This is a genomic window from Streptomyces sp. H51 (genome assembly GCF_035656535.1).
Lineage (GTDB): Bacteria > Actinomycetota > Actinomycetes > Streptomycetales > Streptomycetaceae > Streptomyces.
Genome location: NZ_JAYMHD010000011.1, coordinates 1 through 57671 on the forward strand (window position 1 = coordinate 1; position 57671 = coordinate 57671).

Here is a 57671-nt window from a genome sequence, read left to right on the forward strand (position 1 = left end):
ACGCTGTTGAGTTCTCAAGGAACGGTCGCTTCCTTTGTACTCACCCTCTCGGGCTTTCCTCCGGGCTTCCCTTCGGTCTTGCGTTTCCGACTCTATCAGATCTTTTCTCGATCCGATTTCCTCGGTGCTTTCCAGGTTCCCGCTCTCGCGTTTCCCTTTCCGGCGGTTCCGACTTTATCAGAAGTTTCGCGCCGGACTGACCGGCCGCTCTTTTCCGATTCATCGGGAGGAGCTTCTTCAGGATCGGCGATCGATGATCGCTGTTCCGGGAAGCAGACAGATTGTTCGCCGCTGCCGACCGAACCAGGTCCAGTCCAGGCAACTGCTCAAATCTACCTCCCCACTCGCTCCGTGTCAACGGATCTTCGTGGGGCGGAGAAGAGAGTAGCAGCTCGGCGAGCCCCTGCGCACATCAGGCCGCCGTGGGCACCACCGCGCTCCGCTCCGCCTCCTCGACGTCGCCCGTCTCGCCGGCGCGGGCCGCCCGGCCGCCCAGGACGAAGACGTAGACGAGGAACGCCAGCTCGGCGGCGATTCCGATGCCGATGCGAGCCCATGTGGGCAGGCCGGAGGGGGTGACGAAGCCTTCGATGGCTCCGGAGACGAACAGCACCAGGGCAAGGCCGATCGCCATACCCACCGCGGCGCGCCCCTCCTCCGCGAGGGCCGTGCGCCGGGAGCGCGGGCCCGGGTCGATGAGGGTCCAGCCGAGGCGGAGTCCGGTGCCTGCGGCGACGAAGACGGCCGTCAGCTCCAGCAGGCCGTGCGGGAGGACGAGGCCGAGGAAGGTGTCGAGCCTGCCCGCCGAGGACATGAGGCCGAAGCCGACGCCGAGGTTGAGCATGTTCTGGAAGAGGATCCAGAGGACCGGCAGGCCGAGGAAGACGCCGAGGATCAGGCACTGCGCGGCTGCCCAGGCATTGTTCGTCCACACCTGTGCCGCGAAGGAGGCCGCGGGATGGCTGGAGTAGTAGGTCTCGTACTGGCCGCCGGGCCGGGTGAGGTCCCGCAGCTCGCTGGGGGCCGCGATGGCGGACTGCACGTCGGGGTGGGTGCCGATCCACCAGCCCAGGAGGACGGCGACCGCGGTGGACAGGAGAGCGGTGGGGACCCACCAGCGGCGCGAGCGGTAGACCGCGGCGGGAAAGCCGTGGGCCAGGAAACGCGTGACGTCGCGCCAGGAGGCACGCCGGGTGCCTGTCACGGCGCTGCGCGCGCGTGCCACGAGCTGACTGAGCCGGCCGGTCAGCTGCGGGTCGGGAGCGCTGGACTGGATGAGGGAGAGGTGGGTGGCCGTGCGCTGGTACAGGGCGACGAGTTCGTCGACCTCGGCGCCGCTGAGCCGACGACGGCGCCCGAGCAGGGTCTCCAGGCGGTCCCACTCCGCCCGGTGGGCGCTGACGAAGACGTCGAGGTCCATCTGTCTGCCTGCTCCTCGGCTGTTCGTCGGTGGTCGTGGGATCAGCTTGTCGTACGGACGCGCGATGTGCGCTCAGCTTGGCAGACTGGCCGTCCACGGGGCAGGCCAGGGGAAGGACGACGGGCGTGAGTGAGCTGGTGACGGGTGAGGCGGTGGCATTGGAGCTGCGCCCCGCGAGGCTGCCCAGCAGGGTGCTGGCGATACTCCTCGACCTCGCCGTGTACGTGGTGGGCTACCTCGTCGTGACCGTGGCGCTGGTCGCCGCCACCGCTTCGCTGGACGATGCGGCGCAGACCGCGGTGTCGATCGCGACTTTCGTTCTGGTGCTGGTGGGCGGGCCGATCGCGGTCGAGACGCTCAGCCATGGGCGTTCGCTCGGCAAGATGGCGTGCGGACTGCGGGTGGTCCGGGACGACGGCGGTCCGATCCGGTTCCGGCACGCGCTGGTCCGGGGTGGGATCGGTGTGTTCGAGATCCTGATGACGTTCGGGGTCGTGGCCTGTATCGCCTCCCTGGTGTCGGCTCGGGGGCGGCGGCTCGGGGACGTCTTCGCCGGGACCCTCGTCGTGCGGGAGCGGGTGCCGGCCGCGCGGACGGGTTTCCTGCCCCCGCCGCCTCCCTGGCTGGCCGGGCGGTTCACGGGGCTTGATCTGTCGGCCGTTCCCGACGGCCTGTGGCTGGCCGTCCGCCAGTACCTGACGCGGATGCACCAGCTGGACCCGCAGGTGGGCTGGGCCATGGCGGAACGGCTCGCCTCCGACCTCTCGGCCCGCACGGGGGCGCCGGTGCCGCAGGGGGTGCCGGCGACGGCGTATCTGGCCGCGGTGGTGCAGGAACGGCAGGCGCGCGAGGCGCGGCGGACCTTCGCGAACGGTCCTGCCGGCGTGGGTGGACCGGCTGCCGGCGGACCGGCTGTCGGCGGACCGGCTGTCGGCGGACCCGTGGCAGGGGCCTGGCCCGCTCCCGGCACGGCGGGGGCCGCCCATGGTTCGCCGACCGCGTACCAGGCGGCCGCTGGGCCTTGGGCCTTGCCGTCGGAACCCGGAACGTCAGAGCCCGGAACCTTGCGGCCCGCGATCTCGGGACCCGGAGCCTGGGGACCTGGACCCTCGGGACCCGGCCCAGCGGCGTCCGCCCCGCCTGCGGCTCCGTCCGGGGGGCCGGCACACGGCAGTCCGCCGGCCGTGCCTCAGGACGCTGCGCCGGCCGACCGCCCCGCCACCGGGTTCGTGCCGCCCGCGTGAGCGCGGCGCGGCTCAGCTGAAGGCGGACGGGGGCGATTCGAGGTCCTCCAGCTCGACGCCGGGGGCCGCCAGGACCACGTCCCCGGCGATGTGGACGGCGTGCTGTTCGCCGGTGTCCAGGGCTGTGACCTGGTATTCGTCCACCGTCAGGGGGCCGTTGTCAGTGGCGTGTGCTTCTCTTCTCACCAAGGCCCAGGACTGGTCCACGGTGCGCGGGGCGAGGACGGGGTCCGTGAAGGCGACGAGGCGTACGCGGGTTGCGGAGGCGGAGGGGGTGAGGCGCAGGAGACGAGTGGTCGCGACGAGGAACGCCGGAGAGGTGCCGGTGAAGGCGTGGGCGCGGACGTTGCCTTCGGTGGCCCGGGTTCCGGTGGGGTCGGTGCGGACCCAGGTGACGCCGTCGAGAGCGGCGCCGCGGACCTGCCAGCCGGCGGCGTGCAGTTCCAGGCGGAGGGGGCGGCCGAGCTCGTCGAGAGCGAGGTCGACGGAGCCGCTGTGGTCGCCCGCCGGGGTGACCAGCCGGGAGACGTAGCGCCAGCCGGACGGGCCTGGGGCGCACTGGAAGTGTTCTTCTGCGAGGGGGGTGTGATCGTGCGGATCGTGGAGCGAATAACGGCCGCGGGGCATGGGGGTCCTGGGTCTTGACGGGCTGGTCCGGATCACGGACGGCCACAGGGGCAGGCCCCCGACACGGGGGTGCGGGGGCCTGCCTCGGGTGGAGTCGCCACGGACGGAGGGCGTGTCAGCGCACCGACACGCTCCTCGGTGACCGCGGCGGTCGCCGCCGGTCGCCCGGACGGCGAGCCGCTCAGTAGCGGTAGTGGTCCGGCTTGTACGGGCCGTCGACGTCGACGCCGATGTAGGAGGCCTGCTCGGGACGCAGCTTGGTCAGCTTCACACCGAGCGCGTCCAGGTGCAGGCGGGCGACCTTCTCGTCGAGGTGCTTGGGCAGCGTGTAGACGCCGATCGGGTACTCGGACTGCTTGGTGAACAGCTCGATCTGGGCCAGCGTCTGGTCCGCGAACGAGTTGGACATCACGAAGGACGGGTGGCCGGTCGCGTTGCCCAGGTTCAGCAGGCGGCCCTCGGACAGCACGATGATCTTCTTGCCGTCCGGGAAGGTCCAGGTGTGGACCTGCGGCTTGACCTCGTCCTTGACGATGCCGGGAACCTTGGCGAGGCCGGCCATGTCGATCTCGTTGTCGAAGTGGCCGATGTTGCCGACGATCGCCTGGTGCTTCATCTTGGCCATGTCCGAGGCCATGATGATGTCCTTGTTGCCGGTCGTGGTGATGAAGATGTCGGCCTTGTCGATGACCTCGTCGAGGGTCGTGACCTGGTAGCCGTCCATGGCCGCCTGGAGCGCGCAGATCGGGTCGATCTCGGTGACGATCACGCGGGCGCCCTGTCCGCGCAGGGACTCCGCGCAGCCCTTGCCGACGTCGCCGTAGCCGCAGACGACCGCGGTCTTGCCGCCGATCAGGACGTCGGTGGCGCGGTTGATGCCGTCGATCAGGGAGTGGCGGCAGCCGTACTTGTTGTCGAACTTCGACTTGGTGACGGCGTCATTGACGTTGATCGCCGGGAACAGGAGGGTGCCGTCGCGCTGCATCTCGTACAGGCGGTGGACGCCGGTCGTGGTCTCCTCGGTCACGCCGCGGATCTCCGAGGCGAGCTGGGTCCACTTCTGGGAGCCGTCGCTGATGGTGCGGTGCAGGAGCTCGAGGATGACGCGGTGCTCGTCCGACTCGGCGGTGTCGACGGCGGGGACCTTGCCGTCCTTCTCGTACTCGACGCCCTTGTGGACGAGGAGGGTGGCGTCGCCACCGTCGTCCAGGATCATGTTCGGGCCGCCGGTGGGGGTGCCGGGCCAGGTCAGCGCCTGCTCCGTGCACCACCAGTACTCCTCCAGGGTCTCGCCCTTCCAGGCGAAGACCGGGACGCCCTGCGGGTTGTCCGGCGTGCCGTCAGGGCCGACGGCGATGGCGGCGGCCGCGTGGTCCTGGGTGGAGAAGATGTTGCAGGAGGCCCAGCGGACCTGCGCGCCCAGGGCGACCAGGGTCTCGATGAGGACGGCGGTCTGCACGGTCATGTGCAGGGAGCCGGTGACGCGGGCGCCGGCGAGGGGCTGCGCTTCGGCGTACTCCGCGCGGATCGCCATCAGGCCCGGCATCTCGTGCTCGGCGAGGGTGATCTCCTTGCGGCCGAACTCGGCCAGGGACAGGTCGGCGACCTTGAAGTCCTGTCGGTTGTCGACAGTCGTCATTACGAGCTGCTCCTCGGGGTTGGGGCGAGGTGGGTACGTCTGGTCTGCGCGGCGGCGGACACAGGGGTGCCCGAAAGAGGACACAGGCATGCCCGCGTGCGCGCAGCGCAGTCCGTCGGAGGCCCTCTCTCCCTCGGCCGGTCCGCGTCGGGACCGCCCGACCGCCATCAGCAGCGACGTCTGGCTCGGATCCAAGCTACACCGGTGGGCCCGCGCGTCCCCAGTCCACTCGAACACATCACGCCGATCAGGACGCGGCGGGCGGGCCGTGCGGGCGGCGGGACGGACGACGGGGCCCGCCGGATGTCCGGCGGGCCCCGTCGTCGTGCGGCGTGGGTGTCAGTGTCCGGCGGGGTGGGAGGCCGGGCCTCCGGGGGTGGCCTCGCGGTCCGGGCCCTTGGCGGCCTCGGCCTCGCTGTAGATGTCCGGTTCGAGGTAGATGACGCGGGCGATCGGGACCGCCGCGCGGACGCGGTCCTCGGCGGCGTTGATGGCGGCGGCGACCTCCGCGGCCGTGTCGTCGTGCCGGACGCCGATCTTGGCGGCGATCAGCAGCTCCTCGGGGCCGAGGTGGAGCGTGCGCATGTGGATGATGCCGGTGACCGTGTCGCCGTCGACTATCGCCTGCTCGATCTTCTTGACCTCTTCCAGGCCCGCTGCCTCGCCGAGCAGCAGCGACTTGGTCTCGCCGGCCAGGACGAGGGCGATCAGGACGAGCAGGACGCCGATGCAGACCGTGCCGATGCCGTCCCAGACGCCGTCGCCGGTGAGCAGGGCCAGGCCGACGCCGCCGAGGGCGAGGACCAGGCCGATGAGCGCGCCGAAGTCCTCCAGCAGGACGACGGGCAGCTCGGGCGCCTTGGCACGGCGGATGAACTGCGACCAGGACAGGCCGCCGCGCAGTTCGTTCGACTCCTTGATGGCGGTGCGGAAGGAGAAGCCCTCGGCGATGATCGCGAAGACGAGGACGCCCACCGGCCAGTACCAGTGCTCCAGTTCGTGCGGGTGGCGGATCTTCTCGTAGCCCTCGTAGATGGCGAACATGCCGCCGACGGAGAACAGGACGATCGAGACGAGGAAGGCGTAGATGTACCGCTCGCGGCCGTAGCCGAAGGGGTGTTGCGGGGTGGCCTCGCGCTCGGCCTTCTTGCCGCCGACGAGGAGGAGGAACTGGTTGCCGGAGTCGGCGAGCGAGTGCACGCCTTCGGCGAGCATGGACGAGGAGCCGCTGAAGGCGAACGCCACGAACTTCGATACCGCGATCGCGAGGTTGGCGCCGAGTGCCGCCACGATCGCCCTGGTGCCGCCTGACGCGCTCATATGTCCGCGTTGTCCCTTCGCCTTTGCCCGTCCGGCCCGTTCGGCCCGCGGGCCTTTGCCCGTCCTTTGCCGGTGGGCCATTCTTGCAGCCCGGTCGGCGGACGGCTCGTCAGGTGTCCACAGTCATCGTCATACGATCACAGTTGCCCGGAAGAGCGTGCCCGCTCCGGACACCTCCGCCGTCTCGCCCGCCGGGACGAAGACCGACCGGCCGGGGCCGAGTTCGTGTTCCCCCGCGCGCACGCGGCCCGCCGTGCACAGCAGGATCTGCGGGGTCGCGCGGGTGAGGTCGTGGGCGGCGCCGCCCTCGGGCAGCACGTACCTCGACAGGCGGAACTCGTCGATGGGGGTCTCGTAGACCTCCTCGCCGTCGGGGGATGCCTCCGGGCGCAGGACGCCGGGGTCGCTCGGCTGGAAGCGGACGATGCGCAGCAGCTCGGGCACGTCGACGTGTTTGGGGGTCAGGCCGCAGCGCAGGACGTTGTCGGAGTTGGCCATGATCTCGACGCCGAGGCCGTCGAGGTAGGCGTGCGGGATGCCCGCGCCGAGGAACAGGGCCTCACCGGGCTGCAGGCGTACGTGGTTGAGCAGCATGGCGGCGATCACGCCCGGGTCGCCCGGGTAGTGGTGGGCGATGTCCGCGTAGGGCGCGTACGCGCCGCCGAGGCGGGTGCAGGCCGTCGTGGCCTCGGCCACGGTGCGGCGCATCTCCTCGGGGTCGGCGGTGAGGACGGCGGTGAGCACCTCGCGCAGGGCCGCGTCCGCGGGGCTGGCGTGCAGCAGGTCGACGTACGGCTTGAGGGCGCCGACACCGAGGCCGTCGAGCAGATCGGCGGTCTGCAGCGGGTCGCGGAAGCCGCACAGGCCGTGGAACTCGGTGAGCGCGCAGATGAGTTCGGGCTTGTGGTTGGCGTCCTTGTAGTTGCGGTGCGGGGCGTCGGCCGGGACGCCGCGGCGCTCCTCGTCCTCGTACCCCTGTCCGGCCTGGTCGAGGTCGGGGTGGACCTGCAGGGAGAGCGGGGCGCCCGCGGCGAGGATCTTGAGCAGGAAGGGCAGGCCGGATCCGAACCTGGCCGTGGCCGCCGGGCCGAGTTCCCGCTCCGGGTCCGCGGCGATCACCTCGGCGAGCGTGCCGCGTCCGGTGCGCGAGGGTGCGCCCGGGTGTGCGCCCATCCACATCTCGGCCTGCGGTTCGCCGCTGGGCTCGACGCCGAGGAGTTCGGGGATGGCGGTCGTCGAACCCCAGGCGTAGGGGCGGATGGTGTTGTCCAGGCGGTCCATGCTGTGTCTCTGTCTCCGAACGTACGCTGCGCAGCGGGCGCTGGCCGGGAGGGGCGGTTCCAGCTCAGGCCCTGGTGGCGAGCGCCAGGTAAACGGCGGCGAAATCCGTCATGGCGATCAGTTCGGCCAGGGTCTCCAGTTCGGCCCCGGGTTCCGGTTCCAGTTCGCTGATCGGCGTGTCGTGGCTGAGGGCCAGGTCACGGGCGCCCGGAGCGGCGGTGAGGCCGCCGATCGGGCGGTCGCGCAGCAGCACCACGCGTGCGTGGAGGGCGGGCGGTTCCTCCACCCGGTCGCGGAAGAAGTCGTCGGGGTCGGCGCTGGCCGCGAGCGGGCCGGCGAGCAGGGCGCTGTGCGCGGCGAGCGCCTCGGGCAGTTCGGCGACGACCGCCGGGATGCCGGACAGCTCGGCCAGGGCGGCGGCGAAGCGACGGCCGGCGGGTCCGGCCGAGACTCCCTCGGTCCACACCAGCGGCAGCGCGTCAGCGAGTTCGGCGGCAAGGGTCTTGGCGGGGTTGCTGTAGGTGGCGATGGCCGGACCGCAGCGTTCGGCGACCTGGTCGAGGCGGTCGGCGACCTTCTCCAGGGCGTCCGGCGGGGCGAGGAGCAGCCCGATGCGGTCCAGGAGCGCCAGCAGCGGGGTGAGCAGCGCCCACAGCACGCCGGGGGCGGACGCGGCGAGCGGTTCGTCCTGCTCGTAGGGGGCCACGGCCAGCGGTACGAACAGGCCGTGGGCGCCTGCGACCGCCTCCGCGAGCGGGGTGCCGGCGGGGGCGACGGCGGCGACCGTGCAGCCGCGGCGGTAGGCCGACTCGGCGAGCAGGCCGAGACCCGGTTCGGTGCCGTCCGGGGTGGCGATCAGGAGCAGGTCGACGGAGCCGACCCAGCCGGGCAGTTCCCAGCGCAGGGCGCCCGCGGCGGGGGCGACGCCGGTGGGCGTCAGGCGGGTGACGGGGCTGCCGGGGCCGACGAGCGTGCCGAGGAGGTCGGCGACGGTGGTGGCGGCGGCGCCGGGGCCCGCGATGATCACGGCGCGGGGGCGGCCGTCCGGTTTGAGGTCGTTGACGCCGGCCTCGGCCGCGTGCCGGGCGGCGGTGCGGACGCGGGCGCCTGCTTCGGCGGCGCCGCGGAGCAGACCGCGGTGGTCGGCCTCCGAGAGTTCCTCGGGGGCGTCGAGCAGCGATTCGTCGAGCATGGCGGCAGCCTCCGATCGCCGGGGGGGTTACGCGGGACGGCGCGCTTCGTCGACGAGCAGGACGGGGATGCCGTCGCGGACGGGGTACGCCAGACCGCAGTCCTGGCCGGTGCAGATCAGCTCGTCGTCCTGCTCCTCGAGGGGAGCGTGGCAGGCGGGGCAGGCGAGGATCTCCAGGAGGCCGGCTTCGAGCGGCATGGGGGTGTCCCTTCGGGGCCGGGGCGCGTGCGGTTGCCCGCCGCGTGCGTGTGCCGTACGGATGTGCCTGGTCAGCGTACCGCCGGTGGACGGGCGGTGGCGGCGTCGGACGGCGGTGGACGGGCTTCGGTTTCCCGGAGGCTCCCGCGCCGCCGCCCGCGCGGGCACCGGGCGGGGTCAGCCGCGGATGACGGCCAGTACCTCGTCCCGGATCTTCGCCATCGTCTCCTCGTCGCGCGCCTCCGTGTTCAGGCGCAGCAGCGGCTCGGTGTTGGACGGGCGGACGTTGAACCACCAGTCGGCCGAGGAGACGGTCAGGCCGTCGAGGTCGTCGAGTTCGACGTCGTCGGCGCCCTCGTAGGCGGCCCGCACTGCGGCCAGGCGGGCGGCCTGGTCGTCGACCGTGGAGTTGATCTCGCCGGAGCCGGCGTAACGGTCGTACTGGGCGACGAGGTCGGACAGCGGCCCCTCCTGGCCGCCCAGGGCCGCGAGGACGTGCAGGGCGGCCAGCATGCCCGTGTCCGCGTTCCAGAAGTCCTTGAAGTAGTAGTGCGCGGAGTGCTCGCCGCCGAAGATCGCGCCCGTCCTGGCCATCTCGGCCTTGATGAAGGAGTGGCCGACGCGGGTGCGGATCGGGGTGCCGCCGTTCTCCCGCACCACCTCCGGAACCGACCAGGAGGTGATCAGGTTGTGGATGACGGCGCCGTTGCCGCCGTTCCTGGCGAGTTCCCGGGCGGCGACCAGGGCGGTGATCGCGGACGGCGACACCGGGTCGCCGTTCTGGTCGACGACGAAGCAGCGGTCGGCGTCGCCGTCGAAGGCGAGCCCGAGGTCGGCGGACTCCTCGCGCACCCGCTTCTGCAGGTCCACCAGGTTGGCCGGGTCCAGGGGGTTGGCCTCGTGGTTGGGGAAGGTGCCGTCCAGTTCGAAGTACATCGGGACGACCGTGAGCGGCAGGCCCGCGAGGACCGTGGGCACGGTGTGGCCGCCCATGCCGTTGCCGGCGTCGACGACGACCTTCAGGGGGCGGATGGAGGTCAGGTCGACGAGGGAGCGCAGGTGGGCCGCGTAGTCCCGCAGCGTGTCGCGCCGGGTGAGCGTTCCCGGCGTCGGGACGGGCTCGGGTGCGCCCGACCGCGTCCACTCCTCGACGAGTTCGCGGATCTGCGTCAGGCCGGTGTCCTGGCCGACGGGCGCGGCGCCCGCGCGGCACATCTTGATGCCGTTGTACCGGGCCGGGTTGTGCGAGGCCGTGAACATCGCGCCCGGCAGGCCCAGCGCGCCCGAGGCGTAGTACAGCTGGTCCGTCGAGCAGAGGCCGATCTCGGTGACGTCGGCGCCCCGCGCGGCCGCCCCCCGCGCGAAGGCGCCCGACAGTCCGGGCGAGGAGGGGCGCATGTCGTGTCCGGTGACGATCGCCTCGGCCCCGGTCACCTGGACGAAGGCCGCGCCGAAGAGTTCGGCGAGCGACTCGTCCCACTGGTCCGGGACCACTCCGCGTACGTCGTACGCCTTCACGATCTGCGTCAGATCAGCAGTCACGGCCGGCCCTCCAGGAAGTGATGTCGGTCGCCCCAAAACTACCCGGACCGGCCGACGGGATTTCGTGCGGTGGCGGTCGGGACCCACCGTCGTGACGTCAGGTCAGGGCGGCGGCTGCCCGGCACGGTTGAGTGCGCGGGGTGCGTCACGCGGGGTGCGTCACGCCGGGCAGGTCGCCCAGCGGAACGTTTCGCGAGATGTCGTGGCGGGGGGCGGTCAGTTGTCCGGCGAGCGCAGCACCCGCAGATGGCCGCGCCGGGCGACCTCCATCGGGTCCGCCCCGCGTGCCCCGCCGCCGGCTCCCGCCGCCCGCTCCTGGGGGCGGGCCGCCTCGCGCACCGCGTTGGCGAGCGCCTCCAGGTCGTCGCCGCTCGGGCGGGCCGGTGCGGAGCCGTCGAGGAGCCGCACGACCTCCCAGCCACGGGGCGCGGTGAGGCGCTCGGAGTGCTCGGCGCACAGGTCGTAGCAGTGGGGTTCGGCGTAGGTCGCGAGCGGGCCGAGGACCGCGGTCGAGTCGGCGTAGACGTACGTCAGCGTCGCGACGGCGGGACGGCCGCAAGCGGTGCGCGAACAGCGACGTACAGGGCTCACGACGTTGGACGGTACCGCACTCTTGAGCGGGCCGCGACGACTCTCCATCAGGTCGCTCCCCCGTGTCGTGCTGTGAAACTCCCCACACCGGCATCCGGGGCGCCTCATTGACCTGCGCGGACGGCCGTCCGGACGGTGCGTGGAGGCGTCCCGCCCGGTCGCCACTCGGGACAAACCCTGCCATTTGCCTTGAGGCCGATGGTCTCGGAGAGATACCGGAGAGATACGGAATCGAGCCCGACCTCGGCCGGAACGGTCATCCTGCGACATGCCGTGCGTGGCGGCCGAACGCCGTGTGGGGCCGGGCGCGGGGCCCCGGCGGGGACTACCCTTCACCAGTGATGGACAACGCCGTACCGCCCCGTGCCGCCGGACCCGGGCCCCGCCGTCGTGATCGCCACGGCCGGGGCATGCGCGGCCCGATCGCGCCGCCCCAGGTGCCGCTCGCCGCGAGCCGCGCCGACGCGTTCGCGGACCTGGTGCAGGACTCCGTGGAGCGTCTGGAACGGCGGTGGCCGCAGCTGGCCGACATCGACTTCCTCGTCCTCGAGGTGCCCCGCCTGGACGGGCCGGGGCAGTCCTACAGCGACGAGCCGGTCCCGCTGGGCGGCACGGTCCCCTCCCGGCAGGGGCGGCCGGCCCGGGTGATCGTGTACCGCCGGCCGGTCGAGATCCGCACGAAGGGCCGGGACGAGCGGGCCGCGCTGGTGCACGAGGTCGTGGTCGAACAGGTCGCCGAGCTGCTCGGTCTGACGCCGGAGACGGTGGATCCGCGCTACGGCGAGGACTGAGGCCGCTCCAGCCCTCCCCGCCCCGGCTCCGTACCCTTCCCGCCTGACTGCCCGCCCGCCCGCCCGCCGCGGACCTAGCGCTGCAGCACCGACAGGTCCTCCTCGGCCTCCGGCACCGCGACGGTGCCCCGGTCGTCGGGCAGGGTCTGCACGGTGAAGCCGGGCACTCCACCGTCCGTCGCCGTCAGCGTGCGGGCCGCGTACACGGGGCCGCCGGACAGCGGCTCGACCGTCAGCGCGTACGTGCCCCTCAGGCCGTCGGGGACCGGGGCGTCGACGTCCTGCGTCGTACCGGCCTTGATCGTGAATGTCCGCGACACCGCCGTGCCGCCCTCGCTGCCCGCGGAGGCGGTGACCTTCACGCGCGCGGTGCGGTTCGGTGCCGTGAGGGAGAGCGTCGAGCCCTTGCCGCTGTTGTCGGCGGCCGTCGCGCGCGTGCCGACCTGGCCGGCGGCCGGAATGAACGCCGTCTCCTGCTTGGCGCCCTTGCCGCGCACCACCCGCAGCGCCGCGACGACCGGTGCCGACTGACCGGTGGGCGTCAGCACCAGCGAGCCGGCCTCGCCGCGGGTGACGTCGCCGAGGTCGACGGCGGTCGTCATGCCCGCCTTCACGTGCAGCGTCTCGTTCCCGGCGGGCGTGATCAGCCCGGACGGGGAGGCGAGCTGTACCTTCAGGTCGGCGTCCGCGTCGCCCGGCGCGAAGGCGATCAGGCGCACGGCCGTGGCGTCCTTCGGGATGCCGGGCAGGACGAGGCTGCCCGCCGGGTCCGTGGCCGCGGCCAGCCAGTCGCCGCCGAGCGTGTCGTCCAGGGCCTGCACGGCGGCGCCGACGCGCCCGCTGCGCACGTTGACGTGCAGGGTGAGGTTGGTCTGCTTCTCGTCGATGAGCGTGGACAGCAGGATCGGCTCGCTGGAGTGCGGCTGGACCGTGATGCCCTCGCCCACGGCCGACTTCAGGGCGCCGTCCTTGCCGTAGAGCTCGAGGTCGACGACGGCGGCGGAGTCGTCGGGGTTGGTCAGGTGCACGTAGTCGGTGCGGGCGGCGTCCGTGCTCGCGCCCGGGAACCAGAACTCCGTGTCCGGCGCGGTGCAGCTCAGGCCCTGCAGGCCGCGGCCGGCGCCCGCGGCGACCTCCGTGGTCTGCTGCACGGTCCAGCCGGGCGCGAACTTGCCCTCGGCGGTGCCCAGCAGCGCCGGTGCGTCACCGCCGGAGGTGTCCCCGACGGCCGGTGTGCCCGGCTTCTCAGGGGCGAGGACCGGCTTGCCGGCCTTCTTCCGGCCGCCGCCGGCACCCTTGCCGCTGCCGCTCTTGCCGCCCGTGTCGCCCGTCCCGTCGGCCGACTGTTCGGCGGCGGACTCCAGTTCGGCCTTGCCGGTGCTGCCGGTGCCCTTGGTGACGGGCGTGAACGACGTGTACACCGTGTCGGCGAGGTCGGAGGAGCTGGGCGCCGGGCACAGCAGGCTGGTGCGCTCCACGGGCAGCTCGGCGGCCGCCTCGGCGGTGTCGGTGCCCGTCGTGCCGGAGGCCCCGGGCGCGGTGAGCGAGGCGAACCCGGTGACGGCGGCCAGCGCGGCCGCGCCGGCGATCAGGGACAGGGTGGTGCGGTTCACTGCTGACTCCCGTCGGGGCGCTCAGGGGCGTGCGGGTGCTGCTGCGCCGGGTCGTAGGCGGGGTCGTAGCCCTGCTGGTACGACGATGGGTCGTACGCCGGGTCGTACGCCGGCTGCCCCGCGTACGGGGTCTGTGCCGCGTCGCCGTACCCGTACGGGTCGTACTGGCCGCCCTGGTAAGGCTCGGCGGGGTACGCCTGGTCGCCGGGGTAGGCCTGCTCGGCGGGGTACGCCTGGTCGTACGCGCCCGCCGGGTACTGCTGGGCGCCCTGGTACTGCTCGCCCCCGTACTCGCCGTATCCGGCACCCGCGTAGGCGGCCTCGTCCCAGTCCCCGTAGGACTGCTGCTGCGGGACCGGCACGGGAGTCTCCTCCGCCGCCGGGAGCCGCGGCTGCTGTTCGCCGCCCGTCTCCTCGGCCTCTGCGTCGGCTTCGGCCTCGGCTTCGGCCTGGGCGCGCAGGCGGCGGGCTCGGCGGCCCTCGCCCTCGACGGCCTGGGCGGGGACGGCGGCCTCCTCCTCGGGGAGGTCGTCGTCGACGTCGCGGCGCCGGCCGGGCAGGGCGAGGACCACGAGGACGACGGCGAGCGAGCCCTGCGCCCACAGCCAGGCGGTGTGGCCGATCGGGGCGTCGAAGGTGACGTCCAGCCTGCCGCCGGACGCGGGGAGTTCGAAGCCCTGGGCCCAGCCGTCCACCGTGGTGCGGGTGAGCGGCCTGCCGTCCAGGGTGGCCGTCCAGCCCTCGGCGGCGGTGTCGGCGAGGCGCAGGACGCGCCCGTCGGAACCGGCCGGGACCGTGGTGTGGATCTCGACGGGCCCGGCGGCGACGGGCTGCGGGGTGCCGGAGCCGGACGCGCTGACGATGGTGGCGCGCGCGACCTCCCGGTCGACCCGCCACAGGGCGCCGCCGTCCTGCTGGCTCAGGCGCGAGAGGCCGGGCGTGGCGTCCAGGACCCGGATGACCTCGCGGGGGGCGCCCTTGTGGACCAGGACGTAGCGGACGGCGAACTTGCCGAGCTGGCCGGCCTGGTCGGCGCCGGAGCCGGCGACGAGGTTGGCGACGACCTTGTCGAGCCTGCCGTTGCCGCCGCCGGCCGCGGCGAGTTCGGCGTCGCCGAGGCGGGCGCCGGAGCCGCGGACGAGGGTGTAGGCGACGTGGGCCGTGGAGTCGCTGTCCAGCACGAGCGTGCGGGGCTGGTCGCGGGTGCCGCTCTCCTCGGCGACGAACGCGGGCACCTGCACCGGGTCGCGCCGTTCGAGGGGGTCGCCGGCGCCGCGGATCATCCAGCCGGCGGCGGCCACCAGCGGTCCCACGGCGCAGGCGAGCGCGATCAGCGCGGCCACCGGCTGGCGCCAGCCGAAGCTCTGCTCGGCCACGCGGGCGCGTGCCCCGTCGGCGCCCAGCAGGGCGGCGGACAGCAGGGCCAGGCCGTAGACCAGGGTGGCGGGGCCGGCCCAGGCCGAGCCGTTGGACAGCGCGGCGAAGACGAGGCCCACCAGGGCGACCGCCCAGGCCGTCCAGATGCCGAACTGCCGCTCGGAGCGCAGCAGGGCGGCCAGCGCGGCCGCGACGATCCCGATGAGCGTCAGCCCGCCGACCGTGCCCGGCCCGCCGGGGCTCGTGCCGAGCAGGTCGAGCGCGGAGGCGGCCGAAGCGCCGTAGGTGAGGCCGGCCTCCTTGAAGAAGCCGAACGGCAGCAGGGACAGCGACCAGGGCGCGAGGACCAGCAGGGGGGTGCCGAGCTGGGCCAGGAAGCGCAGGGCGTGGGCGGTGATGTCGGCGCGGCGCACGGCCGGCACGGCGATGCCGAGGACCAGCGCGACGGGCCACACGATCGGCGTGAACGCGGTGGTGATCGTCAGCAGCAGCGCGTACGCCCAGGTGGCACGCCAACTGCCGCGTCCGCCGGAGGTGTTGGCCAGACCGGCGGCCGCGACGCCCGCACGGGCGAGGAGCGGCAGCAGCACGGCGAGCACGGCGGTGCCGATGCGGCCGCCGGCGAGCGCGCCGGTGGCGGCGGGCAGGAAGGCGTAGAAGACGGCCGCCCACGCGCGCAGCAGTCGCGACTCGACGAGCGGGCGGGAGGCGAAGTACGCGGTGCAGCCGGCCAGCGGTACCGAGCCGACGAGCAGGACGGTGACCGCGAGCCCGGTCGAGCCGAACAGCGCGGAGGCGAGCAGCGCGACGATCGCCAGGTAGGGCGGCGCGGACGGGGTGCCGCCGGCGCCCACCGGGTGCCAGGCGTCGAGGTAGCGCGACCACAGTTCGCCGGCGTCGGCCGGGGCGGGCAGCAGGGCGCCGCCGGAGAGCGCGCCGCCGCCGAGGAGCGCGCGGCAGGCGGCCAGGGAGACCAGCAGCAGCACCAGGAAGAGCATCGGGCCGGGCTTGCGGGCGATGCGCTTGAGCCGGGCGAACTGCTCGATCTCCAGGAAGTCGGCGTCGTCACCGCCGGGACCGGACTCGATGCCGCCGCCGTGGCGCCCGGCGCCGGAGGTGACCTCGGGGTCGGAACGGCCGACGAGGTCGCCCGCGACCTGTTCGACGGTGGCGCGCACGGTGGCGCCGGGCGGCGGGAACAGCGCCCGCAGTTCGCCCTTGTCGATCTGCGGGGCGCCGCGTCCGCGCCGTCCGGCGATGATCCGCTCGGGCCGCAGCAGGGTGCCCAGCAGGCCGCGGATCTCGTCGAGGGCCTGTCCGGGGACCTTGCCGACGAGGTAGGCGACGGTGCGCACGAGCGTGCCGAGCACCAGGCGCAGCAGCACCCACGGCAGCGCCGCGGTCCGCGTGTTGACGAGCAGGGTGTAGACGGCGCCCGCCTTGTCGACCTTGTGCGGGGAGGCGGCGGTGCGGCCCACGCAGTCGACGGTGCGGCGCTCGCGGGAGGCGGCCTCGGCGTGCCGTACGACGGCGTCGGGGGCGACGAGGACGCGGTGGCCGGCGGCGGTGGCGCGCCAGCACAGGTCGACGTCGTCGCGCATCAGGGGCAGCCGCTTGTCGAAGCCGCCGAGCCGTTCGAAGACGTCGCGGCGCACCAGCATGCCGGCGGTGGACACCGACAGCACGGACCGCACGTGGTCGTGCTGGCCCTGGTCCTGTTCGCGGCGGTCCAGGCCGGTCCAGCGGCGGCCGGAGTTGGCGATGGTGACGCCGACCTCCAGCAGTTGCCGCTTGTCGTACCAGCCGCGCAGTTTGGGGCCGACGACGGCCACGTCGTCGCGGCCGAGCTCCAGTTCGTTGTCCACGACGCGCAGCAGCTGGGCCAGGGCGTCGGGTTCGGGGGCGCAGTCGTCGTGCAGCAGCCAGAGCCACTGGACCGGTTCGCCGTGCGGCAGTTCCGGCATGTCGTAGGCGTCGTCGCGCCAGGTGCGCGTGGCGGGGTCCCAGCCGCTGGGCCGTTTCAGGTACGGCAGCTCGTCCGGGGTCAGGACGGGCGCGGTGCGGCTCGCCTCCTCGACCGCCTGGCCGAAGCCGGTGCGCCGGGCGAGGTGGAGCACGTGGTCGGCGCCGAGGGCGTCGGTGAGCAGCTGGGCGGAGTCGTCGGCGCTGCCGGTGTCGGCCGCCATGACGCACTGGACGGGGCGCTCCTGGCCGAGCAGCCCGGCGAGCGCGTCGGGGAGCCAGCGGGCACCGTCGTGGGCGACGAGCACCGCGGTCACCACATGACGCGGGAACTCAGGTGTGGCAGCGTGGTCGTGGGCTGCCGTGTGGCTGTGCACGGACATCGAGGTACGGGCCCCGGTTCGATGGACTGCGGTGGACGCCTGCGGCCCGTGGGGGCGGTGAGGCGTCTCGGACGAGCGACCACACTATCGGCAGAACCAGCATGGGGCGGCGCGGAGCGCCTCGATGAGGGGCGGCGGCCGGGCGACGGGCGGGCGGCCCGCCGCCTGTGGACAACCTGGGCGACGGGCCGTCGGGTTCGGCTGCGGGCGGGTGCGCCCGGGTCAGACAGCGGCCTTTTTCAGCCTGCGGCGCTCCCGCTCCGACAGGCCGCCCCAGATGCCGAACCGCTCGTCGTTGGCGAGGGCGTACTCGAGGCACTCGGAGCGGACCTCACAGGCGAGGCAGACCTTCTTGGCCTCACGGGTGGAGCCGCCCTTCTCGGGAAAGAACGACTCGGGGTCGGTCTGGGCGCACAGCGCGCGCTCCTGCCAGCCGAGTTCCTCGTCCGCGTCGTCGACCAGCAGTTGCTGCACCAGCTCGGTCATGTGCGCCCCTCTGTCTTTCGCGTCCCCGTGATGTAGCCGTAACCGATTCCGGCTGAACGACACGAGTGAAATTACAAGTGTGCTGCTCCGGGCGAGTCAAGCCGAGATCTGCTATTGGGCCCCTTATTCACTCTGCGGAACCAAGGCCATGCGGAAAGTGTTCAAATAGGCATAAACCTTGACATACCGACAGGGCTCGACGGGCCCCCGACCCCACACACGGGCCTGCACAAGGAAGGACGCCCAGAGCTTGGATCTCGTTCCACGCGCGCCGCGAAGCAAACCGGGTCACGTTCGGATCACAGGATCACAACGAGGCCCGGGCACCCGGCTGTGCCCATGTGCCCTGACGGCATCCGGACAAACCTTTCACCTCGCGCATGAACCGGATGAGGTGAAACAGGTCCCACATACCGGGCGTCAGGTTGACAGCGGAGGTGTGAACCGATGTGCTTGTGGGCATGCTCGCGAATCCGGCACTCACCTCGACCCGCACCGCCGGGTCCCACGGTGCTGCCCGCGCTCGCTGTAGCTGTCGCTGTTCCGGCTGTTGAGCCACACCCGCTCCGGCTGTCGGCCGTGTCGCCCGCGACCCGGCTCTCGTTCCCTCTGGCACTCCGGCCCTCCGGCCTCCCCTCACCGAGGAACCACCGCATTCCCATGAACAGCGACAGCGACCTCCAGATCGCCGGCGACATCCTCGAAGTACCCCACCTGCTGCAGCCCCCGCGTGAGCACCCGGCCACCGTCGCCGAGTTCGCCGGCCTGGCCCGCTCCATCGCCGCCGACCGCTCCCAGTGGGAGCACCTCGTCAGATACGACGCCACCACACGCTGGTACCACCGGCTGCGCACCGGACCGGGCTACGAGGTGTGGCTGCTGTCCTGGGTGCCGGGGCAGGGCAGCGGGCCGCACGACCACGGCCGCTCCTCCGGCGTGCTGACGCTGCTGGAGGGCACGCTGACCGAGCGGACCGAGCGCGGCACGCGCGCGCTGCGGGCCGGTGCCCAGCGCGTGTTCGCCCCGGGCTACGTGCACGAGATCGTCAACGACGCACTGGAGCCGGCGGTCAGCCTGCACGTGTACTACCCGGGACTGACGGAGATGCCCATGCACACCTCCGCGGCCTGCGAGACGCGTCCGGTGACCGCCTGATCCGTGGCCGCACCCGCCACCCGGACCGGCCGCCCTTCCCCACCACCCCGGTCCGGCCGCCTTTCCCCGCCACCCCGGTCCGGCCGCCTTTCCCAACCACCCCGTTCCAGCCGCCCGGTCCGGCCACCGGGCAACGAGTCGGCCCGGCGGCTGACACACTGTTTTCATGCGCATTGTGGTTCTGGCAGGCGGCATCGGCGGTGCCCGGTTCCTGCGCGGCCTGAAGAAGGCCGCACCGGACGCGGACATCACCGTCATCGGCAACACCGGGGACGACATCCACCTCTTCGGGCTGAAGGTCTGCCCGGACCTCGACACGGTGATGTACACGCTCGGCGGCGGCATCAACGAGGAACAGGGGTGGGGGCGGGCCGACGAGACCTTCCACCTCAAGGAGGACCTCGCCGCGTACGGCGTGGGGCCGGAGTGGTTCGGGCTCGGCGACCGGGACTTCGCCACGCACATCGTGCGGACGCAGATGCTCGGCGCCGGATATCCGCTGAGCGCGGTGACCGAGGCGCTGTGCGACCGGTGGCAGCCGGGCGTGCGGCTGATCCCCATGACGGACGACCGCGTCGAGACGCACGTCGCCGTGGAGATCGACGGCGAGCGCAAGGCGATCCACTTCCAGGAGTACTGGGTGCGGCTGCGGGCCTCGGTCCCGGCGGAGGCGGTCGTACCGGTCGGCGCCGAACAGGCCAAGCCCGCGCCGGGCGTCCTGGAGGCGATCGCGGAAGCGGATGTCGTGCTGTTCCCGCCGTCGAACCCGGTCGTCTCGATCGGCACGATCCTCGCCGTGCCCGGCATCCGCGAGGCGATCGCCGACGCGGGGGTACCCGTGGTCGGCCTCTCCCCCATCGTCGGGGACGCGCCCGTGCGCGGCATGGCCGACAAGGTCCTCGCCGCGGTGGGCGTGGAGTCCACGGCCGCCGCGGTGGCCGAGCACTACGGCTCCGGAATGCTGGACGGCTGGCTGGTCGACACCGTGGACGCCGGCGCGGTGGACCGCGTGGAGGCGGCCGGCATCCGGTGCCGGGCGGTGCCGCTGATGATGACCGACCTCGACGCGAGCGCGCGGATGGCCCGCGAGGCGCTCGACCTGGCGGAGGAGGTGCGGGGGGCGTGAGCGGAGCACCCGCCGACGGTTACCGGGTCTGGGCGGTGCCCGGACTGCCCGAGGTCGCCCCCGGCGACGACCTCGCCAAGCTGATCGCCGCCGCCGAGCCCGGGCTGGCCGACGGCGACGTGCTGCTCGTCACCTCGAAGATCGTGTCCAAGGCGGAGGGCCGCACGGTCGAGGCAGCCGACCGGGAGGCCGCCATCGACGCCGAGACGGTCCGGGTGGTGGCGCGGCGCGGGCCGCTGCGCATCGTGGAGAACCGGCAGGGCCTGGTCATGGCCGCCGCCGGTGTCGACGCCTCCAACACCCCCGCCGGGACGGTGCTGTTGCTGCCCGAGGACCCGGACGCCTCCGCGCGCGCGATCCGCGCGGGGCTGCGCGCCGCCCTCGGCGTCGACGTCGGCGTCCTGATCACCGACACCTTCGGGCGGCCCTGGCGCTCGGGGCTGACGGACGTCGCCATCGGAGCGGCCGGCGTGCGCGTGCTGGACGACCTGCGCGGCGGCACGGACGCCCACGGCAATCCGCTGAGCGCCACCGTGGTCGCCACGGCCGACGAACTGGCCGCCGCGGGCGACCTGGTCAAGGGCAAGGCCGCCGGGCGGCCCGTCGCCGTCGTGCGCGGGCTGGCACACCTGGTCGCCACGGCCTCCGGGTCCTCCGGGTCCTCCGGGTCCTCCGGGGACGTCGCGGAGCACGGAGAGGGGGCGCGGGCCATGGTGCGCGGCGCGCGCGACGACATGTTCCGGCTGGGCACCTCCGAGGCGGTACGGCTGGCGGTCACCCAGCGCCGTACCGTGCGGGCCTTCACCGACGAGCCCGTCGACCCCGGTGCCGTGCGGCGGGCGGTGGCGGCGGCGGTGACCGCGCCGGCGCCGCACCACACCACGCCGTGGCGGTTCGTGCTGCTGGAGTCCGAGGAGTCGCGGACGCGGCTGCTGGACGCGATGCGCGACGCCTGGATCGCCGACCTGCGGCGCGACGGCAAGACCGAGGAGTCCATCGCCAAGCGGGTCCGCCGCGGGGACGTGCTGCGCAACGCGCCGTACCTGGTGGTGCCGTGCCTGGTGGCGGACGGGGCGCACAGCTACGGCGACGCGCGGCGGGACGGCGCCGAGCGGGAGATGTTCGTCGTCGCCACCGGGGCGGGCGTGCAGAACCTCCTGGTCGCGCTGGCCGGGGAGCGGCTGGGATCGGCGTGGGTGTCGTCGACGATGTTCTGCCGGGACGTCGTGCGCGAGGTGCTGGACCTGCCAGGGGACTGGGACCCGATGGGGGCGGTGGCGGTCGGGCATCCGGCCGAGGAGCCGCGGCCCCGGCCGGAGCGGGGCGCGGAGGCGTTCATCGAGGTGCGCTGAGGCTTACGGCGAGCTGCCGTACGGACCGGGCCGCTGGGGCGTCCGCGAGTGCGGTGCGGGCCGCCCGGGGCGTCCGGGAGGCGCGGTGCGGGCCGCCCGGGTGCGTCTACCCTCATAGGGCCCCTCCGACATCCCGGGACTTCATTCGTGGCAGGACGTTTCGCTCCCCGGTCTCCCCGGCCCACGCGTACGACGGTGCGCGGCGGGCATGTCGCCGTGCCCGCGCCCGCCGGTACGCCGCGCCACTCCGCCGCGGCGGGGCGGGTGCGGACGGTGGTGCCGGACGGGCCGCTGGACCTCGGCCTGGTGCTGGGGCCGCTGCGGCGCGGGCCGGCCGATCCGACGTTCCGCGCGATGCCCGACGGGTCCGTGTGGCGGGCCAGTCTGACCCCGGCCGGGCCGGGAACGCTGCGGGTGACCGCGCACGCCGGCGAGGTGCGCGGGGAGGCGTGGGGGCCGGGGGCCGAGTGGCTGCTGGAGCAGTTGCCGCAGGTGCTCGGGGCCGCGGACGACCCGGACGCCTTCGCGCCCCGGCACCGCGTGGTGGCCCTGGCCCGGCACCGGCGGCCGGGGCTGCGGCTGACGCGGACCGGGCTGGTGCTGGAGTCGCTGATCCCGTCGGTCCTGGAGCAGAAGGTCACCACCGACGAGGCGTACCGGGCCTGGCGGCTGCTGGTGCGCAAGTACGGCGAACCGGCGCCGGGGCCCGCGGCGGGCGGGCGGCTGTGGGTGATGCCGGCGCCGCGGACGTGGGCGCTGATCCCGTCCTGGGAGTGGCACCGCGCCGGGGTCGACAACAAGCGGGCGTCGACGATCCTGCGGGCCGTGCGGGTCGCCGCGCGGCTGGAGGAGGCGGCCGGGATGGCGCCGGAGGCCGCGCGGACCCGGCTGGAGGCCGTGCCGGGGATCGGGCCGTGGACATCGGCGGAGACGGTGCAGCGCAGCCACGGGGCGCCGGACGCGGTGACCGTGGGGGACCTGCACCTGCCGGGGATCGTGGGGTGGGCGCTGGCCGGGAACCGGGACGCGGACGACTCCGTGATGCTGGAGCTGCTCCAGCCGTACGCGGGGCAGCGGCACCGGGCGGCCCGGCTGATCCTGCTGAGCGGGCGGACACCGCCGAGGCGGGCGCCGCGGATGCCGCGGGGGGACATCGGGAGGCTGTGACGCGGGCCGCGCCCGCGTCACAGCCTCCCGGGGCGAGGGCGGCCTCCCGGGGCGAGGGCTGCGCCCCCGCACCCCCGCATCGGCCTGAACGGCCTCGTCCTCGAACGCCGGACGGGCTGATTCGTCGTCCGGGTTCACCGGTCCGAGGAGAAGCGCAGCGCCCCCGCCGGGATCCGCGCGTCGCACCACACCCGCACGCCGTCGCGCAGTTCGTTGTCGGCGCCGACCACCGCGCCGTCGCCGATGACCGTGCCGGTGAGCACGGAGCGCTCGCCGACGCGGGCGCGGGTGCCGATGAGGGAGTCGGTGACGACGGCGCCGGGCTCGATCACGGCCCCGGGCAGGATCGTCGAGCCGAAGACGCGGGCGCCTTCCGCCACGAACGCGCCCTCGCCCACCACCGTGCCGCCGGTCAGCTTCGCGTCGGGGGCGACCCTGGCCGTCGGCAGGACCAGGCGGTCGCCGCAGCGGCCGGGGACCGCGGGCGACGGGGCGCGGCCGAGGACCAGGTCCGCCGAGCCGCGCACGAACGCGGCCGGCGTGCCGAGGTCCAGCCAGTACGTGGAGTCGACCATGCCCTGAAGGTGCGCCCCGGCCGACAGCAGGTCGGGGAACGTCTCGCGCTCCACCGAGACCGGGCGGCCGGAGGGGATGGTGTCGATGACCGAGCGGCGGAAGACGTACGCCCCCGCGTTGATCTGGTCGGTGACGATCTCCTCGGGGGTCTGCGGCTTCTCCAGGAACGCCAGGACGCGGCCGGTGTCGTCCGTGGGGACCAGGCCGTAGGCGCGCGGGTCGGCGACCTTCGTCAGGTGCAGGGAGACGTCCGCGCCGGTCGTCTCGTGGGTGGCGACCAGCCTGCGGATGTCGAGGCCGGTGAGGATGTCACCGTTGAAGACCAGGACCGGGTCGTCGGGGCCGGAGTGGAGGCGGGGGGCGACGTTGCGGATGGCTCCGCCCGTGCCGAGGGGCTCCTCCTCGGTCACGTACTCGAGGTGCAGGCCGAGGGACGAGCCGTCGCCGAAGTACGGCTCGAAGACCTCGGCCAGGTAGGAGGTGGCCAGGACGATGTGCTCGACGCCGGCGGCTCTCGCTCTCGCCAGCTGGTGTGTGAGGAAGGGGACCCCGGCCGCCCGGACCATGGGCTTCGGCGTGTGCACCGTGAGCGGACGCAGCCGTGTGCCCTTGCCGCCGACCAGGAGGATCGCTTCTGTCACCTGTCGTCTCTGCTTCCTGCCGGGACCGGCCGAAACTGTCCTTCGGCCGGCCAGTGTGTGCAGACCGTTGTGCGACGCCTTCGACGGTCGTACGGCCTGCCGCGGTTCCGGCGCCCGCCCGGGACCCGCTCGGCTAACGCCCCTGGTAGCGCGCCGCGGTCGAGCGGGCCGTGCCGAGCTTGCGGTACAGCTGCCGGCCCGGACACTCGGTCAGGAAGCCGTCACGGTGGCCGGAGATCACATTCAGTCGTACGTTCCTTCCCTTTCGGTAGAGATTGCCACCCGCGGACTTCAGATACGTCTTGCCGCGCGGATCGCCGCCCCACAGGCCGAGCTTCCACGCCGTCAGCCGGGCGATGGCCCGCAGCGCGGCGGCGGGCGGCTTGTGCGAACCGAAGGTGCCGAGGACGGCGATCCCCATGCTGTTGCTGTTGAAGCCGAGGGTGTGGGCGCCCATGACCGGGTTCGCGACCCCTCCGGCACGGCCCTCGTAGATGTTTCCGCACTTGTCGACGAGGAAGTTGTAGCCGATGTCCCGCCAGCCCATGCTGCGGACGTGGTAGCGGTAGATGCCGCGGATCACGGAGGCCGCCTGGGAGCAGCTGTACCCGTTGCCGGTCGCCGTGTGGTGCACGAAGGCCGCCTTCACCTTCTTCGTGAAGACGAACCCCCCTTCGCGCAGCCCCTCGTCCGCGCCCCAGCCGCGCCGGGTGACGATCCTCGGGCGCGGCCCGATGTACGGCTTCGCCCGCTGACTCGACGTCAGCCCGCCCGCGCGCAGCACCGTCATCTCGCGCACGGTGGCGGCCCTGTCCAGCGCGGGGATCACGGTGGCGCCGAGCGGGGCGAGTCCGGCGTTGGCGGCGGAGGCGGCGACGGCCGGTCCGGTGAGCGGGCGGGCAGCCGCCGGGGCGCCGCGGTGCACGGCCGGGGCGGCGCCGCGCGCGGGGGACGCGGCGCCCGGATCGACGAGTTCCAGGCGCAGGCCCGAGGGCAGCGGGGAGGCGCCCGGCCCGGCGTGGGAGCCGCGGCCGGTCTCTCCGGCGCGCGGCGCGCCCTCCGCCCGGACGCGCACCTCCACGCCGTCCGAGTCGCCCACCCACAGCGGCGCGGTGGAGCCGCGGACGTGGCCGGAGGCGCGCTCGGCGGCGCCGGGGTCGGCCGCGTCGTCGCTGTGCGTCTGCAGGGCCTGCCAGCCGGACCAGGCACCGGTGCGGGCGGCGCGGGTGCGGACCTGGACGCGGCCGTGCAGGTCGGTGTCCGGGTCGTCCCAGACGACGCCGACCAGCGAGAAGTGCCGTACGTCGCGGCGGCCGAGCCCCTGTTCGGCGGCGGCGGGGGCGGAGGTGACCGAGCCGCGGCCGCGGGCCAGGGGGAACAGGCGCAGGGACTGGGTGCTGCCGGGCAGGTCGGTTGTCCCGGAGGCGGCGGACCGGACGGTAGTCCCGGAGGCGGCGGACCGGACGGTAGTCCCGGAGGCGGCGGACCGGGCGGTGGCCGGCACGGGCGCCGCACCGCCCGGTGCCGGCCCGGCCGGCGCCGCGACGGCGGGCGGAGTGAGCGGGAGGGCGAGGGCGGCGGCGCAGGTGACGCCGATGGAGGAAACAAGGAATCCACGCATGCTCCGGATATTGGGCAGATCCACCCATACCTGTCCATCCGGGATTTGACGGACCGTCGGCTGCCGTTCCCCCGAACCGGTGGCCCCGCAGCCCGGCGCCGGGCCCGGCGCCCGCGTACGCTTGCCCGGGTGAACGCCAGCGACCGCACCCCCGCCGACCTGCTGTCTTCCGCGCTCGCCGCGGACCCCGGACGCCCCCTGGTGACGTTCTACGACGACGCCACGGGAGAACGGGTCGAACTGTCCGTGGCCACCTTCGCCAATTGGGTGGCCAAGACCGCCAACCTCCTCCAGGGCGACCTCGCCGCCGCACCCGGCGACCGGGTCGCGCTGCTGCTGCCCGCCCACTGGCAGACGGCGGTGTGGCTGCTGGCGTGCGCGTCGGTGGGCGTGGTCGCGGATGTGGCCGGGGACCCGGCGGCGGCCGACGTCGTGGTGAGCGGGCCGGACACGCTGGAGCGGGCGCGGGCGTGCGGCGGGGAGCGCGTCGCGCTGGCGCTGCGGCCGCTGGGCGGGCGGTTCCCGCAGCCGCCGGCCGGCTTCGCCGACTACGCCGTCGAGGCGCCGGGGCAGGGCGACCGGTTCGCGCCGTTCGCCGCGGTCGACCCCGAGGAGCCCGCACTGATCGCGGCCGGGCGGGAGTTCAGCGCGGCCGAGGTGGTCGAGCGGGCGGCGGCGGAGGCGCCGGGGCTGGGGCTGACCGGGCCCGGCTCGCGGCTGCTGTCCGGGCTGCCGTACGACACCTGGGAGGGACTGAACGCGGGGCTGTACGCGCCGCTCGCGACCGGGGGGTCGGTGGTGCTGTGCCGGAACCTGGAGCGACTGGGGGAAGAGGCGCTGGCGAAGCGGGTGGAGAGTGAGCGGGTGACGGTCGTGCGCCGTTGACCGGGGCCCTTCGGGCGGTGCGGCCACCCGTTCGCTGCGGCGCCGGCCGCCGACGGCCCCCGCTCCGGGGCACGGTCGCAGGACCGGCACGGTCGCACGCCCGCGGGGGACCGGGCGTGACCGGCAGCGGGTCTGCACGACATCCCCGCGCAGCAGGTGCCGTCCCGGCCGGACCGCCCGACGCCGTACGTCCACGACGCCGACCGCCACCGCCCGGGGAACCCGCGGCGGAGACCGTTCGAACAGCCGCTCGGGAACGAGCCGGTGACGGTCGGCAAGAAAATTCCACGGCATTCCGCCACAAAGATTCCCAATTCGGCCACCCGTTCTTCCGTGACCCCACGGGCCGATTCGGACCCGGACGCGCATGCCGCTCGCCCGATTACCCCGAGGACGGCGCTTCTCCCCTACCCGCGTTCCACGGGAACACCGCCGTCGAGCAGACCTGCGGGTAAAGCGAACGCCAAGTCAGCGAACAGCCGTGTTAAGAAAGTCCACGGAAATGGGCGGATTGCCCAGTTGTAGGGACGTGGAATTTGTCACCGTCGTCGCTCCATGCCGAACCGGGCGGATAGTGTGAGCGATCCGGTGCATCATCCGGCCACGAGGACACCCCCGGGGCCTGGCACTAGTGACCGAGACCCGAGCGTCTTCGAGGGGGGAAGGCGCCGCGTGGCCCTGACGGAGGATTCGGACAACCGTGGACGCGCAAAGCCGTGGGCGGGCGGACAACATTGACCCCGCAGACCAGTGGGTGCTCAATCCGAACACCGGCGAATACGAATTGCGACTGACCCCTTCCGGAGCGCAATCGGTGCCCGGCCCCCGCAGATCGGCTCCGGCCGACGCGGGCGGCCGTGGTGCGCGCGGCCGTAGCACCGAGAGCCGGGGCCCCGAGGGTCGTACCGCCCCCGAGCGCGCGCCCGAACGGGACGTCCCCGCCCCGCGCAGGCGGCGGAGCGAGCCCGAGGAGCCGCCGCCGGGCCGGCGCGGCCGCCGGCCGGCCAAGAAGAAGAACAAGGCCAAGCGGGTGGTGCTGTGGACCGGCGGCACCATGGCCTTCGTGCTGCTCGCCGCGGCGGGCAGCGCCTATCTGTACATCGAGCACCTCAACAACAACATCGATTCCGTCCCCGACGACGGCGCGAGCACCGGTGGCTTCAGCAAGGGCAAGGCGATCAACATCCTGCTGATCGGCACCGACAAGCGCACCGGCAAGGGCAACGGGAAGTACGGCGACAAGGACAGCGTCGGCCACGCCGACACCACGATCCTGCTGCACGTCTCCAAGGACCGCTCGAACGCGACGGCGCTGAGCATCCCCCGCGACCTGATCACCGACATCCCGGACTGCCCGACCAAGCAGGCCGACGGCACCGAGAAGGTCATCGCGGGCGCGACGGGCGTCCGCTTCAACACCAGCCTCGGCCAGGAGGACCGTACGCCGAGCTGCGTCGCGCGGACCGTCACCGAGCTGACCGGCATCAAGCCGGACAACTTCATGGTCGCCGACTTCAACGCGGTCAAGACGCTGACCACCGCGGTCGGCGGGGTGGACGTCTGCCTCGGCAAGGACATCGACGACCCCGACTCGCACCTGAAACTGAAGAAGGGCATACGGCACATCCAGGGCGAGACCGCGCTCGCCTTCGTGCGCACCCGGCACACGGTCGGCTCCGGCGGCGACCTGAGCCGGATCACGCTGCAGCAGCAGTTCCTCAGCGCGCTGATGCGCAAGCTGAAGTCGAACGACACGCTCACCAGCCCGACGAAGATGATGAAGGTCGCCGAGGCGGGCACCAAGGCGCTGACCGTCGACTCCAACCTCGACAGCATCGGCAAGCTGAAGGACCTCGGCCTGGAGCTGGGCAAGCTCAATCCGAAGAACCTGACGTTCACCACCGTGCCGGTGGACGACAACCCGGCCGAGACGGTGAAGGTGACCGTCGTGCCGAGGCCGGGCGCGGCGCAGCAGGTGTTCGACGCGATCAAGAACGACGTCTCCTTCACCGCCGTCAAGGCCAAGAAGAAGAAGGAGGCCGCCGCCGCTGCCGCCCGCCTCAAGGGCACCAAGTCCGCCGCCTCCGAGGTGCGGGTGCGGATCCTCAACGGCGGTGCCGAGTCCGGCAGCGCGCAGGCCGAGCTCAGCTACCTGCAGAACGAGGCGGGCGTGCTGAAGTCCGAGAACGCGGGCAACGCGGACGGCGAGCAGGCGAAGACCACCCTCGAGTACGCCCCGGACCAGGCGGACCAGGCCCGGCGGCTGGCCGCGATCCTCGGCCTGTCCGGCGCGCAGATGAAGCCGGGCAAGAGCGTGACCAACGACCAGGGGCTGCCGGCGATCACGCTGACCCTGGGCAAGGACTTCCCGGGAGCGGGGAATTCGTACTCCGCGGCGGCCAAGGCGCCGAAGGTCGACAACAAGCTGACGGCCGACAAGGTCGAGTGCGCCAAGTGACGTGACGGGCCTGTCGTGCGTCTGACAGGACGTACGACAGGCCCGTTCGGCGGGGTACGGCTGGGGAAGGCGGGGGAATGACGCAGAGCAGTGTGCGTGGGGAGGGAGCCCGCGGAGGCGTTCCGCGGGCTTCGGACGGCCAGGGGGACAGCCGGGAGGGGAGCACACGGGAGTCGGACGGCTCCGGCAGATCCGGCAGCTCCGATGCGGGGGCCACGGGGCGCGGTGGACGCCGCCGGGGCGTGCCGAAGCGGGGGCGGCGGGCGCTGAGATGGTCGGCGACCACTCTGGCGGTGCTGATACTCGGCACGGCCGGCGCCGGATACCTGTACTACCAGCACCTCAACGACAACCTCCGCAAGGGCCAGCGCAGCAGCGGCGACTCCAGGGCGCACAAGCCCGGGGCCAACGCGGCCGGGCAGACCCCGCTCAACATCCTGCTGATCGGCTCGGACAGCCGTGACTCCGACGAGAACGTGAAACTGGGCGGCGCCCGGTACGACCGCGGCAGCCCGCCGCTGGGCGACGTGCAGATGCTCATCCACCTGTCCGCGGACCGCAAGAGCGCCGCGATGGTGAGCATCCCGCGCGACACCCGCGTCGACATCCCCCGGTGCACCGACCCCGACACCGGCAAGGTGTACCCGGCGGCCAACGACATCATCAACACCTCGCTGGCCCGCGGTGGCGCCGGCTGCACGCTGGCCACCTGGGAGAACCTCACCGGGGTGTACATCGACCACTGGATGACCATCGACTTCGCGGGCGTGGTGCGGATGGCCGACGCCGTCGGCGGCGTCGACGTGTGCGTGAAGCAGAACGTGTGGGACCACCCGACGGCCGCGGTGCCCGGCGGGTCCGGCCTGAAGCTGACGGCCGGCACCCACAAGGTCAAGGGCAAGCAGGCCCTGCAGTGGCTGCGCACCCGGCACGCCTGGGGCAGCGACCTGATGCGGGCCCGCGCCCAGCACATGTACCTGAACTCGATGATCCGCAAGCTCAAGGACCAGAACGTCTTCACCGACACCGGCCGGCTGACCGACCTCGCCGAGGCGGCCACCAAGTCCCTGTCGGTCTCCGAGGAGATCGGCACCGTCAAGAAGCTCTACGACCTGGGCGCGCAGCTGAAGTCGGTGCCCACGGACCGCATCACCTCGGTGACGATGCCGAACGTCCCGGACCCGGGCAACGCCGACCACGTGGTGCCGGACGGCGCGAGCGCCGAGCAGTTGTGGCGGATGCTGCGCGACGACGTGCCCCTCGACGACAAGGGCAAGGCGTCGGACTCGAAGAAGAAGACCCCGAAGGACGAGGCCACCAAGGCCCCTTCGGCGCCCGACGGCGAGATCGGCGTCACGGTGCAGAACGCGACCGGGACCTCCACGCTCGGCCCGGTCTCCGGGCGCGCGGGCGCGATCGCCCAGGAACTGGTGGGGAAGGGGTTCACGCAGGCGTCCAAGGACGCCACGGCGGGCCTGTCCGAGGACCGGACGGTGGTGCGCTACCCCAGCGCCGAACTGGAGGGCGACGCCCAGCGGGTCGCCACGTCGCTGGGGATCCCGCTGAGTTCGGTGAAGCGGTCGACCGACGTCTCCGGGGTCACGGTCGTGGTCGGCGCCGACTGGCGTACGGGCACCGCGTATCCCAAGCAGTCCACCCCCGAGGCGGGCGACCTGCCCGAGGGCACCGACGCCATCAACGGCTCGGACAAGAGCCCCTGCATGGACGTGTACGCGCCCTACCGCTGGTAACGGCGCAACCTCCGGCAGCAGCGCAACCTCACGGGCCCGTCGTGTGTCTCCAGGACGTACGGCGGACCCGTGCCGTGGCGTTCTGGCGTGCCCAATCGGGCTGAAAGCAGAGGAAATCGGTGCAGAAGACGTGTGCGACGACGCGTGCTCGAGTCGAGGCCGGCGCGCACGGGGATCCGGCCTTCACCCGGTGACCCACAGCGAACTCCTAAGCGGCCGCGGAATGATGAGGCACGCTCACGTCCGAGAGCCCCGGGCAGTCCCACGTCCCACGGTGGAAACGAGGCCCGCGCACGCTCCCGACCGAGCGGTCCCGGTGAGCCACGGCGCGACGCCGGCGCAGGGGTGGAAAGGACAGGGAGTTGACGCGTAGCAGCGTGCGCGGAGAGGTCCCCGCGGCCGAGGACACCATGTCCCTCGCACCGCGGGACCAGGACCAGGACCAGGACCAGGACCAGGAAGGGGACCAGGACGCGCCGGCCGGGCAGGGCCGGGGCGGCGGCGGGCGGGGCGAAACGGGCCCGGGCGGTGACCGGCCGCGCCGCAGACGGCGCGTGCTGCGCTGGTCGGCGATGGTCCTGGCGGTGGCGATACTGGGCACCGCGGGTGCCGGCTACCTGTACTACCGGCATCTCAACGGCAACATCAAGAAGGACGACCTCAACATCGGCGACGAGAAGGACAGGGCGGCGAAGCCCACGGCCAACGCGGCCGGGCAGACCCCGCTGAACATCCTGCTGCTCGGCTCGGACGCGCGGAACAGCAAGGAGAACCAGAAACTCGGCGGCGCCAAGGACACCTACAACACCGCCCCGCGCGCGGACGTCCAGATGCTGCTGCACCTGTCGGCGGACCGCACCAACATGTCGGTGGTGAGCATGCCCCGCGACACGCTCGTCGACATCCCCGAGTGCACCGATCCGGACAGCGGCAAGGTCTACGGGGCGCTCACCCGGGCGATGACGAACGACTCGCTGGGCCGTGGCGGGCCGGGCTGCACGGTCGCCACCTGGGAGAAGCTCACCGACATCCACATCGACCACTTCATGATGATCGACTTCGCGGGCGTGGTGTCGATGGCGGACGCGATCGGCGGCGTGCCGGTGTGCGTGGACGCCAACGTCCACTCCCACACCTCCACCGGCCACGGTTCGGGCCTGAAGCTGGAGAAGGGCACGACGTACATCAAGGGCGAGCAGGCCCTGCAGTGGCTGCGCACCCGGTACGGCTTCGAGGACAACACCGACATCGCCCGCGCCCGGGCCCAGCACCAGTACATGAACGCGATGGTCCGCGAGCTGCGCGAGAACGCCACCCTCAGCAGCCCGAACAAGCTGCGCAAGCTCGCCGAGACGGCCACCGAGGCGCTCACCGTCGACGACGGCCTCGGCACGGTGGCCAAGCTGTACGACCTGAGCAAGGAGCTCAAGAAGGTCCCCACCAAGCGCATCACCATGACGACGATGCCGTGGCAGTACTCGGCGAGCGACAGCGGCCGGGTGGTGCCCAGGCCCGGTGACGCGGCGAAGCTGTTCCGGCTGATCCGCGAGGACATCGCGCTCGACGGCAAGGACAAGAAGAAGTCCGCGAAGGACGAGAAGTCCTCGGACCCGGCCGCGGCGGACGACGAGATCGCGGTGCAGGTGCGCAACGGCACCCGTACCGACACCGAGGCGTCGGTCGGCGGGCGGGCGTCCGAGATCGCGCGGCTGCTGGCCGGCAAGGGCTTCACGCAGGCGGCGGCGGACGCCTCGGTGAACGCCGGCGAGGACACCACGGTGATCCGCTACCCGAGCGCGGACCTGGAGGGCGACGCCCAGCGGGTGGCCGAGGCGCTCGGCATCCCGTTGTCGTCGGTGGAGAAGTCGACGGACGTCTCCGGCGTCACCCTGGTCGTCGGCGCGGACTGGCGCGCGGGCACGAAGTACACCGCCGGGCAGGACGACGACTCGATCCCGGACACGGCGCAGGCCATCAACGGGTCCGACAAGAAGCAGTGCATGCACGTCAACCCGGACTACACCTGGTAGTCCGGGCGGGCCGCCGGGCGGTCCGCGGTGCTCTGCCGGAGGCCGGGCACCGCGGGGCGCCGCGGTCAGTCGGCGGCGAGCACCGCGGGGCGACGGGAGGCGATGACCTTCTTCGCCAGTGACCTGGGGCTGGTCAGGAAGCCCCACCCCCACGACATGTGCATCGTCGCGAGGGCCACGGGTATCTGGACCCGCGCCTTCAGCGGCAGCCCCTTGCCGGCCGGGACGGACCCGAGCAGTATCGCCGCGAGGTAGCCGCCGGGGACGACGAAGCCCCAGGGGGTGAGGACCGCCCCGGTCACCAGACCGGCCGCTATCGCCAGGACCGCCGTGGGCGGGGCGAGGTAGCGCAGGTTGATGGAGCCCTCGTGGTACCGGGCGACGACGTGCCGCCAACGCCCGTAGTCCTTGTACTGCTTGGCCAGCGCCCTGACGCTCGGCCGCGGCCGGTAGGACACCCTCAGCTCCGGCGAGAACCAGATCAGCCCGCCGGCCTCGCGGATGCGGAAGTTCAGCTCCCAGTCCTGGGCGCGGATGAACTCCTCGTTGTAGCCGCCCTGCCGCTCCAGCGCCTCGCGCCGGAAGACGCCCAGGTAGACGGTCTCGGCCGGGCCCGCCTGGCCGCCCGTGTGGAAGGCCGCGTTGCCGACGCCGATCTTCGACGTCATCGCGGCGGCGACCGCGTGCTCCCAGTCGTTCTCGCCCTCGGCGTGCATGATGCCGCCGACGTTCATCGCGCCGGTCTCCTCCAGCAGCCGCACGGCCGTCGCGATGTAGTCCGGCGAGAGCATGCCGTGCCCGTCGACGCGGACGACGACCGGATGGCGGGACGCCTTGATCGCGGCGTTCAGCGCGGCCGGCGTGCGGCCGGTGGGGTTCGGGACGGTGTGGACGCGCGGGTCCTCGCGGACGAGCTCGGCGGCGATCGCGTCCGTGCGGTCCGTGGACGGACCGAGGGCGATCACGACCTCCATCTCGCCGGCGTACTCCTGCGCGAGGATCGCTTGGACGGCTCCGCGCAGATGCCGCTCCTCGTTGAGGACGGGCATGATCACAGAAACGGCGGGCAGCCGCACGTCGGGGTTGGCGTTCATCGCCCGTTACGTTACCGCGAACGGGGGACACGGTTGCGCGCCGCCGTGGGCGGAAGATCGTATCGGCCTACGGTGCTCTTACATCCCACGTACGGCCGCCGCCCGGAGGTGTCCCCATGCCCACGCCGCCTCGGTCCGCCGCCCCGGTCCGCCCGCAGCGCCGCCCGCAGCCGCCGCTCCCGCGTCCGCCGCGGCGCCCCCCGCGGTCGCGCGCACCGCTTCCGCCCGTACGGCGGAAGAAGCCGCGCTGGACCATGCGGGCGGTGACGACCCTGTCCGTCGTCGTGCTCGCCTCCGCCGGCATCGGACACGCGATGGTCACCAGCCTCGACCAGGACATCGCCCGGGTCGACCCCTTCAAGGACATGAAGAACCGTCCGCCGGCCGGTCACGGCATGAACGTCCTGCTGGTCGGCACCGACGGCCGGGACAGGATCACCGAGCAGGAGCGGCGCCGGTACCACCTGGGCGGCGCCCCCTGCCACTGCACCGACACGCTGATGATCGTGCACATCTCGGAGGACCGGGAGCGGGCCAGCGTGGTGAGCCTGCCGCGCGACTCCTACGCCGAGCTGCCCCCCACCGGGGGGCGTCCCCCGCGCCCCATCAAGATCAACGCGGCGTACGCGGAGGGCGGTCCGAACCTGACCGTGCGCACGGTCGAGCGGATGACGCGCGTGAAGATCGACCACTACCTGGAGGTCGACTTCACCAGCTTCATGAAGACGGTGGACGTGGTGGGCGGGGTGAAGATCTGCACCGCCGGGCCCCTGAAGGACTCCTACACCGGCCTGGACCTGCCCGCCGGCACGCACACCCTGGGAGGGGGGCAGGCGCTGCAGTACGTCCGCTCGCGGCACGTCGACGGCGCCTCCGACCTCGGCCGGATGAAGCGCCAGCAGCGGTTCCTGGCGGCGCTGGTGGACCGGGCCACCTCCTCCGGGGTGCTGCTGAACCCGATGAAGTTCCGGGACGTGACCCGGGCGGTGCTGGGCTCGGTACGGGCCGACAAGGGCTTCGGCACCGACGAACTGCTGGAGCTCGGCCGGGCCATGCGCGACTTCTCCCCCTCCTCCTCGGAGTTCACGACCGTGCCCATCGGCCGGATGGGATACCTCGTCAAGGGCTACGGCTCGACCCTGAAGTGGGACACCGCCAGGGCCGACGCGCTCTTCGCCCGGCTCCGCGACGACCGGCCGCTCACCGTGCACCGGCCGCCCAGCCGGGCGGCGCGGGTCGAGGTGGCCCCGCAGGAGATCCGCGTCCAGGTGGAGAACGGCACCGGCACGGCGGGCCTGGGCCGGCGCGTCGACGCCGCGCTGGCACGGACCGGGTTCCGGACCACCGGGGCGCCGGCCAACGCGGCCGAGCGCTCGCTGCGGCGCACGGTCGTCGCCTTCGACCCCCGATGGGACCGCTCCGCCCGGTCGCTGGCCGCGGCCCTGCCCGGCAGCCAGCTGCGCCCGACGAAGGGCCTCGGACCGACGCTGAAGGTCATCGCGGGCACCGAGTCCCACGAGGTCCGCGAGGTCCGCGGCGAGGACGCGCCGCAGCAGCAGGGCGCGGTGGTGACGGGCGACGAGGTGGTGTGCCCTTGACGCCCGTCCGTGACGCGCGACCGCAACCCAGCGTCCGTGACCTGCGCCCGTGCCGGCGTCCGTGATCTACGTCCGTGACCTGCGCCCGTGACCTGCGCCCGTGCCGTGCGTCCGTGCCGTGCGTCCGTGACGTGTGCCCGTGACCTGCGCCCGTGGCCGGAGGGCCCGCCGGTCCCGGAGGGGCTCAGTCGGCGAAGCCCTCCGCCGCCCGCCTCTCCCGGAGTTCCAGGATGGCGCGGCGCCTGGCCAGGCGGTGGGTGCGGCGGATCTGGGCCTCCTGGTAGCGGCGCCGGTCCCGCTCCGTCTCCGGCAGCACCGGCGGCACGCGGCGCGGTCTGCCGTCGGCGTCGACGGCCGCGAAGACGAGGTAGGCGGAGCCCACCTGGGTCGGCGGGGCGGACTCGTTCCAGCGCTCGGCCAGCACCCGCACGCCGACCTCCATCGAGGTCCGGCCGGTCCAGTTGACCTGTGCCTTCACATGGACGAGGTCGCCGACGCGCACCGGCTCGAGGAACGCCATCTCGTCCATGGACGCGGTGACGGCGGGCCCGCCGCTGTGCCGGCCGGCTACGGCGCCGGCCGCGTCGTCGACCAGCTTCATGATCACACCGCCGTGCACCGTACCCAGGAGGTTGGTGTCGTTGTGGGTCATGATGTGACTGAGGGTGGTACGGGAAGCGGAGGTCGGCTTACCCGGTATGTCCTGACTGTCCGCTTCCGGGGCGGTGGCCTGATCTGTCATGGCCTCCACCTTATGCCGCGGTGCCATCCGCGGACTTTGTGTCGGGTTGGCAACAGCGGGGCCCTGATTTTCCGACGACCCTTGTAAGGACCACTGCCCCGCCCTGCACACTTGGGCCCATGAACGATTGGCCCGAGGGATGGTCCGACGAGAACCGCGGCGACCGGTACGGTCGCGGCAGCGCGAGCGCACAGCCCGAGAGCGCCCGTGTGATGCGGCAGGTCCGCCGTAGCGCCTCGGGCCCGTACCAGGGCTCCGGCCCCGCCACCCCGCCCTATGGAGGGGTGCCGCAGCAGCCGACGTACATCGACGGCCAGGGATACGGCGGCGCCCAGGACGGCGGCGGTTACGACAGCGGCTACAACACCGGCCACGTCTACGGCGGGCCGGGCGGTCGCGGTCCCGGCGGTCCCGGCGGTCCCGGCGGCGGGCGCCCCCGCCCCGACTGGCGCCGCCGTATCAAGTGGACGGCGGTCACCCTCTCCGTGGTGCTGGTGGTGACGACCGTCGGCACCTACTTCTGGGCCGACTCCAAGCTCAACCGCGAGGTCGACCTGTCCAAGGTCATCGACCGCCCCGAGGCCGGCGAGGGCACCAACTACCTCATCGTCGGCTCCGACAGCCGCGCCGGGCTGACCTCCGAGGACAAGAAGAAGCTGCACACCGGCTCCGCGGAGGGCAAGCGGACCGACTCGATGATGATCCTGCACGTCGGCGACAACGGCGACACGCTCATCTCGCTGCCGCGCGACTCCAACGTCACGATCCCGACGTTCCGCGGGTCCGAGTCCGGCAAGATCAAGGGTCCGCTGGGCGCCAACAAGCTGAACGCGGCCTACGCGTTCGACGGTCCGACACTCCTCGTGCGCACGATCGAGTACAACACCGGCCTGCACATCGACCACTACGTGGAGATCGGCTTCGCCGGCTTCGCGAACATCGTGGACGCCGTCGGCGGCGTGACGATAGACATCGACAAGGGCTTCAAGGACAAGTACTCCGGCGCCGACTTCCAGGCCGGCAAGCAGACGCTGAACGGCGAGCAGGCCCTGGCCTTCGTGCGGACCCGGCACGCCTTCGCCGCCTCCGACCTGCAGCGCACCAAGAACCAGCAGAAGTTCCTGTCGGCGCTGGCCCACCAGGTGGCGACCCCCTCGACCGTGCTGAACCCCTTCAAGCTGTACCCCACGATGGGCGCGGGCCTGGACTCGCTGATCGTCGACAAGGACATGGGCCTGTGGGACCTGGCGTCCATGTTCTGGGCGATGAAGGGTGTCAGCGGCGGCGACGGCACCTCGATGAACATGCCGATATCCGGTTCGGTCGGCGGCAACCTCGTCTGGGACAAGGCCAAGGTGAAGACGCTCGTGAACCAGCTGAACAACGACGAGAAGGTCACGGTCCCGAGTGAGTGACCTGCCCGGCAGAGCACCGTTCGACGCGGTGCTCTGCGACGTCGACAACGTGATCCGGTCCTACGACTCCTCCGCGCTGCACGCCCTGGAGCGCGCCGCCGGACTGGCCGAGGGCACCACCATGAAGGTGGCCTTCGCGCCGGAGACCGTGCGGCCGGTGCTGCTGGGCCACACCGACCTGCAGGAGTGGGCGCGGTCGATCGCCGAGGGCCTGACGGGACTGGCGCCCGAGGCGACGGCGTGGGAGCTGGGCACGGCCCTGCTGGAGTCGCCGTTCGCGGCCGACGCGGCCGTGGTGTCCCTGCTGCGCCGGGCCCGCACCCGCGTGCCGCTGGTGCTGGTCAGCAACGCGACGCTGCGGCTGGAGGACGACCTCGCCGTCCTGGGGCTGACCGACCTCGCGGACCACGTCGTCAACAGCGCCCGCGTCGGACTCGCCAAGCCGGACCCGCGCATCTACCGCCTGGCCGCCTCCCTGGCCGGCGTCCGCCCCGGCCGCTGCCTGTTCGTGGACGACGACGAGCAGAACGCGGCGACGGCCGCGGCGGTCGGCATGCACTCCGTCCACTTCCGCGAACCGGCGGACCTGGCACGGGCCTTGGAGCCGCTGTTCGGGTGACGCCGGTCCGCGGGACGCGTGGTCGCGCGGACGTCACATCGTGGCGCCCGCCATCGTCCGGCACATCTGCGCGCAGCGCCGGCACGCCTCGGCGCAGCGCGTCATCTGGGCGTCGTCCGGCATGGACATACACGCCTCGGCGCACATGTCGCACGCCTTGGCGCACAGCGCGCACATCTCGGCCGCCATGGGCGAGCGACGCATCATCATGTCGGCGCACATGCGGGTCATCTCGGAGCAGTCGATCAGCGCCCGCATGATCTGCATCTGCGCCTGGCCGCCCATCTGCATGCAGGAGCTCATCGTCTCCTCGCACACGCTGTGGCAGGCCATGCAGGCCTCGACGCAGTCCTGCATCTCCTTGCTCATGGCGCCGGCGGTTCCGGGCTGGGTCATGGCTCCTCCTTGAGGACGAAGGGACCCCGGACGGGTCCCGTGCCCCTCTGTCCTACGCCCGCCGAACGCGACACGCCATCGGGCGGACCCCAACATTCCGCACCGTAAACACACACAGCACCCGAAACGGTCTTTCCCTGCCCGGAAACACACCTCACGCACCCCGGATTTCACAAGACTCCCAGCCGAGGGTCTTGGCGTTTCGCTTGACATGTGCATGCTTGTATACGCCGCCACTCACCACGAGCCGGCTCCGCATCGGGCGGGAGGCGGGGCACCACCACGTCCCGCCTCTCGCTTCCTGCCACCTCACAAAGGACACACGGTGCTTCGAAGAATCTCCCCGACCGGCCTGTCCCTGACCGGTCTCCTGCTGGCCGCCGCACTGGGCCTCGCCGCGCTCCCCGCGAGTGCCGCGCCGGCCTCCGAGGGCCATCGCACCGCGACGCTCTCGGCCCCGGCCGCCCTCGCCGCCACCGCCCCCGACATCGACGTGACCAGGGTCCAGGCACACCTGACCGAACTGAACGCCATAGCCGGCCGCAACGGCGGCAACCGCAAGTCGACCGGACAGGGCTACCGCGACTCCGTCGCCTACGTGAAAGGCAAGCTCCAGGCGGCCGGATACACCGTCACCGAGCAGGCCTGCACCTCCGGCTGCACGAGCGGCGCCGGACCCAACCTGATCGCCGAGTGGCCCCAGGGCGACTCGTCGAAGGTGTACATGTTCGGCTCGCACCTGGACAGCGTCTCCGCCGGACCCGGCATCAACGACAACGGCTCCGGCAGCGCGACCCTCCTGGAGGTCGCGCTGAAGCTCGCCGAGACGAACCCGACGATGGCGGCGCGCGTCCGCTTCGGCTGGTGGACGGACGAGGAGCAGGGCCTCAACGGCTCGGACTTCTACGTCCGTTCACTGACCTCCGCACAGCGCTCGGCGATCAAGGCGTACTACAACTTCGACATGGTCGCCTCACCCAACGGCGGCTACTTCATCAACCACATCACCTCGGCCGCCGCCGCGCCGATGAAGGCGTACTGGGACTCGCTGAACCTCCAGCCCGAGGAGAACACCGAGGGGGCGGGCCGCAGCGACGACTACTCCTTCGAGAACTACGGCGTCCCCACCTCCGGTTACGCCATGGGCGCGAGCGCCCGCAAGACCTCGGCGCAGGCGGCCAAGTGGGGCGGCACGGCGGGCGCCGCGTACGACAGCTGCTACCACTCCTCCTGCGACACCACCGCCAACATCAACGCCACCGGGCTGAACCGCAGCGCCGACGGCGTCGCCTACACGCTGTGGGCGCAGGCCGTCTCGGCCACCGTCCCCACGAACGACTTCTCGATCGCGGCGAGCCCCGCCTCCGGCAGCGCCGACCCGGGCACCTCGCTGACCACCACCGTCTCCACGGCCACCACCAACGGCTCCGCGCAGACGGTGAACCTGTCCGCCTCGGGCGCCCCGTCCGGTGTCACCGTCTCCTTCAGTCCGGCCTCGGTGACCTCCGGCGCCTCGTCCACCGCGACGATCGCCGTCGGCTCCTCCGTGGCGCCCGGCACGTACGCCATCACCGTCACCGGCACCGGTTCCACCACGCACACCGCGCAGTACACGCTCACCGTCAACGGCGCGGGCGGCTGCACCGTCTCCCAGGTGATCTCCAACGGCGGCTTCGAGAGCGGCACTTCGCCGTGGACCGGGAGCACCGGCGCGATCGGTTCGTTCAGCGGCCAGTCCGCGCACTCCGGCACCCGCTACGCCTGGCTGGCCGGCTACGGCTACGCCGCCACCGACACCCTCAACCAGGCGGTGACCGTCCCCGCCGGCTGCGCCAAGGCCACCCTGAAGTACTGGCTGCACATCGACACCGCCGAGTCCGGCACGACGGCGTACGACACCTTCAAGGTCCAGGTCAACGGGACCACCAAGCAGACGTACTCCAACGCCGACGCGGCCACCGGCTACACCGAGCGCACCCTCGACCTGAGCCAGTACCTCGGCCAGCAGATCACGCTCACCTTCACCGCGACGGAGGACTCCAGCCTCCAGACCGGCTTCGTCGTCGACGACGCCACCCTGACGACCGGCTGACCACCGGCGGGCACGACACAGCCCCCGGCGCCGTGCCGGGGGCTGTGTCGTGCCCGGAACCCGTCAGGGAAGGTTGCGGGCCATGACGATGCGCTGGACCTGGTTCGTGCCCTCGTAGATCTGCGTGATCTTGGCGTCGCGCATCATGCGCTCGACCGGGTAGTCGCGGGTGTAGCCGTAGCCGCCGAGGAGCTGGACGGCGTCCGTGGTGACCTCCATGGCGACGTCCGAGGCGAAGCACTTGGCCGCGGCGCCCAGGTAGGTCAGGTCGGCGTCGCCGCGCTCGGAGGCGGCCGCGGCCTGGTAGGTCAGGGCGCTGGCGGCCGAGATCTTCATGGCCATGTCGGCGAGCATGAACTGGATGCCCTGGAAGTCGCCGATCGGCTTGCCGAACTGCTTGCGCTCCTGGACGTAGCCCTTGGCGTAGTCGAGGGCGCCCTGGGCGATGCCGAGCGCCTGGGCGGCGATGGTGATGCGGGTGTGGTCGAGGGTCTTCATCGCCGTGGCGAAGCCGGTGCCCTCCTCGCCGATCATGCGGTCGGCCGGGATGCGCACGTTGTCGAGGTAGACCTCGCGGGTCGGCGAGCCCTTGATGCCGAGCTTCTTCTCCGGAGCGCCGAAGGAGACGCCCTCGTCCGACTTCTCGACGACGAACGCCGAGATGCCCTTGGAGCGCTTGGCGGGGTCGGTGACCGCCATCACCGTGTAGAACTCGGAGACGCCCGCGTTGGTGATCCAGCGCTTGACGCCGTTGAGGACCCAGTGGTCGCCGTCGCGGACCGCCTTGGTCTTCATGCCGGCCGCGTCGGAGCCGGCGTCCGGCTCGGAGAGGCAGTACGAGAAGCCGCCCTGGCCCTTGGCGAGCGCGGTCATGTACGTCTTCTTCAGCTCTTCGGAGCCGGAGAGCAGGACGGGCAGCGAGCCGAGCTTGTTCACCGCGGGGATGAGGGAGGAGGACGCGCAGACGCGGGCCACCTCCTCGATCACGATGACCGTGGCGAGGGCGTCGGCGCCCGCGCCGCCGTACTCCTCGGGCACGTGCACGGCGTGCAGGTCGTTCGCCACCAGGGCCTCGAGGGCCTCCTGCGGGAAGCGGGCCTCCTCGTCCACCGCGGCGGCGTACGGCGCTATCTTCGCCTCGGCCAGCGAGCGGACGGCGTCGCGGAGCATGTCGTGCTCCTCGGACGGGCGGTACAGGTCGAAGTCAGCCGATCCGGCCAAGGTGTCTCACGCTCCAAAGACGCTGCGTTGCCGACGCTAATTACCGTTAAGTAACACAAATTTTAGGGGTCCGCGGACGCCAGGGGTACGTGAGCTTGGCGACAGCGGGAAAACTGCCCGCCGCCTCCCCCGACTATGCTCAGGCCCGGATCACCGCCGTCCCACCGCCGTCGCCTTCTGGAGCACCCCATGGCCCTCAAGATCACTGTGATCGGTACCGGCTATCTCGGCGCCACGCACGCCGCGGCCATGGCCGAGCTGGGGTTCGAGGTGCTGGGGCTGGACGTCGACGCCGAGAAGATCGCCATGCTCCAGCGCGGCGAGACCCCGATGTACGAGCCGGGCCTGGAGGAGCTGCTGAAGCAGCACGTGGCCGGCTTCGAGGGTTCCTCGGGCCGGCTGCGGTTCACCCAGGACTGGGCCGAGCTCGGCGCGTTCGGCGACGTGCACTTCGTGTGCGTCAACACCCCGCAGCGGCACGGCGAGTACGCGGCCGACATGGCGTACGTCGAGGCCGCGTTCGCCTCCCTCGCCCCGCATCTGACCGGTCCCGCCCTGGTGGTCGGCAAGTCCACGGTGCCGGTGGGCTCCGCCGACCGGCTCGCCGCCTACCTCGCCGAGCACGCGCCCGCCGGGGAGGACGCCGAGCTGGCGTGGAACCCGGAGTTCCTGCGCGAGGGTTTCGCGGTGCAGGACACGCTGCGTCCCGACCGGATCGTGGCCGGTGTGCGCAGCGAGCGGGCGGAGCGGCTGCTGCGCGAGGTGTACGCGACGCCGATCGCCGAGGGCACGCCGTTCGTCGTCACCGACTTCCCCACCGCGGAGCTGGTGAAGACCTCCGCCAACTCCTTCCTCGCCACCAAGATCTCCTTCATCAACGCCATGGCCGAGGTGTGCGAGGCCGCGGGCGGCGACGTGGCCAGGCTCGCCGAGGCGATCGGGTACGACGACCGGATCGGCAGGAAGTTCCTGCGGGCCGGGATCGGGTTCGGCGGCGGGTGCCTGCCGAAGGACATCCGGGCGTTCATGGCGCGGGCCGGTGAGCTCGGCGCCGACCAGGCGCTGACGTTCCTGCGCGAGATCGACTCCATCAACATGCGCCAGCGCGGGCGGATGGTGGAACTGACGCGGCAGGAGCTCGGGGGCGGCCCGTTCCTGGGCAAGCGGGTCGCGGTGCTCGGCGCCACCTTCAAGCCCGACTCCGACGACGTGCGGGACTCCCCCGCGCTGAACGTCGCCGGCCAGATCCACCTGCAGGGCGGCCAGGTGACGGTGTACGACCCGAAGGGCATGGACAACGCCCGCCGGCTCTTCCCGACGCTGGGGTACGCCGACAGCGCGCTGCAGGCCGTGCGGGGCGCCGACGTGGTGCTGCACCTGACGGAGTGGCGGGAGTTCCGGGAGCTGGACCCGGCGGAGCTGGGCGAGGTGGCGGCGGCGCGGCTGATCCTCGACGGGCGCAACGCGCTCGACCCGGCGCTGTGGCGCAAGGCCGGCTGGACGTACCGCGCGATGGGCCGGCCCACCGCGTAACGAGCGGGAGACGGACGCCGGTTCGGCCGAGGCTCAGTCGGCCGAACCGGCGTCCTGCTGCATTCTGCACCAACGGCCCCTCCCCGGGCCGGGGAACGACCCGGTGGACCCTACTTGGCCCGGTACCGGCGCATCTTCGCGCGGGCCCCGCACGACTGCATCGAGCACCAGCGCCCGCGCCCCGCGGGGCTGCGGTCGTAGTACGCCCAGTGGCAGTCGTCGGCCTCGCATGCCTTCAGCCGCTGCCAGGTGCCCGCGACCAGTCCCTCGGCGACGGCGGCGGCGACCCGGGAGAGCAGACGGGTGCCGTCGACGGGGGCGAGGGCGGCCGCGCCGTCGGCGGCGCCGACCGTCACGCGCAGCGGGGCCGACGCCAGCAGGTCGCCCAGGGGCGTGACCGGGGCGTGCGGCGGGTGGCCCGCGTGGGCGAGCAACGCGGCCCGCAGCGACTCGCGCAGTTCGCGCGCCGCGGGGACGTCGTCCTCGGTGAGCGAGAAGCGCGCGCGGCCCTCCGCCGTGTCGAGCGCGTCGGCGCCCGGCCGGATGTCCAGCGTGTTCACCAGGGACTCGACCAGGGCGAGGCTCCCCGGGGCAGCCGATCTCGCACTCATGCCTGCACGCTACCTCCCGGTAAACCGGTTGCGCGGTTACCTCCAATGCGGCAGCATGCGGTAACGGTTACCGGTTACCCGTCATTGCGGGTAACCCCGCTGGTGACCACGTCTCTAGGAGGAAGCCATGGCTCTCGCCGAACTGGGCGCCGTCGTACTGGACTGCCCGGACCCCCGTGCCCTCGCCGGTTTCTACGCCGAGGTGCTGGGCGGCACCGTGGAGGGCGACGACGACTGGGTGGACCTGAGGACCCCCGGCGGTCGGACGCTGGCCTTCCAGGCCGTGCCGGGTCATGTGGCGCCCGAGTGGCCCGCGCCGGACCGTTCGCAGCAGTTGCACCTCGACCTGAGCGTCCCGGACCTGGACGCGGCCGAGAAGGGCGTGCTGGGGCTCGGCGCGAAGGTGCTGGACGCCGGGGACGGTTCGCGGAGCTACCGGGTTTACGCGGACCCGGCCGGGCACCCGTTCTGTCTCTGCGCCTGCTGACCGGGAGGTCCCCTGTGACCGTGGCACGCTTCCGCTCCGTCGTCCTCGACTGCCCCGACCCGGGCGCGCTCGCCCGCTTCTACGCGGGTGTGGTGGGCGGTACGCCCGTGCGGGAGGACCCCGACTGGGTCGTCCTCCAGGTGCCCGGCGGGCCGCGGCTGGCCTTCCAGCGGGCGGAGGGGTACGCCCCGCCGCGGTGGCCGCGCGCGGACCGCGACTCCCAGCAGTTCCACCTCGACTTCGACGCCGGATCGACGTGGGAGGAGATCGACGCGGCCCACGACCGGGTGCTGTCGCTGGGGGCGCGCCCGCTGGACCTGGAGGACCGGGAGAAGAAGGACTTCCAGGTGTACGCCGATCCGGCCGGGCATCCGTTCTGCCTCTGCCGGATCGAGCACTCCTGAGCCCGGCCGTCGGCCGCGTCCGGTCCGGCGTCCGGTCCGGCGCCGCCCGCGTCGATGCGGCCGCCGGCCGCCCCGGTCCGTCAGCCGTCAGCCGCCGGACCGGGGCGGTCAGCCGTCAGCCGTCCAGTTCGCCGATCGTCGCCGTCGACGGCTCGCGGCGCTGCTGGGCGGCGCGGGCGGTGAAGTCGGCGCTGCGCAACAGGCGCTGGACGTTGCCCCAGGTCAGCAGGGCGATGTCGGTCTCCGGCCAGTCGCGGCGCAGCAGCTCCGCGATCAGGTGCGGGTAGCAGGAGGCGTCGCCGAGCTCCTGCGGGTGGGCGGTGCCCGCGTCGTACGTGCCGGACAGGGCGACGCAGTCCGGTCCGGCGACGGCGCGGACGTGGTCGAGGTGATCGGCGACGTCCCGGACGCTCGGGCCGGTCTGCTCGGCGGTCAGCGGCACCATGCACACGCCCTCGGCCGCGCCCAGCTCGGCCAGCAGGTCGTCGGTGAGGTTGGCCGGGTGGGGGCGCAGGGAGCGGGCGGCGGAGCGGGTGAACACCACCGGCGCCCTGGAGACGACGAGGGCACGGCGCACGGTCTCCGGGGAGGCGCCGGAGAGGTCGGCGAGGACGCCGAGCCGGTTCATCTCCCGCACCACCTCCTCGCCGAACCGGGTCAGCCCGGCCTCGCCCGCCCACGAGACGCCGGCCAGGGTCAGCACGCGCAGGCCCAGGGAGTGCAGGGCGCGCAGGATGCCGAGGGAGTCGCCGAGGCAGGAGGCGCCGGCCGGGCCGGGCACGACGGCGACCCGGCCGCACAGGCGGGCGTCGATGAGCTGACCGGCGGTGCGGGCCAGGCGCAGGCCCTCGGGGTGCGCCCGCGTGACGTTCTCGATCAGGTCCAGCTGCTCCAGGGTCGCGCCGATCGCGCGGTCCCCGGTCAGCCCGTCGGGCAGGTGCAGCGACCAGAACAGCGCGCCGACGTGGCCCTCGCGCATCCGGGGCACGTCCGTGTCGACGGCGCTCTCGCCGGCCTCCAGGTCGTACCAGGCCAGGTGCCGCAACGCCCAGGGCAGGGCACTGTAGCCGTCGGCGACGGGGTGGTCGGCGAGCAGGGCATGGGCCCGCTCGACGAGATCCGCCGCGGCTCCGCCCTCGGGCCGGCCCGCGCCGCCCTCGTCACCCGCGTCGCCCTCCGGCCCGCCCGCGCCGTCGTATGCCTCGCCCTCGCCGTCGTACGGCTCGCCCTCGCCGTCGTACGGCTCGCCCTCGCCGTCGTACGGCGCGTCCTCGGCGTCGTACGGCGCGTCCTCGGCGTCGTAGGGCTCCGCGGGGAACGGCCCGGGCAGATCGCCGAGCCGTCCGACCTCTGTCCTGGTGTGCAGTTGGGGCTGGAGGTCTGCCATGGCGGTCTCCGTACGTGATCGGTGTCCGTACGGCCACCGTCGCACGCCGCCCGCGGGGCTTCCTGGTGGGCGGTGCGTTCGGGGGTACCGCCCCGGCCGCGCGGTCGCCGCCGGGGCGGGCCGGCGATCAGCCGTCGAGCACGTCGATGGTGGCGTGGGACGGCGGGCGGGTCGCCCGGAGGTCACGGGCCACGTCCTCCGCCGCGCCCAGCACCCGCACCGCGTTCTGCCAGGTCAGCTTGGCCAGGTCGGCCGTGGACCAGCCGCGGTCGAGCAGTTCGGCCAGCAGGTTGGGGTAGCAGGAGACGTCGCCGAGGCCGTCCGGGGTGAAGGCGGTGCCGTCGTAGTCGCCGCCGATGCCCAGGTGGTCGACGCCGGCGACCTCGCGCATGTGGTCGAGGTGGTCGGCGACCGTCGCGACCGTGGCGACCGGGCGCGGGTTGCGCTCCTCGAAGGCCCGGTGCAGCCGCATCGCCTCGGCACCGGTGTCCAGGTGGTGCAGGCCGTGCGCGCGCAGGTTCTCGTCGGCCGCGGCCGTCCAGTCCACGGCCGCCTGGAGCACGAACTTCGGCACGAACGTCACCATCGCCACCCCGCCGTTGGCCGGGAGGCGTTCGAGGACGTCGTCGGGGATGTTGCGCGGGTGGTCGCACACCGCGCGGGAGGAGGAGTGGGAGAAGATCACCGGGGCGGCGGTGGCGTCGAGCGCGTCCCGCATGGTCGTGGCGGCCACGTGGGAGAGGTCGACCAGCATGCCGAGGCGGTTCATCTCCCGGACGACCTCGCGGCCGAACGCCGACAGGCCTCCGACGCCGGGCTCGTCCGTCGCGGAGTCCGCCCAGTCCACGTTGTCGTTGTGGGTGAGGGTCAGGTAGCGCACGCCCAGCTCGTACAGGCCGCGCAGGGTGCCCAGGGAGTTCGCGATGGAGTGGCCGCCCTCGGCGCCCATCAGGGAGGCGATGCGGCCCTCGCCGCGCGCGGACTCCATGTCGGCCGCCGTCAGCGCGGGCGCCAGGTCCTCGGGGTGGCGCGCCAGCAGCCGCCGTACGCAGTCGATCTGCTCCAGCGTGGCCGGCACCGGGTCGGGCAGGTCCGACGGCACGTACACCGACCAGTACTGGGCGCCGACGCCGCCCTCGCGCAGCCGCGGGATGTCGGTGTGCAGGGCGGCATCCTGGCGGACGGCCACGTCGAGGGCGTCGAGGTCGTAGCGGGCCTTCTCACGCAGCGCCCACGGCAGGTCGTTGTGGCCGTCGACGACCGGGAACTCGCCCAGCAGGGTCCGGGCCCGCGGCAGCGAGGGCGAGGTCATCGCGCTCACTTCCCGAAGCCGAAGCCGTTGCCGTTGCCCTCGACCTTGGCGCGCAGGCGCTTGCCCTTCTCGGTGGCCTGGTCGTTCAGCTCCTGCTGGAAGTCGCGCATGCGGGAGAGCAGGTCCTCGTCGTGCGCCGCGAGGATGCGGGCCGCCAGCAGGCCGGCGTTGCGGGCGCCGGCGACGGAGACGGTGGCGACCGGCACACCGGCCGGCATCTGCACGATCGACAGCAGCGAGTCCATGCCGTCGAGGTACTTCAGCGGGACGGGGACGCCGATGACGGGCAGCGGGGTGACGGAGGCGAGCATGCCGGGCAGGTGGGCCGCGCCGCCCGCGCCCGCGATGATCACCTTCAGGCCCCGGTCGGCCGCCTGCTCGCCGTACGCGACCATCTCGCGCGGCATCCGGTGCGCGGAGACGACGTCGACCTCGTAGTCGATCTCGAACTCGTCCAGGGCCTTGGCGGCGGCCTCCATGACGGGCCAGTCCGAGTCCGACCCCATGACGATGCCTACGACTGGGCTCATTCGGTGATCGTGCCTCTCAGGTAGCCGGCAGCGTGACGGGCGCGCTCCAGCACGTCGTCCAGGTCGTCGCCGTAGGTGTTGACGTGGCCGACCTTGCGGCCGGGCTTCACGTCCTTGCCGTACATGTGGATCTTGAGCTGGGGGTCGCGCGCCATGCAGTGCAGGTACGCGGAGTACATGTCCGGGTAGTCGCCGCCCAGGACGTTGACCATGACCGTCCACTTCGCGCGCGGGCGCGGGTCGCCGAGCGGGAGGTCGAGGACCGCGCGGACGTGGTTGGCGAACTGGGACGTGATCGCGCCGTCCTGCGACCAGTGGCCGGAGTTGTGCGGGCGCATCGCCAGCTCGTTGACCAGGACGCGGCCGTCGCGGGTCTGGAACAGCTCGACGGCGAGATGGCCGACGACGCCCAGCTCTTTGGCGATGGTCAGGGCCATCTGCTCGGCGTGCAGCGCGAGGTCGTCGTCGAGGCCGGGAGCGGGCGCGATCACGGTGTCGCAGACGCCGTTGACCTGCCGGGACTCCACCACGGGGTAGGCGACTGCCTGGCCGTGCGGGGAGCGCACGACGTTGGCGGCGAGCTCGCGGACGTAGTCGACCTTCTCCTCGGCGAGGACCGGGACGCCCGCGCGGAACGGATCGGCGGCCTCCTCCACGGAGTCCACGACCCACACGCCCTTGCCGTCGTAGCCGCCGCGGACGGTCTTCAGGACGACCGGAAAACCGTCGCCCTCAGCGGCGAACGCAGCCACGTCGGCCGGATCGCTCACGATCCGGTGCCGTGGGCACGGGATGCCGATCGCGTCGAGCCTGGCGCGCATCACCCCCTTGTCCTGGGCGTGCACGAGCGCGTCGGGACCCGGGCGCACGGGGATGCCGTCCGCCTCCAGGGCCCGCAGGTGCTCGGTGGGCACGTGCTCGTGGTCGAAGGTGATCACGTCGCACCCGCGCGCGAACTCGCGCAGCGTGTCGAGGTCGCGGTAGTCGCCGACGACGACATCACCGACGACCTGCGCCGCGGAATCCTGGGGAGTGTCACTGAGGAGCTTGAACCTGATGCCCAACGGGATGCCCGCCTCGTGTGTCATACGAGCGAGCTGGCCCCCGCCGACCATGCCGACTACCGGGAACGTCACGCCCCTAGGGTATCGGCCGCGCCGCGGTGGGAGGTTTCCGGCCGCTCCCGCCTTCCTCCGGCGCCCTTCCCGGCCCTCTTCCCGGCCCTCTTCCCGGCCCTCTTCCGGGCGCCCTCCGGGTCCCCTCTCGGGCCCCGCCGACGGCCGTTTTTCCCTTCTTGCCGCAGCCTTTCCGCAGCTCTTGCGTACTTCTTCCCCGGCCGACGGCTCATCCGCGGGCAATCGCACAGGCGGGTGGTTAGCATGGCCAGGTCGACCCAACCGACCCGACGGGAGCCTTCACGACCATGGAACCTGGTTCCTCCGGGCTGCGAAGGCTCACCCACGAGATCGCCAGATTCGGCGCCGTCGGCGCGCTCGGCACGGTCGTGAACTTCGGCGTGTCGAACCTGCTGTGGCACCTCACCAGCCTGCAGGCCGTGCGCGCCAACGTGATCGCGACGGTCGTCGCCATCGCCTGCAACTACGTGGGTTTCCGCTACTTCACCTACCGGGACCGCGACAAGAGCGCCCGCACCCGGGAGCTGGCGCTGTTCCTGGCGTTCAGCGTGGTGGGCCTGGTCATCGAGAACGGCATCCTGTACGCGGCCATCTACGGCTTCGGCTGGGACAGCTCCCTGCAGCGCAACGTCTTCAAGGTCGTCGGCATCGGCATCGCGACCCTGTTCCGCTTCTGGTCGTACCGCACCTGGGTGTTCCGCACGCTGCCGGCCGTGGAGGCCGCCGTCGCGGACGCGGAGTCGCTGCTGGGACGGGCGGACGGGACCGCCGCGCGCCGGTCGAAGGCCGGGCAGCGCGCGAACTGACCGGCGGCACATCAGCCTGACGGCACCGCGCGAACTGACCGGCGGCGCGTGAGCCGGACCACGGCACGTGAGCCGGACCACGGCACGTGAGCCGGACCACGGCACGTGAGCCGGGCGGCGGCACGTGAGCCGGGCGGCGGGTCACCGCACCGTCGGCTCCTCCTCGTGCGGGGGCTTCTTCAGCGGCTGCGTGCGGGACAGGAACAGCCCGAACACCGGCGGCTTCGTCTGGAGCATCTCCAGCCGTCCGCCGTCCGCCTCCGCGAGGTCCCGGGCGACCGCGAGACCGATGCCCGTGGAGTTGCGGCCGCTGATGGTGCGCTCGAAGATCCGCGCCCCGAGGTCGGCCGGCACGCCGGGGCCCTCGTCGGTGACCTCGACGACCGCCTGGTTGCCGGTCACCCGGGTGCGCAGCGCCACCGTGCCGCCGCCGTGCATCAGCGAGTTCTCGATCAGCGCCGCCAGCACCTGTGCGACCGCCCCCGGCGTGCCGACCGCCTGGAGGTGCCGCTTGCCGGAGCTGACGATGGCGCGGCCGGCGCTGCGGTAGGCAGGGCGCCACTCGGCGAGCTGCTGCTGGATGACCTCGTCGAGGTCGAAGGAGACCGCGGAGCCGGTGCGCGGGTCGCGGGAGTTCGTCAGCAGGCGTTCGACGACGTCCGTCAGCCGCTCCACCTGGGTCAGCGCGACGTTGGCCTCCTCCTTCACCGTGTCCAGCTCGTCGGTGAGGGTGATCTCCTCCAGCCGCATCGACAGCGCGGTGAGGGGGGTGCGCAGCTGGTGGGAGGCGTCGGCGGCCAGCCGGCGTTCCGCGGTCAGCATGCGGGCGATGCGCTCGGCGGAGGAGTCCAGGACGTCGGCGACCCGGTCCAGCTCGGGGACGCCGTAGCGCTTGTGCCGGGGGCGCGGGTCGCCCGAGCCGAGGCGTTCGGCGGTCTCGGCGAGGTCGGTGAGCGGGGAGGCGAGCCGGTTGGCCTGGCGGATGGCCAGCAGCACCGCCGCTACGACCGCGAGCAGCGCCACCAGGCCGATGATCAGCAGCGTACGGCCGACCTCCCGGGTCACCCTGGAGCGGGGCTCCTCGACGGTGACCGTCTCGCCCTCCTCGCCCTTGGCCGTGGCCCGGATGACCTCGCCGGACGGCCTGGCGCCGACCTCGATGGCCTGCTGCCCGGGGATCCGGATCCGGGCGTAGCGGTCCTGGGTGACCTGGCCGCGCAGCACCTCCGCGCTGACCGTGCCGTCGCCGATGAGCCGGCTGTCGACGATGCTCGCCAGCCGCTGCGCCTCGGAGCCGACCCGTTCCCGGGCGCTGTTGGTGATCGTCCGCGTCTCCACGATGACCAGGGACACACCGAACACGGCGATGACGACGAGCACCACGGCGAGCGTGGACTGGATGAGACGACGACGCACAGGGGCCCTCCGAGCAGTGGCTCTACGACGACCAGTGTGCCAAGGGCGCGGCGCGCGCGGCCGGAACGTCCTGTAGGGCTAGCTCTTCTCGAAGCGGAAGCCCACACCCCGCACGGTCGCGATGTAGCGGGGGTTCGCCGCGTCGTCGCCGAGCTTCTTGCGCAGCCAGGAGATGTGCATGTCGAGCGTCTTGGTCGACGACCACCAGGTGGTGTCCCAGACCTCCCGCATCAGCTGGTCCCGTGTGACGACCCGGCCGGCGTCCCGCACCAGCACCCGCAGCAGGTCGAACTCCTTCGCGGTGAGCTGGAGTTCCTCGTCACCCATCCAGGCGCGGTGCGACTCGACGTCGATGCGCACGCCGTGCGTGGCGGGCGGCTGCTGCGGCTCCGCCGCGCCGCGCCGGAGCAGGGCCCGGACGCGGGCGAGCAGTTCGGCGAGCCGGAAGGGCTTGGTGACGTAGTCGTCGGCGCCCGCGTCCAGACCGACGACGGTGTCCACCTCGTCGGCGCGCGCGGTCAGGATGAGGATGGGCACGGTGTGGCCGTCGGCCCGCAGCCGGCGGGCGACCTCCAGGCCGTCCATGCCGGGCAGCCCGAGGTCCAGCACGACCAGGTCGACGCCCCCCTGCATCCCGGCGTCCAGCGCGGTGGGTCCGTCCTCACGCACCTCGACCTCGTACCCTTCCCGGCGCAGGGCACGGGCCAGCGGCTCCGAGATGGACGCGTCGTCCTCGGCGAGCAGTACACGGGTCATGAGGTGATGGTAGACCGCCCCGGTCAGGAGCCGCGGTGTGATCGCCGTCCCCGGTTCTTACCTTTGGGCGTACCGGTACGAACCTGTGGGTGCGAGGTGCGATCACCGGCAGACCTTGGAAAAGTGGCGTGCGGTTCCGTCTCAACCTGTGATTCGCGTCTCAAGTCCTTCCATTTCCGACTCTGTCCTGCCGTATGGTGAAACTACGCCTGTAGCACCGCGGGGACCTTCGGCAAGGATGTCGCTGAAGGTCTCTTTTGCGTGCGGCCGGCCATCGCCGGCCTGGGAATGAACGATCAGCAAGGACCACAACCATGGCGTCCAGCCTGACGAAGGACTCGGCGATCCCGGGCACCCCCGGTTCCGAGCGGACCTTCTTCGGCCACCCCCGCGGACTGGCCACCCTCTTCATGACCGAGATGTGGGAGCGTTTCTCCTACTACGGCATGAAGGCCCTGCTCCCGCTCTACCTGGTGGCCCCGGGCGGCCTGCATCTGAGCACGGCGACGGCGACCGCGATCTACTCGGTGTACCTGTCGCTCGTGTACCTGCTCGCCCTGCCCGGCGGCTGGTTCGCCGACCGCGTGCTCGGCCCCCGCAGGACGGTCGCGGTGGCCGGCACGGTCATCATGCTCGGCCACCTCACCCTGGCCCTGCCGAACGCGGGCACCTTCTACGCGGGCCTCGGCCTGGTCGCGATCGGTTCCGGTCTGCTGAAGGCCAACATCTCCACGATGGTCGGCCACCTCTACGACGGCCCGGACGACCCGCGCCGCGACGGCGGCTTCACCGTCTTCTACATCGGCATCAACCTGGGCGCCTTCGTCGCGCCGCTGGTCATCGGCACGGTCGGCGAGAACGTCAACTGGCACCTGGGCTTCGCGCTGGCCGCGCTCGGCATGGCGCTGGGCCTCACCCAGTTCCTGCTCGGCGGCCGCCACCTCAGCGCCCGCTCGAGCCTGGTGCCGACCCCGCTGTCGGCCGCGGAGAAGGCGGCCACCCTGCGCAAGTCGGCGTTCTGGGCCGCGGTGGCGGTCGTCTTCTACGCGATCGTCGGCTTCTCCGGCCACTACACGCTGAACTGGCTGCTGGTGCCGATCACCCTGGCCGGGCTGATCATCCCGGTGCTGGTCATCGCCCGCATCAAGCGGGACCGGGAGCTGGACCGGGCCGAGCAGTCGAAGATGTCGGCGTACATCTGGTTCTTCGTCGCCGCTGCCGTGTTCTGGATGATCTACGACCAGGGCGGCTCGACGGTGTCGCTGTTCGCCGAGTCCTCGGCGGACAACACGGTCTTCGGCTGGGAGTTCCCGGTCTCCTGGTACCAGTCGGTCAACCCGGTCATGATCATGGCGCTGGCGCCGCTGTTCGCCTGGGCCTGGCTGGCTCTGGCCCGGCGCGGCAAGGAGCCGAGCACCGCCGTGAAGTTCGCGATGGGCCTGGTGCTGATCGGCGCGTCCTTCTTCCTCTTCCTCGCCCCGCTGGCGATCGCGGACGGCGGTCACAAGGCGGCCGCGCTGTGGCTGGTCGGCATCTACTTCGTGCAGACGGTCGGCGAGCTGACGCTGTCGCCGGTGGGTCTGTCGGTGACGACGAAGATGGCGCCCGCGAAGTACGCCTCGCAGATGATGGGCGTGTGGTTCCTGGCCGTCACCGCCGGCGACGCCACGACCGGCCTGCTCTCCATCGCCGGAGTCGACCTGAACAAGACGGGCATCGTGGCCCTGGAGGCCGCGCTCGCCGCCGTGGCCGGCGTGGCGGTGTGGATGTACCGCCGGAAGGTGAAGGCCCTCATGGGCGACGTGCACTGACCGCCGCCCGCCGCCCGCGCGCCGCGCCGCGCGCCGGGCAGCGCCGAAGGGGCCGCCGCACCCACCGGGTACGGCGGCCCTCCGCCGTCAGCGGGTGCGGCGGCCCGGCAGGAACGTGAACACCGCGCCGCCCAGCAGGACCGCCGTGCCGGCGACCAGGCCCAGGGCTTTCAGGGCGCCGTGGTCGTCCGCGCCCGTCGCCGCCAGTCCGCCGTCCGACGACGCCGAGCCGCCGATCGCCGACGAGCCGCCCGAGCCTCCCGAGGCGCCGTTCGCCTGCTGCGTGGTGTCCAGGGTCAGGGAGACCGCCGTCCTGTCGGGGGTGCACGTCGTGGTGGTGCCGAGGGCCTCGATGGTCAGCACGCCCGGGGAGAGCGTCGACCTGCCGGTCGCGCCCGGCTTGTAGGTACCGGTCAGGTCGGGGATCGCGATCGGGTCGCCCGATTTGATGTCCTCGGCGTTCACCGGCCCCGCCCCGTGCACGGTGCCCTTGTCCGCGCCGCCCAGGACCACCTCCATCGACGGCTTGACCGAGCCCTTGGGGATGTCGGCCGGGCTGTTCATCACGGACTTCCCGAACCGCACGGTGAGGCCGAAGCCGCCGCCGTCCTTCCTGGCGTCGATCCGGATCGGCGAGGTCGCCTTCTTCTCCCCGATGGGGGACTGACAGGTGTACGGGATGTCGACCTGCTTGCCGGTGAAGTCGGTCTGCCCGCCCGAACCCGAGCCGCCGGTGTCCGTGCCCCCGTCGTCCCCGCCCGACGGCGAGGCGCTCGGCGTGCCCGTCCCGGACGGCGCCCCGGTGGGCGATCCGGTGGGCGACGCGGTGCCCGATCCGGTGGGCGAGGCGCTGGAGGTGCCGCCGCCGCCCGCCGTCACCTCGATGGTCGCCGCCTTCTGCACCGTCCCGGTGGGTGTGCACACGGTGTTCGTCGACATCGCGTTGACGGTGTACGCGCCCGGCGTCAGCGTCACCTCGCCGGGCGCGGTGAGCTTCAGGGTGCCCTTCATGTCGGACAGCACCATGGCGCCGCCCTTGGGGATCGCCGGGTTCTCCCGCGGCCCCCGCACGGTGACGTCGGCGGTCTGCGCGCCGGCCGCCTTGAGGGTGCCGGACGGCTGGACGGAATTCGCGGGCAGATCGATGATGTCCGGGTTCTTCGACGCGGCCTGCACGAACTTCCACACGATGTCGACGGTGTCGCCCACCTTCGCCGTGGCGGGGGCGATGATGTCGACCTTCGTGGTGCCGTCGACGGGGTCGATGCCGGCGGGCGGCACGCAGTGCGTCGCGTACGACACCTCCGCGGCCCGCGCGGAACCGGCCGTCAGGCCGAGCAGCGCGCCCGCGCCGCAGAGCACCGTCACGGCGCCCACGGCACCCGCTCTCAGCCGGCCGGCCGGCGTGACTCTCCTTCGCTCGCTCACGGGGGTCCCTTCCTCCTGGTGGGAGTCGTGTGACTCGTCGGGCTGTCGTCGTGCGGTGCGGAGAGCCGACCGGCCGCCCCCGGATCGGAGTCCGGGGTGAACCACGGCAGGGTCGAAGCGGAGGGTGGTGCCTGTTCCGCCCGCGCGGCGAACCGCGGCAGACGCGCGGCGAGCCCCGGCAGACGCCGGGCGATCCCCGGCAGGCGCGGGCCGGATCCAGGCAGGCGCGGGCCAGGTACCGGCAGGCGCGGACCGCGGTGCCGGACGCCGCCGGCGCGCCGTGGCCGGACCCGGTCCACCAGGGCCATGCCGGCCCGGAACACCGCGGCCGGCACGACCAGGAACGCCAGCACCCAGAACAGGGTCACGCCCCAGGGACGCCCCACGCCCCAGGGCTGTTCGGCGAGGACCTTCCCGCCGTACTTGAGGGAGACGGTGTAGTCGCCGTGCGCGCCCCCCGTGAGCTCGACGGGCAGTTCGATCCGCGCGCGCTCACCGGGCCGGATCGTGCCGCGCCACCGCTGGTCCTCCCACTGCGGGGCGAACACGCCGTGCGAGGTGCCGACCTGGAAGACCGGGTCCTTCACGGCGGACGTGCCGACGTTGCCGACGGTGAGGACCAGCGTGCGCGCGGGCGGGGCGCCGAACCAGGTGAGCAGGCCGCCGGAGCCGTCGAGCCGGGTGTCGGTGAGGACCGACAGGCGTCCGCCGGCCGGGCGGGCGGGCAGCGGTTCGACGGCGTGCCCGGCCACCTGGAAGACGGCGTCGGCCTGGGCCCGCGCGCCGGTCACGGTGGCCACGTGCACCACGCACGGGCACGGCACCGGCGGCTCGGCGACCGGCAGCTTCCGGCTGAAGGAGCCGTGGGCGTCGGTGGTGACGGCCCGGCCGTCGGCGTTGGCGCAGGAGTTGGTGCCGCCTGGCACGCCGCGCGACGGCACGGCCTGCCCGCAGATCAGCACCATCAGCAGCGTGTGCGCCCGCCAGCCGCTGCCGCGGACGGTGACCGAGCCGCCGGTGCCCGCCTGGGACGTCGACAGCCGGACGGCCGGCCCGTCGGCGGCCACCGCCGTGCCCGCCGCCGTCGGCAGCAGCAGGGCGAGCGCCGCCGCCAGCGCCGCCGCCAGCGCCGCGATCCGCACCGCGCCCTTCACGTCCCCGCTCCCGTCGGCTCGGTCCGCGCCGGGAGCGGGGACCCGGGCGCGGCGCCACCCGGACGGCGCGCCCGACGCCGTACGGCGAACAGGGCGCCCGCGGCCGCCACCGCCCCGGCGGCCCCCGGCACCGCGCCCCGGGGCACGAAACGCGCCCGCGTCGCCGCGCTGTCGCGCGCCCCGCCCGCAGCCGTCACCGTCAGCCGCACGTCGACCGCGTCCAGCGCCGGACGGCCGGACCAGGGCTCGGTGAGTCTCAGGCGGCGGCCGGGCGGCAACCGGACGGGCAGGCTGCGCGGGGGCCGGTCGAGGACCGCGCCGAACAGGCCGTCGGCGTGCACGGCGAGCCGGGGCGCCAGGACGGTCGTGCCCCGGTTGACCAGTTCGTAGGCGATGCCGTCGGCGCGTACGGTCACCCGCTCGACGGTCAGCGCGGGCAGGGCGGGCCCGCCGGACCTCAGCCGCAGCGGCACCGACCGGGAGCGGCCGTCGGCGTCACGGGCGACGATCTCGCCGGTCCGGTCGCGGGAGGCGGTCACGGTGAAGGGCACCTCGGCCCGGGTGCGGGCCGGGACCCGGACCCGGGTGGCGGCGAAGACGACGTGGACGCCGGTGCCGTACAGCCGCACGGTGACCGCCCGCCCGCCGCGGTTCGTCACGGACACCGTGTCCCGCAGGACCGTCCCCTCGGGGCCCTCGGCGTAGAAGGCGGGGCGGGAGCCGCCGGTGGGCGCGAGCGACCAGCCGTCGGCCGCGGAGGCCGCCGGGGCGGGGGTCAGCAGGAGCAGGGCGGGCAGGCACAGGGCGACACGGGCGGCGGACGGCATCGGCGGCTCCAGCGGGAAGGCGCGGCGGCCTCGTTCGTACGGCCTCATTCGGGCGGCCTCATTCGGGCGGCCTCGTTCGGGCGGCCTCGTTCGGGCGGTCGGGGTCAGCGGCGCGCCGTCCGGTGGTGGCGCCGCGTCAGCCACAGCGCGCCCGCGGCGCCCGTGAGCAGCACGGTGCCGCCGAGGGTGCCGAGGGCGATCGCCGAGTCCTCGGGGCCGGTCTGCGGGAGGCTGTCGCCGGTACCGGTACCGGCACCGGTACCGGTACCGGCACCGCTCTGGGTGCCGCCGGAGGAGCCGCCGCCGCCCGCTGCCGTCACGTCGAGGGTCAGCGACGGTCCCGGGTTGTTCGACGGCGTGCAGGTGGTGGTCGTGCCGAGCGCCTTGATGGTCAGCACGCCCGCGGTGAAGGTGACCTTGCCGGTCTTCTTCGGGGTGTACGTGCCCGACAGGTCACTGATCTTGATG

At 72.9% G+C, this 57671-nt stretch carries 48 protein-coding genes (1 of these 48 running past the window's edge); 19 read left to right on the forward strand and 29 right to left on the reverse strand.

The features are described from left to right. Positions 1–412 precede the first annotated feature (412 nt). Positions 413–1420, reverse strand: a complete 1008-nt coding sequence (locus tag VKA29_RS00565) for a stage II sporulation protein M (protein ID WP_324783096.1) — start codon at positions 1418–1420, stop codon at positions 413–415. 125 nt (positions 1421–1545) lie between these two features. Between VKA29_RS00565 and VKA29_RS00570 the strand changes: the two genes are divergently transcribed. Next, complete coding sequence (locus VKA29_RS00570) at positions 1546–2664, forward strand: RDD family protein (protein ID WP_324783097.1); 1119 nt, start codon at positions 1546–1548, stop codon at positions 2662–2664. Between the two features lie 12 nt (positions 2665–2676). On the opposite strand, the gene VKA29_RS00575 is transcribed toward VKA29_RS00570, so the two are convergent. The 8 genes from VKA29_RS00575 to VKA29_RS00610 all read right to left on the reverse strand — a co-directional run bounded on the left by VKA29_RS00575 (position 2677) and on the right by VKA29_RS00610 (position 11102). Beyond that, the gene (locus tag VKA29_RS00575; RefSeq protein ID WP_324783098.1) at positions 2677–3291 is read right to left on the reverse strand and encodes a hypothetical protein; all 615 of its coding nucleotides are present in this window, start codon (positions 3289–3291) and stop codon (positions 2677–2679) included. Positions 3292–3472: 181 nt separating this feature from the next. Then, the gene (gene ahcY, locus VKA29_RS00580; protein ID WP_324783099.1) at positions 3473–4930 is read right to left on the reverse strand and encodes an adenosylhomocysteinase; all 1458 of its coding nucleotides are present in this window, start codon (positions 4928–4930) and stop codon (positions 3473–3475) included. Positions 4931–5269: 339 nt separating this feature from the next. Continuing rightward, positions 5270–6250, reverse strand: coding sequence for a cation diffusion facilitator family transporter (locus VKA29_RS00585; protein ID WP_324783100.1), 981 nt, complete (start codon positions 6248–6250; stop codon positions 5270–5272). Between the two features lie 129 nt (positions 6251–6379). Further along, positions 6380–7531 (reverse strand): mannose-6-phosphate isomerase, class I, encoded by a 1152-nt coding sequence (manA, locus tag VKA29_RS00590; RefSeq protein ID WP_324783101.1) that lies wholly within the window; start codon positions 7529–7531, stop codon positions 6380–6382. 64 nt (positions 7532–7595) lie between these two features. Further along, positions 7596–8723, reverse strand: coding sequence for an SIS domain-containing protein (locus tag VKA29_RS00595; protein WP_324783102.1), 1128 nt, complete (start codon positions 8721–8723; stop codon positions 7596–7598). 27 nt (positions 8724–8750) lie between these two features. Further along, positions 8751–8921: a Trm112 family protein gene (locus VKA29_RS00600; protein WP_078969166.1), complete on the reverse strand. Its 171-nt coding sequence runs from the start codon at positions 8919–8921 to the stop codon at positions 8751–8753. A 177-nt stretch (positions 8922–9098) separates the two neighbouring features. Beyond that, positions 9099–10463, reverse strand: a complete 1365-nt coding sequence (locus VKA29_RS00605; RefSeq protein WP_324783103.1) for a phosphomannomutase/phosphoglucomutase — start codon at positions 10461–10463, stop codon at positions 9099–9101. A 216-nt stretch (positions 10464–10679) separates the two neighbouring features. Beyond that, positions 10680–11102, reverse strand: a complete 423-nt coding sequence (locus tag VKA29_RS00610) for a DUF3499 domain-containing protein (protein WP_324783104.1) — start codon at positions 11100–11102, stop codon at positions 10680–10682. Between the two features lie 293 nt (positions 11103–11395). Here VKA29_RS00610 and VKA29_RS00615 point away from each other — a divergent pair, with 293 nt between their 5' ends. Continuing rightward, positions 11396–11845, forward strand: a complete 450-nt coding sequence (locus tag VKA29_RS00615) for a metallopeptidase family protein (protein WP_324783558.1) — start codon at positions 11396–11398, stop codon at positions 11843–11845. 74 nt (positions 11846–11919) lie between these two features. Here the strand turns inward: VKA29_RS00615 and VKA29_RS00620 are convergent, their stop codons facing one another. The 3 genes from VKA29_RS00620 to VKA29_RS00630 form a co-directional block, all read right to left on the reverse strand. Beyond that, the gene (locus VKA29_RS00620) at positions 11920–13458 is read right to left on the reverse strand and encodes a DUF5719 family protein (RefSeq protein WP_324783105.1); all 1539 of its coding nucleotides are present in this window, start codon (positions 13456–13458) and stop codon (positions 11920–11922) included. Then, positions 13455–17180, reverse strand: a complete 3726-nt coding sequence (locus tag VKA29_RS00625; protein ID WP_324783106.1) for a glycosyltransferase — start codon at positions 17178–17180, stop codon at positions 13455–13457. Before VKA29_RS00625 ends, VKA29_RS00620 begins: the two co-directional genes overlap by 4 nt. Positions 17181–17402: 222 nt before the next feature. Beyond that, positions 17403–17666 carry a WhiB family transcriptional regulator gene (locus VKA29_RS00630; protein ID WP_003975777.1) on the reverse strand — a complete coding sequence of 88 codons (264 nt, stop codon included), beginning with the start codon at positions 17664–17666 and terminating at the stop codon, positions 17403–17405. Positions 17667–18326: 660 nt separating this feature from the next. Between VKA29_RS00630 and VKA29_RS00635 the strand changes: the two genes are divergently transcribed. The 4 genes from VKA29_RS00635 (at position 18327) to VKA29_RS00650 (ending at position 22466) form a co-directional block, all read left to right on the forward strand. After that, positions 18327–18821, forward strand: coding sequence for a cysteine dioxygenase family protein (locus VKA29_RS00635; protein ID WP_324783107.1), 495 nt, complete (start codon positions 18327–18329; stop codon positions 18819–18821). A 166-nt stretch (positions 18822–18987) separates the two neighbouring features. Continuing rightward, positions 18988–19947, forward strand: coding sequence for a 2-phospho-L-lactate transferase (gene cofD, locus VKA29_RS00640; RefSeq protein ID WP_324783108.1), 960 nt, complete (start codon positions 18988–18990; stop codon positions 19945–19947). Beyond that, on the forward strand, positions 19944–21299 hold the full coding sequence (locus VKA29_RS00645) for a coenzyme F420-0:L-glutamate ligase (RefSeq protein WP_324783109.1): 1356 nt from the start codon (positions 19944–19946) through the stop codon (positions 21297–21299). Before cofD ends, VKA29_RS00645 begins: the two co-directional genes overlap by 4 nt. A gap of 147 nt (positions 21300–21446) precedes the next feature. Further along, positions 21447–22466 carry a DNA-3-methyladenine glycosylase 2 family protein gene (locus tag VKA29_RS00650; protein ID WP_324783110.1) on the forward strand — a complete coding sequence of 340 codons (1020 nt, stop codon included), beginning with the start codon at positions 21447–21449 and terminating at the stop codon, positions 22464–22466. 134 nt (positions 22467–22600) lie between these two features. Here the strand turns inward: VKA29_RS00650 and VKA29_RS00655 are convergent, their stop codons facing one another. Both VKA29_RS00655 and VKA29_RS00660 read right to left on the reverse strand, forming a co-directional pair. Continuing rightward, positions 22601–23683: an NDP-sugar synthase gene (locus VKA29_RS00655; protein ID WP_324783111.1), complete on the reverse strand. Its 1083-nt coding sequence runs from the start codon at positions 23681–23683 to the stop codon at positions 22601–22603. A gap of 133 nt (positions 23684–23816) precedes the next feature. Beyond that, on the reverse strand, positions 23817–25304 hold the full coding sequence (locus VKA29_RS00660) for a peptidoglycan recognition protein (RefSeq protein WP_324783112.1): 1488 nt from the start codon (positions 25302–25304) through the stop codon (positions 23817–23819). 129 nt (positions 25305–25433) lie between these two features. Here VKA29_RS00660 and VKA29_RS00665 point away from each other — a divergent pair, with 129 nt between their 5' ends. The 4 genes from VKA29_RS00665 to VKA29_RS00680 all read left to right on the forward strand — a co-directional run bounded on the left by VKA29_RS00665 (position 25434) and on the right by VKA29_RS00680 (position 32428). After that, positions 25434–26189, forward strand: a complete 756-nt coding sequence (locus tag VKA29_RS00665; RefSeq protein WP_324783113.1) for a TIGR03089 family protein — start codon at positions 25434–25436, stop codon at positions 26187–26189. 700 nt (positions 26190–26889) lie between these two features. Beyond that, positions 26890–28647 (forward strand): LCP family protein, encoded by a 1758-nt coding sequence (locus VKA29_RS00670; protein WP_324783114.1) that lies wholly within the window; start codon positions 26890–26892, stop codon positions 28645–28647. 77 nt (positions 28648–28724) lie between these two features. Next, positions 28725–30398, forward strand: a complete 1674-nt coding sequence (locus tag VKA29_RS00675; RefSeq protein WP_324783115.1) for an LCP family protein — start codon at positions 28725–28727, stop codon at positions 30396–30398. 362 nt (positions 30399–30760) lie between these two features. After that, positions 30761–32428, forward strand: a complete 1668-nt coding sequence (locus VKA29_RS00680) for an LCP family protein (protein ID WP_420718411.1) — start codon at positions 30761–30763, stop codon at positions 32426–32428. A gap of 65 nt (positions 32429–32493) precedes the next feature. On the opposite strand, the gene VKA29_RS00685 is transcribed toward VKA29_RS00680, so the two are convergent. Beyond that, positions 32494–33522, reverse strand: a complete 1029-nt coding sequence (locus tag VKA29_RS00685; RefSeq protein WP_324783116.1) for a glycosyltransferase family 2 protein — start codon at positions 33520–33522, stop codon at positions 32494–32496. A gap of 116 nt (positions 33523–33638) precedes the next feature. Here VKA29_RS00685 and VKA29_RS00690 point away from each other — a divergent pair, with 116 nt between their 5' ends. Next, the gene (locus VKA29_RS00690) at positions 33639–35120 is read left to right on the forward strand and encodes an LCP family protein (RefSeq protein ID WP_324783117.1); all 1482 of its coding nucleotides are present in this window, start codon (positions 33639–33641) and stop codon (positions 35118–35120) included. Positions 35121–35304: 184 nt separating this feature from the next. Here VKA29_RS00690 and VKA29_RS00695 read toward each other — a convergent pair whose 3' ends face one another. Next, positions 35305–35889 carry an acyl-CoA thioesterase gene (locus VKA29_RS00695; RefSeq protein WP_324783118.1) on the reverse strand — a complete coding sequence of 195 codons (585 nt, stop codon included), beginning with the start codon at positions 35887–35889 and terminating at the stop codon, positions 35305–35307. 92 nt (positions 35890–35981) lie between these two features. Here VKA29_RS00695 and VKA29_RS00700 point away from each other — a divergent pair, with 92 nt between their 5' ends. Both VKA29_RS00700 and VKA29_RS00705 read left to right on the forward strand, forming a co-directional pair. Next, on the forward strand, positions 35982–37277 hold the full coding sequence (locus VKA29_RS00700) for an LCP family protein (protein ID WP_324783119.1): 1296 nt from the start codon (positions 35982–35984) through the stop codon (positions 37275–37277). After that, the gene (locus VKA29_RS00705; protein ID WP_324783120.1) at positions 37270–37896 is read left to right on the forward strand and encodes an HAD-IA family hydrolase; all 627 of its coding nucleotides are present in this window, start codon (positions 37270–37272) and stop codon (positions 37894–37896) included. The genes VKA29_RS00700 and VKA29_RS00705 overlap by 8 nt, the downstream gene beginning before the upstream one ends. 33 nt (positions 37897–37929) lie before the next feature. On the opposite strand, the gene VKA29_RS00710 is transcribed toward VKA29_RS00705, so the two are convergent. Continuing rightward, the gene (locus tag VKA29_RS00710; protein WP_324783121.1) at positions 37930–38292 is read right to left on the reverse strand and encodes a four-helix bundle copper-binding protein; all 363 of its coding nucleotides are present in this window, start codon (positions 38290–38292) and stop codon (positions 37930–37932) included. Between the two features lie 325 nt (positions 38293–38617). On the opposite strand from VKA29_RS00710, the gene VKA29_RS00715 reads away from it, so the two are divergent. Continuing rightward, positions 38618–40384 carry a M28 family peptidase gene (locus VKA29_RS00715; RefSeq protein ID WP_324783122.1) on the forward strand — a complete coding sequence of 589 codons (1767 nt, stop codon included), beginning with the start codon at positions 38618–38620 and terminating at the stop codon, positions 40382–40384. Between the two features lie 63 nt (positions 40385–40447). Here VKA29_RS00715 and VKA29_RS00720 read toward each other — a convergent pair whose 3' ends face one another. Then, entirely contained in the window at positions 40448–41605 is a 1158-nt protein-coding gene (locus tag VKA29_RS00720) for an acyl-CoA dehydrogenase family protein (RefSeq protein WP_324783123.1), read from the reverse strand. A 189-nt stretch (positions 41606–41794) separates the two neighbouring features. On the opposite strand from VKA29_RS00720, the gene VKA29_RS00725 reads away from it, so the two are divergent. Then, positions 41795–43138 carry a UDP-glucose/GDP-mannose dehydrogenase family protein gene (locus VKA29_RS00725; RefSeq protein ID WP_324783124.1) on the forward strand — a complete coding sequence of 448 codons (1344 nt, stop codon included), beginning with the start codon at positions 41795–41797 and terminating at the stop codon, positions 43136–43138. A 110-nt stretch (positions 43139–43248) separates the two neighbouring features. Here VKA29_RS00725 and VKA29_RS00730 read toward each other — a convergent pair whose 3' ends face one another. Continuing rightward, complete coding sequence (locus tag VKA29_RS00730; protein WP_324783125.1) at positions 43249–43749, reverse strand: CGNR zinc finger domain-containing protein; 501 nt, start codon at positions 43747–43749, stop codon at positions 43249–43251. Between the two features lie 127 nt (positions 43750–43876). Here VKA29_RS00730 and VKA29_RS00735 point away from each other — a divergent pair, with 127 nt between their 5' ends. Together VKA29_RS00735 and VKA29_RS00740 are read left to right on the forward strand one after the other, a co-directional pair. Then, on the forward strand, positions 43877–44236 hold the full coding sequence (locus VKA29_RS00735; protein WP_324783126.1) for a VOC family protein: 360 nt from the start codon (positions 43877–43879) through the stop codon (positions 44234–44236). A gap of 14 nt (positions 44237–44250) precedes the next feature. After that, the gene (locus VKA29_RS00740; protein WP_420718412.1) at positions 44251–44640 is read left to right on the forward strand and encodes a VOC family protein; all 390 of its coding nucleotides are present in this window, start codon (positions 44251–44253) and stop codon (positions 44638–44640) included. A gap of 115 nt (positions 44641–44755) precedes the next feature. Here the strand turns inward: VKA29_RS00740 and VKA29_RS00745 are convergent, their stop codons facing one another. The 4 genes from VKA29_RS00745 to VKA29_RS00760 form a co-directional block, all read right to left on the reverse strand. Beyond that, positions 44756–46027, reverse strand: a complete 1272-nt coding sequence (locus tag VKA29_RS00745; protein ID WP_324783128.1) for a dipeptidase — start codon at positions 46025–46027, stop codon at positions 44756–44758. Between the two features lie 127 nt (positions 46028–46154). After that, positions 46155–47339, reverse strand: a complete 1185-nt coding sequence (locus tag VKA29_RS00750; protein WP_324783560.1) for a dipeptidase — start codon at positions 47337–47339, stop codon at positions 46155–46157. A gap of 5 nt (positions 47340–47344) precedes the next feature. Next, positions 47345–47869, reverse strand: a complete 525-nt coding sequence (gene purE, locus VKA29_RS00755) for a 5-(carboxyamino)imidazole ribonucleotide mutase (protein ID WP_324783129.1) — start codon at positions 47867–47869, stop codon at positions 47345–47347. Then, positions 47866–49005: a 5-(carboxyamino)imidazole ribonucleotide synthase gene (locus VKA29_RS00760; protein WP_324783130.1), complete on the reverse strand. Its 1140-nt coding sequence runs from the start codon at positions 49003–49005 to the stop codon at positions 47866–47868. Before VKA29_RS00760 ends, purE begins: the two co-directional genes overlap by 4 nt. Before the next feature lie 287 nt (positions 49006–49292). Here VKA29_RS00760 and VKA29_RS00765 point away from each other — a divergent pair, with 287 nt between their 5' ends. Further along, entirely contained in the window at positions 49293–49811 is a 519-nt protein-coding gene (locus VKA29_RS00765; RefSeq protein ID WP_324783131.1) for a GtrA family protein, read from the forward strand. Between the two features lie 141 nt (positions 49812–49952). Here VKA29_RS00765 and VKA29_RS00770 read toward each other — a convergent pair whose 3' ends face one another. Beyond that, positions 49953–51227, reverse strand: coding sequence for an ATP-binding protein (locus tag VKA29_RS00770; protein ID WP_324783132.1), 1275 nt, complete (start codon positions 51225–51227; stop codon positions 49953–49955). A gap of 78 nt (positions 51228–51305) precedes the next feature. Beyond that, positions 51306–51983, reverse strand: coding sequence for a response regulator transcription factor (locus VKA29_RS00775; RefSeq protein ID WP_020940464.1), 678 nt, complete (start codon positions 51981–51983; stop codon positions 51306–51308). A gap of 314 nt (positions 51984–52297) precedes the next feature. Here VKA29_RS00775 and VKA29_RS00780 point away from each other — a divergent pair, with 314 nt between their 5' ends. Beyond that, entirely contained in the window at positions 52298–53794 is a 1497-nt protein-coding gene (locus VKA29_RS00780) for an oligopeptide:H+ symporter (protein WP_324783133.1), read from the forward strand. An 87-nt stretch (positions 53795–53881) separates the two neighbouring features. Here VKA29_RS00780 and VKA29_RS00785 read toward each other — a convergent pair whose 3' ends face one another. From VKA29_RS00785 to VKA29_RS00800, 4 genes are all read right to left on the reverse strand, one after another. Then, positions 53882–55156: a hypothetical protein gene (locus tag VKA29_RS00785; protein WP_324783561.1), complete on the reverse strand. Its 1275-nt coding sequence runs from the start codon at positions 55154–55156 to the stop codon at positions 53882–53884. 62 nt (positions 55157–55218) lie between these two features. Continuing rightward, on the reverse strand, positions 55219–56376 hold the full coding sequence (locus VKA29_RS00790) for a hypothetical protein (protein ID WP_324783134.1): 1158 nt from the start codon (positions 56374–56376) through the stop codon (positions 55219–55221). Continuing rightward, positions 56373–57203, reverse strand: coding sequence for a hypothetical protein (locus tag VKA29_RS00795; RefSeq protein ID WP_324783562.1), 831 nt, complete (start codon positions 57201–57203; stop codon positions 56373–56375). The genes VKA29_RS00790 and VKA29_RS00795 overlap by 4 nt, the downstream gene beginning before the upstream one ends. A gap of 104 nt (positions 57204–57307) precedes the next feature. Next, a protein-coding gene (locus VKA29_RS00800) for an LPXTG cell wall anchor domain-containing protein (protein ID WP_324783135.1) crosses the window boundary here: on the reverse strand, positions 57308–57671 show its 3' portion. The gene runs 350 nt beyond the window's last position; 364 of the gene's 714 nt are visible here — the last part of the coding sequence; its start codon lies beyond the right edge, outside the window — the gene reads right to left on this strand; the stop codon is at positions 57308–57310.

Bases quoted from the DNA above. Each gene is read 5' to 3' on its own strand.
- VKA29_RS00575 (WP_324783098.1), bottom strand. From the start codon at position 3,291: ATGCCCCGCGGCCGTTATTCGCTCCACGATCCGCACGATCACACCCCC.
- VKA29_RS00745 (WP_324783128.1), bottom strand. From the start codon at position 46,027: ATGGCAGACCTCCAGCCCCAACTGCACACCAGGACAGAGGTCGGACGG.
- VKA29_RS00585 (WP_324783100.1), bottom strand. From the start codon at position 6,250: ATGAGCGCGTCAGGCGGCACCAGGGCGATCGTGGCGGCACTCGGCGCC.
- VKA29_RS00675 (WP_324783115.1), top strand. From the start codon at position 28,725: ATGACGCAGAGCAGTGTGCGTGGGGAGGGAGCCCGCGGAGGCGTTCCG.
- VKA29_RS00685 (WP_324783116.1), bottom strand. From the start codon at position 33,522: ATGAACGCCAACCCCGACGTGCGGCTGCCCGCCGTTTCTGTGATCATG.
- VKA29_RS00735 (WP_324783126.1), top strand. From the start codon at position 43,877: ATGGCTCTCGCCGAACTGGGCGCCGTCGTACTGGACTGCCCGGACCCC.
- VKA29_RS00690 (WP_324783117.1), top strand. From the start codon at position 33,639: ATGCCCACGCCGCCTCGGTCCGCCGCCCCGGTCCGCCCGCAGCGCCGC.
- VKA29_RS00780 (WP_324783133.1), top strand. From the start codon at position 52,298: ATGGCGTCCAGCCTGACGAAGGACTCGGCGATCCCGGGCACCCCCGGT.
- manA (WP_324783101.1), bottom strand. From the start codon at position 7,531: ATGGACCGCCTGGACAACACCATCCGCCCCTACGCCTGGGGTTCGACG.
- VKA29_RS00730 (WP_324783125.1), bottom strand. From the start codon at position 43,749: ATGAGTGCGAGATCGGCTGCCCCGGGGAGCCTCGCCCTGGTCGAGTCC.
- VKA29_RS00565 (WP_324783096.1), bottom strand. From the start codon at position 1,420: ATGGACCTCGACGTCTTCGTCAGCGCCCACCGGGCGGAGTGGGACCGC.
- VKA29_RS00625 (WP_324783106.1), bottom strand. From the start codon at position 17,180: ATGTCCGTGCACAGCCACACGGCAGCCCACGACCACGCTGCCACACCT.
- VKA29_RS00595 (WP_324783102.1), bottom strand. From the start codon at position 8,723: ATGCTCGACGAATCGCTGCTCGACGCCCCCGAGGAACTCTCGGAGGCC.
- VKA29_RS00660 (WP_324783112.1), bottom strand. From the start codon at position 25,304: ATGCGTGGATTCCTTGTTTCCTCCATCGGCGTCACCTGCGCCGCCGCC.
- VKA29_RS00695 (WP_324783118.1), bottom strand. From the start codon at position 35,889: ATGGCACCGCGGCATAAGGTGGAGGCCATGACAGATCAGGCCACCGCC.
- VKA29_RS00795 (WP_324783562.1), bottom strand. From the start codon at position 57,203: ATGCCGTCCGCCGCCCGTGTCGCCCTGTGCCTGCCCGCCCTGCTCCTG.
- ahcY (WP_324783099.1), bottom strand. From the start codon at position 4,930: ATGACGACTGTCGACAACCGACAGGACTTCAAGGTCGCCGACCTGTCC.
- VKA29_RS00630 (WP_003975777.1), bottom strand. From the start codon at position 17,666: ATGACCGAGCTGGTGCAGCAACTGCTGGTCGACGACGCGGACGAGGAA.
- VKA29_RS00600 (WP_078969166.1), bottom strand. From the start codon at position 8,921: ATGCCGCTCGAAGCCGGCCTCCTGGAGATCCTCGCCTGCCCCGCCTGC.
- VKA29_RS00610 (WP_324783104.1), bottom strand. From the start codon at position 11,102: ATGGAGAGTCGTCGCGGCCCGCTCAAGAGTGCGGTACCGTCCAACGTC.
- VKA29_RS00635 (WP_324783107.1), top strand. From the start codon at position 18,327: ATGAACAGCGACAGCGACCTCCAGATCGCCGGCGACATCCTCGAAGTA.
- VKA29_RS00765 (WP_324783131.1), top strand. From the start codon at position 49,293: ATGGAACCTGGTTCCTCCGGGCTGCGAAGGCTCACCCACGAGATCGCC.
- VKA29_RS00615 (WP_324783558.1), top strand. From the start codon at position 11,396: ATGGACAACGCCGTACCGCCCCGTGCCGCCGGACCCGGGCCCCGCCGT.
- purE (WP_324783129.1), bottom strand. From the start codon at position 47,869: ATGAGCCCAGTCGTAGGCATCGTCATGGGGTCGGACTCGGACTGGCCC.
- VKA29_RS00775 (WP_020940464.1), bottom strand. From the start codon at position 51,983: ATGACCCGTGTACTGCTCGCCGAGGACGACGCGTCCATCTCGGAGCCG.
- VKA29_RS00725 (WP_324783124.1), top strand. From the start codon at position 41,795: ATGGCCCTCAAGATCACTGTGATCGGTACCGGCTATCTCGGCGCCACG.
- cofD (WP_324783108.1), top strand. From the start codon at position 18,988: ATGCGCATTGTGGTTCTGGCAGGCGGCATCGGCGGTGCCCGGTTCCTG.
- VKA29_RS00700 (WP_324783119.1), top strand. From the start codon at position 35,982: ATGAACGATTGGCCCGAGGGATGGTCCGACGAGAACCGCGGCGACCGG.
- VKA29_RS00750 (WP_324783560.1), bottom strand. From the start codon at position 47,339: ATGACCTCGCCCTCGCTGCCGCGGGCCCGGACCCTGCTGGGCGAGTTC.
- VKA29_RS00710 (WP_324783121.1), bottom strand. From the start codon at position 38,292: ATGACCCAGCCCGGAACCGCCGGCGCCATGAGCAAGGAGATGCAGGAC.